The 44,693-nt window shown below is 71.9% G+C and carries 46 protein-coding genes (1 of these 46 cut by a window edge); 20 read left to right on the forward strand and 26 right to left on the reverse strand.

Annotation, left to right across the window (positions count from 1 at the left end; genetic code table 11):
* Positions 1-281, reverse strand: partial view of an RtcB family protein gene (locus ACGFQ9_RS36760; protein WP_393580099.1) — the 5' end (the start) only. Its footprint begins 913 nt before the window's first position; only the first 281 of its 1,194 coding nucleotides appear in the window; it begins with the start codon at positions 279-281; its stop codon lies beyond the left edge, outside the window.
* Positions 282-462: 181 nt separating this feature from the next.
* Here ACGFQ9_RS36760 and ACGFQ9_RS36765 point away from each other — a divergent pair, with 181 nt between their 5' ends.
* From ACGFQ9_RS36765 to ACGFQ9_RS36780, 4 genes are all read left to right on the forward strand, one after another.
* Positions 463-1,380 carry a DUF3558 domain-containing protein gene (locus tag ACGFQ9_RS36765; RefSeq protein ID WP_393580101.1) on the forward strand — a complete coding sequence of 306 codons (918 nt, stop codon included), beginning with the start codon at positions 463-465 and terminating at the stop codon, positions 1,378-1,380.
* A gap of 100 nt (positions 1,381-1,480) precedes the next feature.
* Positions 1,481-2,242, forward strand: a complete 762-nt coding sequence (locus ACGFQ9_RS36770) for a DUF3558 domain-containing protein (RefSeq protein ID WP_393580103.1) — start codon at positions 1,481-1,483, stop codon at positions 2,240-2,242.
* Between the two features lie 69 nt (positions 2,243-2,311).
* Positions 2,312-3,958 carry a DUF2637 domain-containing protein gene (locus tag ACGFQ9_RS36775; RefSeq protein ID WP_393580105.1) on the forward strand — a complete coding sequence of 549 codons (1,647 nt, stop codon included), beginning with the start codon at positions 2,312-2,314 and terminating at the stop codon, positions 3,956-3,958.
* A gap of 175 nt (positions 3,959-4,133) precedes the next feature.
* Positions 4,134-4,328, forward strand: a complete 195-nt coding sequence (locus tag ACGFQ9_RS36780) for a DUF1918 domain-containing protein (RefSeq protein WP_393580107.1) — start codon at positions 4,134-4,136, stop codon at positions 4,326-4,328.
* A gap of 124 nt (positions 4,329-4,452) precedes the next feature.
* On the opposite strand, the gene lysS is transcribed toward ACGFQ9_RS36780, so the two are convergent.
* On the reverse strand, positions 4,453-6,186 hold the full coding sequence (gene lysS, locus ACGFQ9_RS36785) for a lysine--tRNA ligase (RefSeq protein ID WP_393580109.1): 1,734 nt from the start codon (positions 6,184-6,186) through the stop codon (positions 4,453-4,455).
* A 248-nt stretch (positions 6,187-6,434) separates the two neighbouring features.
* Here lysS and argS point away from each other — a divergent pair, with 248 nt between their 5' ends.
* The gene (gene argS, locus ACGFQ9_RS36790; RefSeq protein WP_393580111.1) at positions 6,435-8,210 is read left to right on the forward strand and encodes an arginine--tRNA ligase; all 1,776 of its coding nucleotides are present in this window, start codon (positions 6,435-6,437) and stop codon (positions 8,208-8,210) included.
* Positions 8,211-9,733: 1,523 nt separating this feature from the next.
* Here the strand turns inward: argS and ACGFQ9_RS36795 are convergent.
* Complete coding sequence (locus ACGFQ9_RS36795; RefSeq protein WP_393580113.1) at positions 9,734-10,138, reverse strand: PIN domain nuclease; 405 nt, start codon at positions 10,136-10,138, stop codon at positions 9,734-9,736.
* Positions 10,135-10,377 carry a type II toxin-antitoxin system VapB family antitoxin gene (locus ACGFQ9_RS36800; protein WP_393580115.1) on the reverse strand — a complete coding sequence of 81 codons (243 nt, stop codon included), beginning with the start codon at positions 10,375-10,377 and terminating at the stop codon, positions 10,135-10,137. The genes ACGFQ9_RS36795 and ACGFQ9_RS36800 overlap by 4 nt, the downstream gene beginning before the upstream one ends.
* 214 nt (positions 10,378-10,591) lie before the next feature.
* Here ACGFQ9_RS36800 and ACGFQ9_RS36805 point away from each other — a divergent pair, with 214 nt between their 5' ends.
* The 3 genes from ACGFQ9_RS36805 (at position 10,592) to ACGFQ9_RS36815 (ending at position 12,832) form a co-directional block, all read left to right on the forward strand.
* Positions 10,592-12,094: a hypothetical protein gene (locus ACGFQ9_RS36805; RefSeq protein ID WP_393580116.1), complete on the forward strand. Its 1,503-nt coding sequence runs from the start codon at positions 10,592-10,594 to the stop codon at positions 12,092-12,094.
* A gap of 106 nt (positions 12,095-12,200) precedes the next feature.
* Entirely contained in the window at positions 12,201-12,545 is a 345-nt protein-coding gene (locus tag ACGFQ9_RS36810; RefSeq protein ID WP_393580118.1) for a DUF6247 family protein, read from the forward strand.
* Entirely contained in the window at positions 12,542-12,832 is a 291-nt protein-coding gene (locus ACGFQ9_RS36815; protein ID WP_393580119.1) for a hypothetical protein, read from the forward strand. Before ACGFQ9_RS36810 ends, ACGFQ9_RS36815 begins: the two co-directional genes overlap by 4 nt.
* Positions 12,833-12,845: 13 nt before the next feature.
* Here the strand turns inward: ACGFQ9_RS36815 and ACGFQ9_RS36820 are convergent, their stop codons facing one another.
* Complete coding sequence (locus ACGFQ9_RS36820; RefSeq protein ID WP_393580121.1) at positions 12,846-13,025, reverse strand: hypothetical protein; 180 nt, start codon at positions 13,023-13,025, stop codon at positions 12,846-12,848.
* Between the two features lie 110 nt (positions 13,026-13,135).
* Entirely contained in the window at positions 13,136-13,516 is a 381-nt protein-coding gene (locus ACGFQ9_RS36825) for an ATP-binding protein (RefSeq protein ID WP_393580170.1), read from the reverse strand.
* Positions 13,517-13,634: 118 nt separating this feature from the next.
* Between ACGFQ9_RS36825 and ACGFQ9_RS36830 the strand changes: the two genes are divergently transcribed.
* The 6 genes from ACGFQ9_RS36830 (at position 13,635) to ACGFQ9_RS36855 (ending at position 18,041) form a co-directional block, all read left to right on the forward strand.
* The gene (locus ACGFQ9_RS36830) at positions 13,635-14,459 is read left to right on the forward strand and encodes a Scr1 family TA system antitoxin-like transcriptional regulator (protein ID WP_393580123.1); all 825 of its coding nucleotides are present in this window, start codon (positions 13,635-13,637) and stop codon (positions 14,457-14,459) included.
* Entirely contained in the window at positions 14,456-14,701 is a 246-nt protein-coding gene (locus ACGFQ9_RS36835) for a DUF397 domain-containing protein (protein ID WP_393580125.1), read from the forward strand. The genes ACGFQ9_RS36830 and ACGFQ9_RS36835 overlap by 4 nt, the downstream gene beginning before the upstream one ends.
* Positions 14,702-14,806: 105 nt before the next feature.
* The gene (locus ACGFQ9_RS36840; protein WP_393580172.1) at positions 14,807-15,613 is read left to right on the forward strand and encodes a VOC family protein; all 807 of its coding nucleotides are present in this window, start codon (positions 14,807-14,809) and stop codon (positions 15,611-15,613) included.
* Between the two features lie 87 nt (positions 15,614-15,700).
* Complete coding sequence (locus tag ACGFQ9_RS36845; protein WP_393580127.1) at positions 15,701-17,077, forward strand: alpha/beta fold hydrolase; 1,377 nt, start codon at positions 15,701-15,703, stop codon at positions 17,075-17,077.
* Complete coding sequence (locus ACGFQ9_RS36850; RefSeq protein WP_393580129.1) at positions 17,074-17,583, forward strand: RNA polymerase sigma factor; 510 nt, start codon at positions 17,074-17,076, stop codon at positions 17,581-17,583. Before ACGFQ9_RS36845 ends, ACGFQ9_RS36850 begins: the two co-directional genes overlap by 4 nt.
* A 20-nt stretch (positions 17,584-17,603) precedes the next feature.
* A complete protein-coding gene (locus tag ACGFQ9_RS36855; RefSeq protein WP_393580131.1) occupies positions 17,604-18,041 on the forward strand; it encodes a hypothetical protein in 438 nt (145 codons plus the stop codon).
* Positions 18,042-18,114: 73 nt separating this feature from the next.
* On the opposite strand, the gene ACGFQ9_RS36860 is transcribed toward ACGFQ9_RS36855, so the two are convergent.
* Positions 18,115-18,930 carry a TetR/AcrR family transcriptional regulator gene (locus ACGFQ9_RS36860; RefSeq protein WP_393580132.1) on the reverse strand — a complete coding sequence of 272 codons (816 nt, stop codon included), beginning with the start codon at positions 18,928-18,930 and terminating at the stop codon, positions 18,115-18,117.
* Positions 18,931-19,030: 100 nt separating this feature from the next.
* On the opposite strand from ACGFQ9_RS36860, the gene ACGFQ9_RS36865 reads away from it, so the two are divergent.
* A complete protein-coding gene (locus ACGFQ9_RS36865; RefSeq protein ID WP_393580134.1) occupies positions 19,031-19,942 on the forward strand; it encodes an ABC transporter ATP-binding protein in 912 nt (303 codons plus the stop codon).
* Positions 19,939-20,679 (forward strand): ABC transporter permease, encoded by a 741-nt coding sequence (locus tag ACGFQ9_RS36870; RefSeq protein ID WP_393580135.1) that lies wholly within the window; start codon positions 19,939-19,941, stop codon positions 20,677-20,679. The genes ACGFQ9_RS36865 and ACGFQ9_RS36870 overlap by 4 nt, the downstream gene beginning before the upstream one ends.
* A 165-nt stretch (positions 20,680-20,844) precedes the next feature.
* Here the strand turns inward: ACGFQ9_RS36870 and ACGFQ9_RS36875 are convergent, their stop codons facing one another.
* Together ACGFQ9_RS36875 and ACGFQ9_RS36880 are read right to left on the reverse strand one after the other, a co-directional pair.
* Positions 20,845-21,117 (reverse strand): DUF1876 domain-containing protein, encoded by a 273-nt coding sequence (locus ACGFQ9_RS36875; RefSeq protein WP_393580137.1) that lies wholly within the window; start codon positions 21,115-21,117, stop codon positions 20,845-20,847.
* Between the two features lie 97 nt (positions 21,118-21,214).
* Positions 21,215-21,760 carry a DinB family protein gene (locus tag ACGFQ9_RS36880; RefSeq protein ID WP_393580138.1) on the reverse strand — a complete coding sequence of 182 codons (546 nt, stop codon included), beginning with the start codon at positions 21,758-21,760 and terminating at the stop codon, positions 21,215-21,217.
* Positions 21,761-21,871: 111 nt separating this feature from the next.
* Here ACGFQ9_RS36880 and ACGFQ9_RS36885 point away from each other — a divergent pair, with 111 nt between their 5' ends.
* Positions 21,872-22,882: a hypothetical protein gene (locus ACGFQ9_RS36885; RefSeq protein WP_393580140.1), complete on the forward strand. Its 1,011-nt coding sequence runs from the start codon at positions 21,872-21,874 to the stop codon at positions 22,880-22,882.
* Here ACGFQ9_RS36885 and ACGFQ9_RS36890 read toward each other — a convergent pair.
* From ACGFQ9_RS36890 to ACGFQ9_RS36930, 9 genes are all read right to left on the reverse strand, one after another.
* A complete protein-coding gene (locus tag ACGFQ9_RS36890) occupies positions 22,879-23,541 on the reverse strand; it encodes a TetR/AcrR family transcriptional regulator (RefSeq protein ID WP_393580141.1) in 663 nt (220 codons plus the stop codon). The genes ACGFQ9_RS36885 and ACGFQ9_RS36890 overlap by 4 nt on opposite strands.
* Positions 23,542-23,732: 191 nt before the next feature.
* On the reverse strand, positions 23,733-24,734 hold the full coding sequence (hemB, locus tag ACGFQ9_RS36895; protein WP_393580143.1) for a porphobilinogen synthase: 1,002 nt from the start codon (positions 24,732-24,734) through the stop codon (positions 23,733-23,735).
* A 109-nt stretch (positions 24,735-24,843) separates the two neighbouring features.
* On the reverse strand, positions 24,844-26,271 hold the full coding sequence (locus tag ACGFQ9_RS36900; RefSeq protein ID WP_393580144.1) for an ankyrin repeat domain-containing protein: 1,428 nt from the start codon (positions 26,269-26,271) through the stop codon (positions 24,844-24,846).
* A gap of 85 nt (positions 26,272-26,356) precedes the next feature.
* Positions 26,357-28,027 (reverse strand): FG-GAP repeat domain-containing protein, encoded by a 1,671-nt coding sequence (locus ACGFQ9_RS36905; RefSeq protein WP_393580146.1) that lies wholly within the window; start codon positions 28,025-28,027, stop codon positions 26,357-26,359.
* Between the two features lie 217 nt (positions 28,028-28,244).
* Complete coding sequence (locus ACGFQ9_RS36910; RefSeq protein WP_393580147.1) at positions 28,245-29,912, reverse strand: uroporphyrinogen-III synthase; 1,668 nt, start codon at positions 29,910-29,912, stop codon at positions 28,245-28,247.
* The gene (hemC, locus tag ACGFQ9_RS36915; protein ID WP_393580149.1) at positions 29,909-30,877 is read right to left on the reverse strand and encodes a hydroxymethylbilane synthase; all 969 of its coding nucleotides are present in this window, start codon (positions 30,875-30,877) and stop codon (positions 29,909-29,911) included. The genes ACGFQ9_RS36910 and hemC overlap by 4 nt, the downstream gene beginning before the upstream one ends.
* Positions 30,874-32,652 (reverse strand): glutamyl-tRNA reductase, encoded by a 1,779-nt coding sequence (locus ACGFQ9_RS36920; protein WP_393580150.1) that lies wholly within the window; start codon positions 32,650-32,652, stop codon positions 30,874-30,876. The genes hemC and ACGFQ9_RS36920 overlap by 4 nt, the downstream gene beginning before the upstream one ends.
* A complete protein-coding gene (locus ACGFQ9_RS36925) occupies positions 32,649-33,509 on the reverse strand; it encodes a redox-sensing transcriptional repressor Rex (protein ID WP_393580151.1) in 861 nt (286 codons plus the stop codon). The genes ACGFQ9_RS36920 and ACGFQ9_RS36925 overlap by 4 nt, the downstream gene beginning before the upstream one ends.
* Positions 33,510-33,794: 285 nt before the next feature.
* On the reverse strand, positions 33,795-34,073 hold the full coding sequence (locus ACGFQ9_RS36930; RefSeq protein ID WP_393580152.1) for a glutaredoxin family protein: 279 nt from the start codon (positions 34,071-34,073) through the stop codon (positions 33,795-33,797).
* Positions 34,074-34,245: 172 nt separating this feature from the next.
* On the opposite strand from ACGFQ9_RS36930, the gene ACGFQ9_RS36935 reads away from it, so the two are divergent.
* The 3 genes from ACGFQ9_RS36935 to ACGFQ9_RS36945 all read left to right on the forward strand — a co-directional run bounded on the left by ACGFQ9_RS36935 (position 34,246) and on the right by ACGFQ9_RS36945 (position 37,713).
* On the forward strand, positions 34,246-35,187 hold the full coding sequence (locus ACGFQ9_RS36935; RefSeq protein WP_393580153.1) for an HAD family hydrolase: 942 nt from the start codon (positions 34,246-34,248) through the stop codon (positions 35,185-35,187).
* Between the two features lie 308 nt (positions 35,188-35,495).
* Positions 35,496-36,308 (forward strand): ECF subfamily RNA polymerase sigma factor, BldN family, encoded by an 813-nt coding sequence (locus ACGFQ9_RS36940; RefSeq protein WP_393580154.1) that lies wholly within the window; start codon positions 35,496-35,498, stop codon positions 36,306-36,308.
* Between the two features lie 196 nt (positions 36,309-36,504).
* A complete protein-coding gene (locus ACGFQ9_RS36945) occupies positions 36,505-37,713 on the forward strand; it encodes a DUF5667 domain-containing protein (RefSeq protein WP_393580156.1) in 1,209 nt (402 codons plus the stop codon).
* Positions 37,714-37,780: 67 nt separating this feature from the next.
* Here the strand turns inward: ACGFQ9_RS36945 and ACGFQ9_RS36950 are convergent, their stop codons facing one another.
* The 8 genes from ACGFQ9_RS36950 to ACGFQ9_RS36985 all read right to left on the reverse strand — a co-directional run bounded on the left by ACGFQ9_RS36950 (position 37,781) and on the right by ACGFQ9_RS36985 (position 44,591).
* Complete coding sequence (locus ACGFQ9_RS36950) at positions 37,781-38,791, reverse strand: lysophospholipid acyltransferase family protein (protein WP_393580158.1); 1,011 nt, start codon at positions 38,789-38,791, stop codon at positions 37,781-37,783.
* Positions 38,791-39,906 (reverse strand): NAD-dependent epimerase/dehydratase family protein, encoded by a 1,116-nt coding sequence (locus ACGFQ9_RS36955; RefSeq protein ID WP_393580159.1) that lies wholly within the window; start codon positions 39,904-39,906, stop codon positions 38,791-38,793. Before ACGFQ9_RS36955 ends, ACGFQ9_RS36950 begins: the two co-directional genes overlap by 1 nt.
* A 92-nt stretch (positions 39,907-39,998) precedes the next feature.
* Positions 39,999-40,097 (reverse strand): 30S ribosomal protein bS22, encoded by a 99-nt coding sequence (locus ACGFQ9_RS36960; RefSeq protein ID WP_003948845.1) that lies wholly within the window; start codon positions 40,095-40,097, stop codon positions 39,999-40,001.
* Between the two features lie 122 nt (positions 40,098-40,219).
* Positions 40,220-40,432, reverse strand: coding sequence for a helix-turn-helix domain-containing protein (locus tag ACGFQ9_RS36965; protein WP_365117787.1), 213 nt, complete (start codon positions 40,430-40,432; stop codon positions 40,220-40,222).
* 141 nt (positions 40,433-40,573) lie between these two features.
* The gene (locus tag ACGFQ9_RS36970) at positions 40,574-41,386 is read right to left on the reverse strand and encodes a phosphatase (protein ID WP_393580161.1); all 813 of its coding nucleotides are present in this window, start codon (positions 41,384-41,386) and stop codon (positions 40,574-40,576) included.
* A gap of 150 nt (positions 41,387-41,536) precedes the next feature.
* Positions 41,537-42,706, reverse strand: a complete 1,170-nt coding sequence (locus ACGFQ9_RS36975) for an acetoin utilization protein AcuC (RefSeq protein ID WP_393580163.1) — start codon at positions 42,704-42,706, stop codon at positions 41,537-41,539.
* The gene (locus ACGFQ9_RS36980; protein WP_393580173.1) at positions 42,657-43,901 is read right to left on the reverse strand and encodes an MFS transporter; all 1,245 of its coding nucleotides are present in this window, start codon (positions 43,899-43,901) and stop codon (positions 42,657-42,659) included. The genes ACGFQ9_RS36975 and ACGFQ9_RS36980 overlap by 50 nt, the downstream gene beginning before the upstream one ends.
* 36 nt (positions 43,902-43,937) lie before the next feature.
* Complete coding sequence (locus ACGFQ9_RS36985; protein WP_393580165.1) at positions 43,938-44,591, reverse strand: HAD family hydrolase; 654 nt, start codon at positions 44,589-44,591, stop codon at positions 43,938-43,940.
* Positions 44,592-44,693 lie beyond the last annotated feature (102 nt).

The raw sequence follows: 44,693 nt of genomic DNA on the forward strand, positions 1-44,693 counted from the left end.
TCGCCCGGCAGGTCGTTCGCGGTCAGCGAGGTCTTCACCGCCGACATGCCGCAGCCGATGTCCACACCCACCGCCGCCGGGCAGATCGCGTCCTTCATGGCGATCACCGAACCGACCGTCGCGCCCTTGCCGTAATGGACGTCCGGCATGACCGCCAGACCCTTGATCCACGGGAGGGTGGCCGTGTTGCGGAGCTGCTGCATGGCCTGGTCCTCGACCGTGGCCGGGTCCGCCCACATCCGGATCGGAACCTGCGCCCCAGGCACCTCTACATACGACATATCGTCCCCACAGCCCTTAAATCCCCATGAATCAAAGATAGATCTGATTACGCAAAAAGCCTCGCTCTTGGCCCCAAAAGAGACAGGGGACCGGCGTCAGCACCAGCGCGTGCGGTAGACATTGTGTCCAGCCGCCGCCACACCGCGGCAACGGATTTTCCGACCGAGGGAGCCACAGGACGTGCAGCGCAAGGCAGTACGGCTGGCCCTGCCGGGCATCGCGATGCTCACCCTGCTCACCGCCGGGTGCACCGGGGACGGCGGGGACCGGTCCCGTGACGGGGACGCCAAGGGCGGCGCCAAGGCCCCGGCGGCCGCGCCGCCCGGCAAGTACCGGATGCTGCCGATGCCCTGCAAGGCCGTCGACACCAAGCGCCTGAAGGCCATGCTGCCCACCGCCCCCACCCTCACCCAGCAGGAGAAGGACCAGCTCTACGCCGGAGTGGCCGACACCTCCTACGACAGCGACCGGCGCGTCGGCTGCCGCTGGAAGGCGGAGGACGCCGACAGCACCCGGCTGCTGTTCGTCGGCTTCGAGCGCGTCGTCTCCTATGACCGCGCCGCCCACAGCGACGACGACAAGGCGCACCAGGTGTACGAGCGCCAGCTCGTCGGAGCCGGCCTGCCCGCCGCCTCCACGCCGACGCCGGGAACCTCGACGCCCGGGACCACCACGCCGGGGACCACCACGCCGGGGACCTCGGCACCGTCAGCCTCTGCGTCGGCCGCCAGGACTCCCGGTGCTCCGTCCCCGACCCCCCCGTCGGGCACCGCCCCGGCCGCGCCCCCCGGCACGGGCACCGGAACCACCCCCGGCACCGCCGGCACGCCCTCCCCCGGCGCGCCCTCCGCTCCCGGCTCGCGCCGCCTCGACGACCTCGCCAGCGAGGCCTTCCTGGACGACCGGCTCGCCCCGGCCGCGGGCGCCACCGCACCGCAGTCCCGCACCGTCCGGATCGTTTTCCGTACCGCGAACGTCATCGCCACGGTCGACTACAGCGTCCAGCCGACGACCCCCGGCGCGGTCCCGTCGAGCGAGGAACTCCAGGAACTGGCACGTGAGTTGGCGGATGCACTGGCGGACCGGTTCAGCGACTGACGCCCCCTTCGGCACCCCCCGGCGTGACGGCGCGCACAGCAGTCCATCACCCGGTCGGGCTACCGTTGCGGAGTCCCGCCGACGAGTCATTGAAGGAAACATGCACCGATCAGCCTCGCGCCTCACCCGCGTTCTCGCCTGCGCAGCCGTCCCGGTGATCCTCACCGTGGCCGGGTGTTCCTCCGACTCCGGCAAGGGTTCGGGCTCCGGCGACGAGAAGAAGAAGTCCGGTTCGTCCGCTTCCTCCTCCGCCGGTCCCGACGGCGGTGCCAAGCCCTCCGCCGCGCCGACGCTGGAGAAGGCGGCGTTCGACAAGCTGCCCGAGCCCTGCAAGGTGGTCCAGGCGAAGACCATCGAGACCCTGGTCGTCTCGGTCAAGGACAAGAACGGCACGGCGACCAAGTCGAACGACCTGGCCAGCCGCGGCGGCTGCTCCTGGAACGGCCTCGACGAGGACGGCCTGAAGGGCTCGGACTACCGCTGGCTCGCGGTCTCGCTGGTCCGCTACGACTCGCAGGCCACCCTCGGCAGCGGCAACAAGCGCGCCGAGGAGCAGTACGCCAAGCAGGTCGAGGCGGCGAAGGCGGCGCAGGGCGCGGAGAACGTCAAGGCGGAGGACGCCGGCGGTGTCGGCGACCAGGCCACGAGCATCATCTACACCACGAAGAAGGACGGAGTGGACTTCTTCAACACCACCGTGGTGGCGCGCACCCAGAACGTCGTGATCAGTCTCGACTACAACGGCGCCTCCTACGAGGGCGCGAAGGCTCCCGAGCACGCGAAGCTGCTGGAGGGCGCGATCACCGCGGCGAAGGAGGCCGTGGGCACGATCGGCAGCACGAACCAGCAGCCCCAGCAGTAACTCCGGGAGGTCACCCGTACTCTGGCCCCTGCCAGAGCTCGTTACAGCGGATAGGGAAGGGGATCGCGGGTGGCCGCGATGCAACTGACTCGGACCCACCGAATACTCATCGGTGTGGTGATCGCAGGTGCGGTCGTCATCGCGGGAATCGGCTTCGCGGGTTCGTACGCGGCGGTCCGCGAGCTGGCGATGAAGAAGGGCTTCGGCAACTTCTCGCTGGTCTTCCCGATCGGCATCGACGCGGGCATCTGTGTGCTGCTCGCGCTGGACCTGTTGCTGACGTGGATCCGGATCCCGTTCCCGCTGCTGCGCCAGACCGCCTGGCTGCTGACGATCGCCACCATCGCGTTCAACGGCGCGGCGGCGTGGCCGGACCCGCTGGGCGTCGGCATGCACGCCGTCATCCCGGTGCTGTTCGTGGTCACCGTGGAGGCGGCGCGGCACGCGGTGGGCCGGATCGCGGACATCACCGCGGACCGGCACATGGAGGGCGTCCGGATCACCCGGTGGATCCTGTCCCCCGTCCCCACCTTCAAGCTCTGGCGCCGGATGAAGCTGTGGGAGCTGCGCTCGTACGAGCAGGCGGTCGGCATGGAGCAGGACCGGCTGATCTACCAGGCCCGTCTCCAGGCCCGTTACGGGCGGGCCTGGCGCCGGAAGGCCCCGGTGGAGGCGCTGATGCCGCTGCGGCTCGCCCGGATCGGCGTCCCGCTGTCGCAGACCGCGCCGGAGGGTCTGGCGGCGGCCGGCATCGACCCGGTCCTGCTGCCCCCGGCCCCGACCCGTCCGGGCCTCCCGTCGGGCGGCGGAGCCGAGGCCGGCACGGCCGCGGCGGTGTCCGTGGCCGTGGCCGAAGGCCAGGAGCCGGAGCGCCAGGGCGGGCAGGCCGGCCAGGCGGGCCGGGCCGGCGGCAACGGTCAGGACGTCCCGGCCGGTGCCGCGCAGGCCGGCGCGGACCAGGGCCCGCAGGGTCCGGGCACAGCTGCGGCGGGCGCCCAGGCCGGCGCCCAGGCGGGGCCGGCAGCGGGCTCGCACCCGGGTGCGCAGGGCGTGCAGGGCGTGCAGGCGCAGGGCGTGCCGACCGGCCCGCAGGGTCCGTACCCGGCCGGTCAGGACCCGCAGGCGGTCGACCCGCAGGCCCTGGCCGCGTATGCGGCCCAGGCCGCCCAGCTGGCGCAGGCGGCGCAGGCCGCGCACCTGGCCCAGCAGGCCCAGTACAACCAGTCCGCGCCGTTCGCCGTGGACCCGACCGCCATGCCCGCCGCCCACGACAGCGCATGGTTCGCCGGGCCGAAGGCTCCGCAGGCTGGCTACCAGGGCGGCTACAACCCGCAGTACGTCGAGGGCCTGGAGCCCACCCCGGTGATGCCGCCGGCCGGTCCGGCCGAGGAGCCGGAGGGGACGACGGCGGCCCCGCAGCCGGTCCCGGCCGCCGGGTCCGAGCGGGGCGAGCAGCAGCAGCTGCCCATCCCCGCCCCGCGTGCCGAGGACGAGCCGGCCTCGATCAGCGAGCAGGAGTTCGGCGAGGCGGCGTACAAGGTGCTCCGTACCTTCCTCGCCGAGCACGGCAACTTCCCGACTCCCGAGGCGCTCGAAATACACCTCGCGGACGGCTACGGGGTCACCCATCCGCGCAGCTCCTCGCTGCTCCGCCGGATCATGCCCGAGCTGCGCCACCGCTACGAGCGCGAGGCCGAGGCCGAGCACATCGCCTGAGCCGGAACCGGTTCGCATCTCCTGAGCCGGAACCGGTTCGCATCGCCTGACCCGGTTCCGGCCTACGGCCATTCCGGCGATCCCGCGCATACCGCCGCACCGGACCGGGGAGTCCGTTCCGGACGGCGCAGGACGAACAGGCGAGCGCGGCAGGCGCGGGAACGAGGGTGGACAGGTGCAGGCAAGCGTGGGTGACCGGCTGCTGGTGCACGGCCGGATCGTCGGACAGCACGACCGGACGGCCGAGGTCATCGAGGTGCTCGGGGCGAACGGCGGCCCGCCCTACCGGGTGCGGTTCGAGGACGGGCACGAGACGGTGATGTCTCCCGGCCCGGACACCGTCGTCCGCCCGTTCGCGGCCAACGACTGACGGGGCCGGTTCCGGAAGCTGCCGGGCAGCTCGGGACCGCCACCGGAAGCGGTGAGGGCCCGCACCCCCGTCCGGGTGCGGGCCCTCATGCGCGGCAGGTCTCGGTGAGCGGCGGCGTCAGCCGCTACGCGGCCAGCAGCTTGCGTACCCGGTCCGCGCCCACCGCCAGCAGCAGCGTGGGCAGCCGCGGCCCGGTCTCCCGGGTCACCAGCAGGCGGTAGAGCAGGGCGAAGAACTCGCGCTGCGCGACCTTCAGCTCCGGGGTCGGCTTGGCGTCGGGCTCCAGGCCCGCCATGACCTTCGGCACGCCGTAGACCAGCGTGGTCAGGCCGTCCAGGGACCAGTGCGAGTCCAGGCCTTCGAGGAGCAGCTCCAGGGAGCGGCGGCCCTCCGTGTCGAGCGAGGCGAGCAGCTCGGTGTCGGGCTCCTCGCGGACCAGGGTGCGCTGGTCGGCCGGGACCTGGCTGGTGATCCAGTTCTCGGCGCGGTCCAGGCGCGGGCGGACCTCGTCGAGGGAGGCCAGCGGACGCTCCGGCTCCAGGTCGGAGAGGATGCGCAGGGTCTGCTCGTCGTGGCCGGCGGTGATGTCGACGACCGAGGCGAGCGTGCGGTACGGCAGGGGGCGCGAGGTGCGCGGCAGCTCGTGCGAGGCGACGCGGACGGCGCGGGTGTGCGCGGCGGCGTCGGCGGGCAGCACGGAGCCGTCGGCGACCTTGGCCTCCAGCTTGTCCCACTCGTCGTACAGGCGCTGGATCTCCTGGTCGAAGGCGATCTTGAAGCTCTGGTTGGGCTTGCGGCGGGCGTACAGCCAGCGCAGCAGCTGCGGCTCCATGATCTTCAGCGCGTCGGCCGGGGTCGGGACCCCGCCCTTGCTGGAGGACATCTTGGCCATGCCGCTGATGCCGACGAAGGCGTACATCGGGCCGATCGGCTGCTCGGCACCGAAGAGGTGCACGATCTGCCCGCCGACCTGGAAGGAGGAGCCCGGCGAGGAGTGGTCGACGCCGGAGGGCTCGAAGATCACGCCTTCGTACGCCCAGCGCATCGGCCAGTCGACCTTCCAGACCAGCTTGCCGCGGTTGAACTCGGACAGCTTGACGGTCTCGGTGAACTCGTCCTCGGTGCAGACGTAGGTCATCTCGGTCGTCTCGGCGTCGTACGAGGTGACCTTGGTGAAGTCCTTGTTGCACGCCCCGCAGTACGGCTTGTACGGGAAGTACTCCGAGCCCTCGGCGCTGCCGTCGTCCTCGCTCGCGGCGCCGGATCCCTCGGCGGCCTCCAGCTCAGCCTCGTCGACCGGCTTCTGCGACTTCTTCGCCGCCTTGGGCTTGGTGCGGTACTGGGCCAGGACGGCGTCGATGTCGCCGCGGTGCTTCATCGCGTGCAGGATCTGCTCGCGGTACGCACCCGCCAGGTACTGCTCGGTCTGGCTGATCGGGTCGTACTCGACGCCCAGTTCGGCCAGCGCCTCGACCATGGCGGCCTTGAAGTGCTCGGCCCAGTTCGGGTACTCGGAACCCTCGGGGGCGGGCACGGCGGTCAGCGGGCGGCCGATGTGCCGGGCGTGGGACTCCTCGGTGACGCCGGGGATGCCCTTGGGCACCTTCCGGTACCGGTCGTAGTCGTCCCAGGAGATCACGTGCCGGACCTCGTGACCGCGGCGGCGGATCTCGTCCGCGACCAGGTGCGGGGTCATGACCTCGCGGAGGTTGCCCAGGTGGATGGGTCCGGAGGGGGAGAGACCGGACGCGACGACGACAGGTTTGCCCGGCGCACGCCGCTCCGCCTCGGCGATGACCTCGTCCGCGAAACGGGAGACCCAGTCGGTCTCGGTGCTGCTCTGGGCGCTCTGAGCCACGACACGTCCTTCTATCTCGAATGCTGCTTCAAGCATTCTCCCAGACGGATGGTGCCGGTCGGGGGTTGCTCCCCGCTCCCTCTTTACGGGCGTTGTGCCGTGCGCGCCGTGCGCGGGCTCCGGCATTTATGCCGTGAGGGCGGGGGCCGCCGCGTGGGATACTCGACTTTCGTCAGAACCAACAAGTCCGGGTCCGCGTGCACACCCGCGCACGGGCCCGCGTACCGACCTCACAGGAACGGCAGCCCATGGCCTCGGTCCCTTCCCTCGCTTCGTCCGTCAATCAGCGTGTCGCCGCAGCCCTCGTCTCCGCGCTGCCGGAGGCCGGTGCTGCCGACCCGCTGCTGCGACGAAGCGACCGGGCCGACTTCCAGGCCAACGGCATCCTGGCGCTCGCGAAGAAGGCCAAGGCCAACCCGCGCGAGCTGGCGACCACGGTGGTCGAGGGTCTGGACAAGGGCGGGGTCATCGAGGAGATCGAGGTCTCCGGCCCCGGCTTCCTCAACATCACGGTCGCCGACCGGGCGATCGTCGAGACCCTCGCGGCGCGCGCCGCGGACGACCGCCTCGGCGTCCCGGTGAACGAGAACGCCGGCACCACGGTGATCGACTACGCGCAGCCGAACGTGGCCAAGGAGATGCACGTCGGCCACCTGCGGTCCGCGGTGATCGGTGCCGCAATGGTCGAGATCCTGGAGTTCACGGGCGAGCAGGTGGTCCGCCGCCACCACATCGGCGACTGGGGCACCCAGTTCGGCATGCTCATCCAGTACCTGCTGGAGCACCCGCACGAGCTGGACCACAAGGCTGCCGACACCGACGCGGAGGCGTCCGGCGAGGAGGCCATGTCCAACCTCAACCGCCTGTACAAGGCGTCGCGGGCGCTGTTCGACTCCGACGAGGAGTTCAAGACCCGTGCCCGCGCCCGGGTGGTCGACCTCCAGGCGGGCGACGAGGAGACGCTGGCCCTGTGGCAGCGGTTCGTGGACGAGTCGAAGATCTACTTCTACTCGGTCTTCAACAAGCTGGACATGGACATCCAGGACCCGGACATCGTCGGTGAGTCCGGCTACAACGACATGCTGGTGGAGACCTGCCGGCTGCTGGAGGAGTCGGGCGTGGCCGTCCGCTCCAACGGCGCGCTGTGCGTGTTCTTCGACGACGTCAAGGGGCCGGACGGCAACCCGACCCCGCTGATCGTGCAGAAGTCGGACGGTGGTTTCGGCTACGCGGCGACCGACCTGTCGGCGATCCGCGACCGGGTGGGGAACCTGAAGGCGAGCAGCCTGGTGTACGTCGTGGACGCGCGCCAGTCCCTGCACTTCAAGATGGTCTTCGAGACGGCCCGCCGGGCGGGCTGGCTGAACGAGGACGTCCACGCCCACCAGCTGGCGTTCGGCACGGTGCTGGGCGCCGACGGCAAGCCGTTCAAGACCCGTGAGGGCGAGACGGTGCGGCTGGTGGACCTGCTGGACGAGGCGGTCGACCGGGCCACGGCCGTGGTCCGCGACAAGGCCGAGAAGGTGGGCCTGTCCGAGCAGGAGATCGTGGAGAACGGCCAGTACGTGGGCATCGGCGCGGTGAAGTACGCCGACCTGTCCACGTCGGCGGCCCGCGACTACAAGTTCGACCTGGACCAGATGGTGTCGCTGAACGGCGACACGTCGGTGTACCTCCAGTACGCGTACGCCCGTATCCGGTCGATCCAGCGCCGGCTGGCCGAGGTGGCGCCGAAGGCCCACCCGGAGCTGCCGCTGGCCCCGGCCGAGCGGGCGATGGGCCTGCACCTCGACGGCTTCGGCGAGCTGATCGCGGACGCGGCGGCCGAGTACGCCCCGCACAAGCTGGCCGCGTACCTGTACCAGCTGGCCTCGCACCTCACCGCGTTCTACGACCAGTGCCCGGTGCTCCAGGCGGACACCCCGGAGCAGCAGGAGAACCGCCTGTTCCTGATCGACCTGACGGCCCGCACGCTGAGCAAGGGCATGTCCCTGCTGGGCATCCGGACCCCCGAGCGCCTCTGACGAGGCGCGCGGCGTAGCGGCTACGGCGTAGCGGCTACGAGCTACGGCGAAGCCGCTATGAGCTACGGCAGGATGCCCCGGCAGCAGTGCTGCGGGGGCCTTCCGGCGTTTCGGCGGGGGTGGCCATCCCTGTGGGGCGGGATGGGGGTGGGGGTGTGCCGGGGCTCCGCTGGGTCGGCGTCACGGGGGTGCCCGGGGGCTGCCCGTCAGTCCCAGTGTCATTCCGTGCCGGCCGCCGGCGTCAAGGGCGCGACGTTGTCGCGTCGCCTCCGGCGATGGCCCTTCGGGCCACCCTTGACCCCGACGTCCGTCCCGGAACGACAAGGACTGTCGGGCGGCCCCCGGGGGAACGGCATGGAGGGACCCAGGCCAGCCCGGCGGTGGCGTTGGCCGGCACGAGCGGCGGCTGCCGCTCGGCCAGCCGCCCGTCCGGGCGGACGCGGGACCGAAGTCGATCAGATCTACGTAATCCAGCTCGGCCCACGCGCACCAGATCGCTACGCGCTTCTCTTTTCTCGGCGGATGTGGCCCGCCGGGGGCCGAACACAAGCCGCCATCGATCGCTACGCGCTCCTGCCGGACGGCGGGTGCGGGCCGTCAGCGGCCCTGATGGAACAGGCGGCGGGCGGGCCGCCGTTTCAGTCGCCTCCACCTCCGCAGGAGGAGCCGCACGACGAACCGCCGTCGCTGATGTCCCATGAGATGGAACGCCGCCGCTTCGTCGCAGGCTTGCCGCGTCCGCGCAACGCCTGAACCAGGATCACGACGAAGGCGACTCCCAAGAACGCCAGAACTTCCATGCCTTCAGCCCCCCGTTCGGTTCGGTTGTGTGAGGGGGATGCCCCACCCGGCCGTCACCCCAAGCGCATTTTGAGGAACACCAGAGGTTCCGCTGCACGCCACCCCCTCCGCTCCACGTGAATGGCGTCATCTGCCGCCTGCGCGCATCGAGCCCACCGGCCTGTCAGCCGCCATGGCGCCGGAAGCGCGTAGCGATCGTGGGCGTCATCCGCTCATCCCCCGGCGGCCCGTATCCGCCGTCCGACGGGAGTCCGTGGCATTGCTGCCGTCCGACCTTCGGCGGCCCGCACCCGCCATCGGTCAGGAGCGCGTAGCGATCTGGTGCGCGTGGGCCGAGCCGGATTGCGCAGATCTGATCGACTTCGATTCCGCGTCCGCCCGGATGGGCGGCTGGCCGAGCGGCAGCCGCTGACCGACCCGCCAACGCCACCGCCGGGCTGGCCTGGGTCCCTCCATGCCGTTCCCCCGGGGGCCGCCCGACAGTCCTTGTCGTTCCGGGACGGACGTCGGGGTCAAGGGTGGCCCGAAGGGCCATCGCCGGAGGCGACGCGACAACGTCGCGCCCTTGACGCCGACGGCCGGCACGGAAAGACAATCAGGACTGACGGGCAGCCCCCGGGCACCCTCTCGCTCCCGACCCAGCGGAGCCCCGGCACACCCCACCCCCACCCCCGCCCCACCGACCGTCCCGCCCAGGCGGAAGCCCCACAACCCCCACCCCGTCAGTCGAGGATGCGGCGCACTCGCTGTCCGGTGACTCTGGCGATCGTCTCGAAGTCTCCGTCCTGGTGGAGAACGGTCAACCGGTGGTGCTGTGCCGTCACGGCGACGAGCAGGTCGACGGGACTGGCGCACTGGTGCGCCCCCGCATCCGCGAGCTGTCGCTGAAGCGCCGCGGTGTCCTGCCACGCCGAGTCACGCGCTGTCCAGTACGGGAACGTCTCCCTGAGCAGGCTGTCCGCCTCGTAGTAGGCAGGTCGCCCGCCCACGGCCCGGAGGAACTCCTGCCTCACCGGCTCGCACAGCCCCACGAGTCCGGCAGCCACCGACTGATCCCACTCGGATCCGGCCTGCCCGCGATAGAAGCGCACGAGTGCGCTCGTGTCGATCAGGAAGTTCTCACTCACGCAGCGGTTGGACCCTTCTGCGTGCCGGGCGAGTCGTCCGAGTCGTATCCGATCAGACCGAAGTCGATCTCCCCGTTGGCGACCATCTCGCGCATGCGCTCCACAGCCGCAGCCCGACGACGGCGGTCGGCGATCTCTCGAAGGGCAGCGTTGACGGTGTCCTTCTTCGTGGTGGTCCCGAGATGGCGGGCTGCCTCAGCGAGTGCTTCGTCGTCCAGATCGATCACGGTTCTGGTCACGGCCGCCTCCAACCTCCACGTATATACGATTCCCGAAAAGGATATCTCGACTCCCGCTTCCCCGTCTGCGGCACTCACCCAACGTCCGTTCGTAATTCGTGATCAGGGGACCCCTATCCGGTACCGCCCCCTCCGCATAATCTGATCGCGTTCAAAACATTGGGGTGGGGCGGGCCTGTGTGCCCGCAGTGATGCACGTAATGGGAGGGAACAAGTGAAGCTCAAGCGCGTGGCCCTGGTGGCCGCGGCTGCCGTGGCCGGTCCGACGGTCCTCATGTCCGCACCCGCGATGGCGGCCGACCAGCCGGCCGTCGTCGTTCCGGACGCGGCCCCGCAGGACGACACCGCGGGTGAGGGCACCGAGCCGGAGGCTCCGGCGAAGGAGACCCCCGCCAAGCCCGAGACCCCGGCGAAGCCGGAGGTCCCGGCGGCGGAGAAGCCCGCCGCCCAGAAGCCCGGCGCGAAGACCGCGCCCAAGGCGGAGAAGCCCGAGAAGGAACACCTCGACGCCGAGGACCACCCGGACGTCTCCGACGAGGGCATGATCATGGGCCCGGAGGTCTCTGTCCGGGGCATCCCCAAGGGAGGGTTCAAGCCCGGCGGGGACTGGACCCGGCTGACCGTCGAGGTCGACAACGGCGGCCACATCGCCGTGCCCAAGTTCACGCCGAGCCTGAACATCATGCAGTGGGAGGGCACGTTCAAGCCCTCCCAGGTCAAGGTCGAGCGGCTCACCAAGGACGGCAGCTGGACGCCGGTCAAGGCAGTCACCAGCGAGGAGATGGGGCCGGGCTTCCAGTACCCGCTGGGCACCACCGCCTCCGTCGCGGCGAACCAGGTCTACACGGTCGACGTGCGGATCAGGTTCACCGCCGACATCCCCGTGGAGCAGTTCCAGCTCTACACCGACGGCACCAGCCGCAACGGCGGCAAGACCAACCACTCCCCGGCCTCCTGGTACGACACCCGGATCGCGGGTGCCGAGGGAGAACCCGAGGGTCCGACGGTCGTCGAAGGTCCCGAGCTCACCGTCAACGGCGTCCCGGACGGGATCGTCGCGGGCGGCGGCTGGACGAACCTCTCGGTCCGCATCGACAACTCCGGCAAGGACGCGCTCAAGCGCTTCGACGCCGGCCTCGTCATCGCCCGCCCGGACTGGGTCCGGATGAAGCCCTCGCAGCTCTCCGTCGAGGTCTTCAGCACCGACAAGCAGGGCAAGAAGGGCTGGCACAAGGCCGAGGTCCGTTCCGAGTTCGAGGGCTACTTCTTCGGCATCGACCTGGCCGGCGGCGCGATACCGGCGGGCAAGTCGTTCGACGTCCAGGTCCGGATCAAGTTCGCCGCGAGCAGCAAGCCCGGTGACCTGACCTTCCGCGCGTTCGGCTTCGCGGAGGGCAAGGACTCCGACACCTGGGTGCAGTCCCGCTCGAAGGGCGTGCTGTCGAAGCTCCTCGCCGCGGGCACGGACATCACCCCGGACCCGCAGCCCAACCCGGACCCGGACACCGACACCGACACCGACACCGACACCGACGGCAACGACCCCGTTCCCAACGGCGGCGGCCCCGACACGAACGACGACAACGGCGGCGAGCTCGCCGCCACCGGCGCCGACCCGGCCACCAGCTGGGCCCTCGGGGGCGCGGGCATCGCCGTCGCGCTCGGCGTAGCCCTGGTCGCCGGCACCGGCCGCCACCGCCGCCGCACCACGGCCTGACCCGCCGGCCCCGCCACCCACCCGGATGGCGGGGCCTCCCGTTCCCCCCTCACGCGGCAGGCGGGCAACTATCGTGGGAGACGTCCGATCCCAGGAGGCCCTGGAAATGACGTCCGCAACGCCCGCTCCCGGTCCGGTGCCACCGATGCCGGAGTACACGCCGAAGGCACTGCGCGCCGCCATGGCGGCCCACACGCCGACGCTTCTGCCCGACTTCGATGCCGCATGGCGGCGACAGATCGCCGACGCCTACGACATCGGGCCGGTCCCCGCGTTCATGGCCCGCTGGTGGGGCGAGTACGCCTTGGCCCGCGATCCCGAACTCGATCGCCGGGTCACCGACCTCGAAGCCCGCGCCGCCGAGGCCACCGACGCCGAAGCCGCTCGCAAGCTCCTCGACGAAGCGTCCCGCATCCGCCACGAACTGCGCGACCTGGAGCCCGGCGAGTGAGCGAGGAGTTCACCGGGCCGCCGTGGGCCGTGGACTACACCCAGGACGCAGAAAAGTACCGGCTCAGCCTCGCCGACGGTCCGCGTGAAGCGCTGCGGGAAGCCGTCTTCGAATTGCTGACCGCCCGCCATCCCTATCGGGGCGACCACGTGGAGCCCGCCCGTTCCACCGCCCCGAGAGGCCCTCACATCTCGTACTTCGACAGCAACCGGGGCTGGTTGCGGTTCGTGTTCCTGCCACGGGTGGCGGAGCCGCAGATCGTGGTCGAGGAGATCTTCTGGCAGTGATGCCTGCGATGGATCACCCCGACCGGTCGGCGTCGCTGCGGGCGATGGTGCTCAGGTCGATCTCGCCGGGATCCGCCTCCTGCTCCAGCAGGGTACGGACATACGTCTGCAGGGACTGGCGGTTCCGCGCGGCTCGCGCCTTCAGCGCGGCGAGCACATCGACGGACAGACCGTGCACGTGGAGAGTGGCCATCCTCCTAGCGTGATCCTGCTGAAAGCGTTCTGCCAGACCCCCGCCGAAGCATCCGCAGGGCCGTGCGCCAGGTGCGCGCCGCTGCACGCCCCCCTGCCTGCCGCATCGCGTCAGCGGTCGGTCTCGCACCACACCGCCTTCCCCGGCGACCTCGGCACCGCTCCCCAGCGGTCCGCCACCGCCGCCACGATCGCCAGCCCGCGACCGCCCCCGAGGCGGATCCTGGACAGTCCCGGACCGCTGTCGTGGACCTCCACCCGTACGCCGCCGTCCTCGTACGCGAGCAGCCGTACGCGGTAGCCACGGCCCGGAGGGACGCCGTGCCGGAGGGCGTTCGTGGCCAGTTCGCTCACGCAGAGCAACACGTCGTCCAGGCGGGCGGTCCTGTCCCACGCGTCGAGCGTCTCGGCGGTGAACTCCCTTGCGGAACGGACGGTCTGACGGCAGCGCGGGAACAGCCGCTCCCTCATCAATGCGGGTTCGGTTCGCAGGTTCACGACCGGATCGTCGCGTTCCGTCACTAGCGTCGTGCAGTGGGCCGACCCGTACCAATCGATTGGTACGGGTCGGTACGGGTACAGCTGCGGCGCAGGTGGGGAGTGCTGGAACATGCCGCCGAGGAAACGCGTCCCGAGGAACGGAACCGCCCTGAAGATGATCGGGGTGCAGGTGGCCGTCCTCCGGACCCGCAAGAACCTGACTCAACGCCAACTGGGCGAGCGTGTGCGCCTGGACGAGGAGACCATCGCCTCGATCGAGCAGGGCAGACGAGCCTTGATGCCGGACGTCGCCGAGCGGATGGACCGGGTGCTGGAGTCGGGTGGGGTGCTGGCGGCGGCGATCGCGCACCTGCCCCGAGTGGACAGGGTCCCCGCCTGGGCCGAGGAGTACATGCGCTGCGAGGCGGAGGCCATTGCCCTGTCCTGGTACGACAACCAGGTTGTTCCGGGTCTGCTCCAGACCGAGGGCTATGCACGGGCGGTGTTTCGGTGCCGGGTTCCCGCCCACACCCCAGACGAAGTCGAGCAGTTCACTGCCGACCGGATGGCCCGCCAGGAAATACTCCGCCGCTCCAACCCACCCACCTTGAGTTTCGTCATTTGGGAGCCAGCTGTACGCGATCGCCTTGGCGGTAGGGACGTCCACGCCGAGCTGCTTCGTCACCTGCTCGCCTGCTCGGAACTCCCAGACGTCTCGCTTCAGGTGATGCCGCTCGGCCAGACCAGGCACTCCGCCCTCGACGGCCCCTTCACCCTCCTGGAGACCCCGGACCACCAGCACCTCGGCTATACGGAGAGCCAGCGCGGCAGCCAGCTTGTCTCCGACCCGGACGAGGTCAGCATCCTGGCTCGCAAGTATGCGATGCTGCGAACTCAGGCCCTCAACCCAGAGGAGACGCAGGGCCTGTTGAGCCGCCTGCTAGGAGAGCTATGAGCACCGCACTGAAGTGGTTCAAGTCCAGCTACAGCGGGAGCGACGGCGGCCAGTGCCTGGAAGTGGCCATCGCCTGGCGGAAGTCCAGCTACAGCGGCAGCGAGGGCGGTCAGTGCGTCGAAGTGGCCACCTGCCCCACCACCGTCCACGTCCGCGACTCCAAGCTGTCCCCCGCCGACGGCCCCGTGCTCGGCCTCGCCCCCGGCGCCTGGGCGGCGCTGACCGCCTGGGTCGCGGAGTAACAGCCGCCGCGCTTCACCCGTACGGCCCGATTCCGGTCGTCGCCCCCGGGTAGGGAAGGGCCCGTCCAACCCTCTCCCGCACCACCTGGAGGCACCGTGGCCGTCATGTCCGGCCCGTACCGGCCCGGCACACCCTGCTGGACCGACCTGATGGTTCCCGACCAGCAGGCAGCGATCGACTTCTACTGCGACCTGTTCGGCTGGCAGGGCGAGGTCGGCCCGGCCGAGTTCGGCGGCTACGCCGTCTGCTCGCTCAAGGGGAAGCCCGTCGCCGGGATCATGAAGGCGATGAACCCGGACGGGAGCACGCCCGACCCGATGCCGCCGTCCGCCTGGACGACGTACCTGTCCTCCACCGACGCCGACGCCACCGTCAAGGCGGGCACGGCGGCCGGCGGGAAGACGGTCATGGGGGCGCAGGACGTCGGGGACCTCGGGCGGATGGCGATCCTCTCCGACCCGACCGGCGCGGTGTTCGGGATCTGGCAGCCCAAGGAGTTCCCGGGTGCCGGGATCGTCAACGAGAACGGCGCCGTGACCTGGAACGAGCTGGCGACCAGTGACACGGACAAGGCCGGGGCCTACTACCGGGCGATCCTGCCCCTCGACACCGCGCCGACCGAGGTCCCGGGCGCCGAGGGCTACACCGAGTTCAAGGTCAACAACCGTTCGGTGGGCGGGATGATGGACCTCAGCCAGCACCCGGAGGGCACTCCGCCGCACTGGCTGACGTACTTCCTGGTGGACGACGCCGACAGCACCCAGGCGGCCGCGGTCCGGGCGGGCGGGAACGTGCTGGCCCCGGCCTTCGACATGCCGGTGGGGCGGATGGCGGTCCTCCAGGACCCGCAGGGCGCCGTCTTCGCGGTGATCAAGACGAGCGACGCGCCGCAGGACCCCGACCCGATGTAGTGGTGTGACTGGGGTCACAGGGAACGTTCCCCCTGTGCGCCTCCTCCTCGGGGTGTCGGTCATTCACCAACACCCCGGGGAGCAGTGGTGGTTGAGGCAAGCGAAGACAGGAGAAGGCGGGAACGGGCCGGGCGGGCGCTCGCCGGGCTGTTCGCCGTGGACGGGCTCGTCCACCTGTACTGGGCGACCGGGCTGACCTGGCCCGCGCCCGACGAGCGGGCGCTGTCCCTCGCCGTGCTCGGCGGGGTGGTGTCCTTCGCCCCGCGGGTGGTCCTGCCGCTCGCGCTGCTCGGGCTGGTCACCGCCGTCACCTTGTACGCACGCGGGCGGGGGCGCGGCGGGTGGTTCGGTGCCGTCGCCGCCTGGGCGGTGACGGCCGGGCTGTTCGCGCGGGGGCTGCTGGGGCTGGTGTGGGCGTTCGGGGCCGGGGATCCGTTCGCCGGGGCGGCCTTCCACTGGCTGAACCTGTTCCTCTACACACCGCTCTGCCTGGGCTTCGGCTGGGTGGCCGCGACCGGGCTGCTCGGGCCCTGGCCGCGCAGGCTGCTCGCCCTCCCGCTGGTCCTCGTCACGCTGCTCGCGGGGACGGCGTACGGCTATCAGCCCGCCGAGGAACGCGGCTATGCCGCCCCGGCGGACTCCCAGTGGCTGGAGACGCCCGTCGCGCGCTTCCACTACGTACGGAAGGGCCCCGGCCCCGGCAGCGGTACCGGCACCGGCACGCCGGTGGTGCTGCTCTCGCCCGGGGCCTCGTGGACCTTCGCGTGGCGCGAGCAGGTCGAGGCCCTGTCCCGTACGCACCCGGTGTACGTCGTCGACCTGCCGGGGCAGGGGTTCACCGAGCTCCGCGACCGGTCCCTGACCTGGGACCTGGACGGCATGACGAAGGCCGTGGGGAGCTTCCTGGACGGCGCGGGGATCGAGCGGGCCGCGCTCGCCGGGAACTCCTGGAGCGGCGGCTGGGCGCTGGCCTACGCCCAGCGGCACCCGGAGCGGGTGTCCCGGCTGGCGCTGCTGGCGTCCTCGGGGCTGGACGAGCGGGACCCTCGGCTCTGGGAGGCGATGAAACTCCCCCTGGCCGGTGAGCTGCTGACCGGGCTGGGGGCAGGGCGTGCGGCCGCCGAGTCCTCCGTGCGGAGGCTGTTCGTGAACCGGGAGCGGGTCACCGGGGAGATCGTGGACGCGGCCTGGGCCCCGGGCACGCGGGAGGTCAACCGCAAGGCGGTGTACCGGCTGGAGCGCGGGCTGGACTGGCGGGAGACGGAGGCGGCGCTGCCGTCGACCCGGCAGCCGGTGCTGGTGCTGTGGGGGCGTCAGGACTCGGTCCTGCCCTCGTGGCAGGCGGGCCGGTTCGGCGAACTGCTGCCGGACGCACGGGTGGAGGTCCTGGACGGCTGCGGGCACGCGCTGACCCTGGACTGCCCGGACCGGGTCAACGCGGAGCTGGAAGAGTTCCTGGGGTGAGCACCGAACGCAGGGAGCGCGGGGTGGCGCTGGCCCGGGCGGCCCGGGGCGGCGACACACTCGCGCTGCACGAGCTCCTCGACCACCTCACCCCGTACGTGGCGAGGATCTGTGATCCCATCGCCCTCGCCGACGGCCCGGACGCCACCCAGGAGGCTCTGCTGGCCGTGTTCCGGTCGCTGCGGTCGCTGAAGGACCCGCAGGCGCTGTACGGGTGGGTGCGGGCGATCGCGGTGCGGGAGGCGGTACGGGCCGCCCGGCGGGCGGCGCGGGACCGGCCGGCCGAGCTGGCCGACGTACCGGGGCGCGGGGATCCGCAGCTGGCCGCGGACATCGCGGACGTGCTGGCCCGCCTCTCCCCCGAGCACCGGGCCGTCCTCGTCCTGCGGGACGTGGAGGGCCTGGACGAGGAGGCCGCTGCGGCGGTCCTCCGCATCCCGGCCGGCACCGCCAAGTCCCGGCTGCACCGGGCCCGGACGAGCTTCCGAAAGGCATGGTCCGCATGACGCACGACATGACTCACGACATGACTCACGATCTCGACACGGTCCGGCGGCTGCACGTGATGGCGGCCGGGGTGCGCGGCGCGCGCGTCGCCGAACACGTCCTGCCTGCGCCCTTCGAGGAGGTCTGGGAGGCGATGTCGGGCCTGGACTTCCTCCCCGACCTGGAGAGGATCCGGATCCTGCGCACCGACGGGGACCGGATCGAGGCGCTGGCGCGCAGCAAGTACGGTTTCCGCGCGCACCTGCGGGGCTACCGGCGGACCGGCTGGTGCTGGCTGCAGAGCCGGTTCCTGATCGCGGGAATGGCGGCCGCCCCGACGGCCGACGGTGGCGCCACCCGGATCGCCCTGACCGGCGGCGTCCGCATCCCCGCCCGGGCCGCGGTGGTGCCCTTCGGCACCCTCCGCGAGCTGGACGAAGCGGCGCGGCGGCTGTCCTCCCGGGTGGGCGGTTCCTGACGGCGGACCGCCGGTCACCGCGAGCGGCGGGTGGGCGCGGGCCGGCTCAGCCGGCTCCGACGGCTCCGCCGGTTCAGCCCTCGCGGTCGGCCCCGGTCTCCGCCCGGCCTTGGCCCATCAGCGCCTCCAGGCCGTCGAGGATGCGGTCCAGGCCGAAGCGGAACTCGTAGTCCGGGTCCTCGGCTTCGGTGCCACCGCCGCCGTCGAGGAGGCCCGAGTCCAGCAGCCGGGTCACGGCGGGGTGGCGGGTCGGGTCGGTCAGCAGGCGGAGGGTGCTCCGGTAGTGGCCGATGACCTGGTCCGGGGAGAGGCCGTTGCGGACGATGGCCTCGATCATGTCGGCGGTGAGGGTGGCCTGGTTGCGGACGAAGCCGCCGATCAGGATCAGCGTGGAGAGCTTCGCCTTCTCCGGCATTCCGGTGCCGGCCATCGCCGCGAGGCCGCGCTCCATCCACGCCACCTGGTTCGGGGTGGCGGGCGGGCCCGTGATGGGGATGCGCAGCACCCAGGGCGCCGCCATGAGCACGCGGCGCTGGGCGTGCGCCCATTCCGCGAGCAGCTCGCGCCAGCTCCATGCCCCGGCCGTATCCGGGAGTGGCGGTGGGGTGCCGACGCCGGCGTCGGCCATCAGCACGTAGAGCTCGTCCTTGGCGGCGACGTAGCGGTACAGCGACATGGTGGAGGCGCCGAGTTCCTTGGCGACCCGTCCCATGGAGACGGCGTCCACGCCCTCCGCCGCGGCCAGGCCGACGGCCGCGGCGACGATCCGGTCGAGGGTGAGCGCCGGCCGTGGGCCTTTGGAGGGGCGGACGCGCAGGCCCCAGGCCATCTCCAGGCTGGCCGGCAGCCCGGTTCCGGTCTCCGGTTCCGACTCCGCGGACTCCGTCATGTCCCCTGCTCCCTGATTTTTCGGTTGACCACATCCTAGTTCTGGGTATTGCATACGCAGTAGCGCGTATGACGTACGCAGAAAGGCGGTACGACACGTCATGACCATTGAGGCCACCGCCCTCTCCAAGTCCTACGACGGCCACCGCGTCCTCGACGGCATCGACCTCGCCGTCCCGCGCGGCAGCGTCCTCGCCCTGCTCGGCCCCAACGGCGCCGGCAAGACCACCGCCGTCCGCATCCTCGCCACCCTCACCCCCGCCGACTCCGGGACCGCCCGCGTCGCCGGGCACGACATCGCCGCCGACCGGGCCGCCGTACGCCGGCACATCAGCCTCACCGGGCAGTTCGCGGCCGTCGACGAGCTGCAGACCGGCGCCGAGACCCTGCGCATGATGGGCCGCCTGTCGGGACTCCCGCGGCGTGCCGCCCACGCCCGCGCGGAGGAGCTGCTGCACCGGTTCGGCCTCACCGAGGCCGCCCACCGGACCGCGAAGACCTACTCCGGCGGCATGCGGCGCCGCCTCGACCTCGCGGCGAGCCTCGTCACCCGCCCCGAAGTGATCTTCCTGGACGAGCCCACCACCGGACTCGACCCGCGCAGCCGCCGCGAACTGTGGGAGGTCGTACGGGAGCTCCGCGCCGACGGGGTGACGGTCCTGCTCACCACCCAGTACCTGGAGGAGGCCGACCGGCTCGCCGACCGCATCGCCGTCCTGGACTCCGGCCGCGTCGTCGCCGAGGGCACCGCCGCCGAGCTGAAGTCACGGGTGGCGGGCTTCCGCCTGGAGCTGGCGCTCACCTCCCGGGCCGCCTACGAACGGCTGGCCCCGTGGGCGGCCCACCGGGCACCGGAGGAACTCACCCTCGGCGTCCCGACGGACGGCAGCGCGGCCCACGTCCGCTCTCTGCTCGACGAACTCGACCCCGACCGCACCGCCGTCGGCTCCTTCGCCGTCCGCACCGCCACCCTCGACGACGTGTTCCTCGCCCTGACGGGAGCTCCCCGATGACCGCCCTCACCCTGGCCGGCCGCTGCGTACGGATCAGCCGCCGCAACCCGGACGCCCTGGTCACCGCCCTGGCCCTGCCGATCATGCTGATGCTGATCTTCGTGTACTTCTTCGGCGGCGCGATCGACACCGGCACCGCCTACGTCACCTACGTCGTTCCCGGCGCCATGCTGCTCTGCGCCGGCTTCGGCGCGGCCTCCACCGCCGTCAGCGTCACCGAGAACATGAAGAACGGCGTCATCGACCGGTTCCGCGCGCTCGACATCGGCGGCGTCCCGATCCTGGCCGGCCACGTCACCGCCTCCGTGCTGCGCAACCTGCTCTCCACCACCCTGGTGCTCGCCGTCGCCCTCACCATCGGCTTCCGCCCGCAGGCCGGGCCGCTCGGCCACCTCGCCGCCGCCGGAATCCTCGTCTCGTACATCACCGCCATCTCCTGGCTGGCCGCGGCCCTCGGCCTGCTCGCCAAGTCCCCCGAAGCGGCGGGCGGGTTCACCTTCCTGATGATGTTCCTGCCCTATCCGTCGAGCGCGTTCGTGCCGATCCACACCATGCCGACGTGGCTGCACGGCTTCGCCGAGAACCAGCCCCTGACCCCCGTCATCGAGTCCCTGCGCGCCCTGCTGCTCGGGCTGCCCGCCGGTCACACGCCCTGGCTCGCACTCGCCTGGTGCGCCGGCATCACCGCGGCCTCGCTCGTCCTGACGGCCGCACTGTTCCGCCGGCGAACCCGGTGAGACCGGTGAGACCCGTGAGAGCGACGGAGAGGGCGCCTGCGTACCCGGGCACGGACATGGTGCGCGTGCGGGACGCCGGGTCCCGCACGCGCACCGCCCTCACCCACTCCCCTTCCTCTCCCCGTTCTTCTCCCCGTTCCTCTCCCCGTCCGGGGGCGCGCCGGCTCAGCGGGTCAGCGGGTAGGAGTGCCTGCCCGTCGCCTCGTCGATCTCGCCGTGCGCCTTCGAGAGCAGCTGGGACGCGAGGTCCATGAGGGCCCGCGCACCGGAGATCTCCTCACCGACCCGCAGCTGCTCGGGGTCGGAGGGATGGCGCATGGCGTAGCCACGCGCTCTGAGCTCGCCACCGTCGGGGAGCCGGACCATGGCCGCCGCACTGGTGCGGTGGCCTTCCTCGGAGAACTCCATTTCCACGTGCCATCCGGCGAGTGTGGCCATGGTGCATCACCTCCAGGGGCACCCTGCTTCCTTCCAGGGTGCCCCCGCCCTTCCGGGAACGCGACCTCAGAGGGAACCGGCCCTGATCCGGTCGCCGCTACCGCGGGCCGGACGCGAGCTGGCCGAGGTGGGCGAAGGAGTCCGCGAGCTGGCCGGACAGCCGCCGGGCGACGGTGTCCGCGGTGCCCAGGGTCGGGGACGGAGCGACCCGGGCCAGGTCCGTGTCCGGTGCGGCCGCCAGGTACGCCTCGATCATCGCGTGTACGGCGTCCAGGTAGCCGGTCAGGAGCGCGGCCCCGCCGGGGACGGCGAAGGCCGCCGCTTCCGCCTCGGTGTGCCCGTATCCGGTGTCGGCGGGATCGGCGGGCCGGCCGAACCGCCCGGCCCAGCCGCCGGCCAGCCACACCTGCTCGGTGCCCGCCACCTCCGAGAGGTTGCGGTCCTGGCCGCGGGCGACGTGCCAGACCAGCCAGCCCACCCGGTTGCCGCCCGCCGCGACCCGGGCCAGGCCGGTCTCCCCGGTCTCCCCGTTCTCCCCGTTCTCCCCGGCCTCCGCCGCCACTCGCGCGAGCTCCGTACGTACCTGCCGGAACATGGTCAGGGCCAGGCCCTGCCAGCCGTTCTCCACCGCGTCGGTCGTCATGGCGCCCAGTCAACTGCCCCGCATTACCCCGCAGGTAATCGATTTCCCCGGCTCCCCGGAAGAACCTGGATCCATCGAAGCGATCACGTACGCACGAACGGGGACCAAGACATGAACCTGCGCCGGCACACCCGCACCGGACTGCTCGCCGTGGCCACCCTCCTGGCCGGCCTCACCGTCGGCATGCCGGCCACCGCCACCGCCACCGCCGAGGGCGGCGAGTGCGCCGGGGTCCGCGAGAAGGTGGACCGGCTCGAAGGACGGATCACCCCGAACGCCTGCGCCTTCATGGAGCGTCAGATCGCCTTCGGCGAGACCCCGAGCCTCCAGGCCTACCTGGACATCTTCGACCCGGAGGCCAGCCTCTGGGAGGCGGGCGGCCCGGCCCTGCGCGGCCACACCGACATCGGCACCTCGATCACCCGCTCGCTCCGCCTCGCCCCGGACCTCCGCTACCGCGGCACCGACGTGGTCGCCGACGGCGCGGTGATGATGTTCGGCCAGCAGAACACCGTCACCCTCAAGGGCCGGAAGGTCAGCTACCCGCAGATCGCCCGCAACGTCCTCGGCGACGACGGCAAGACCATCCAGGCCCGCCGCTACTACGACCGCTACGAGCTGTTCGAGGTCCTGCCCGAGTCGCAGCGGCCCCGCCCGCTCTTCGCCGGCATCGCCGACCCGGCGGGAACTGCCGGCCGCGGGTCGGCGGCCGGTCACGCTCCCGACCGGTTCCGCGCCCAGGAGATCACCGCCCGCCTCGCCGCCTGGAACAGCGGGGACGCGGCCGCACTGGCCGCCCGTACCGGCAACGCCGGGCTGAACGGGCCCGGTCTGGACCGGCCGCTCACCACACGGGAGGGCAAGACCGCCTACCTCCGGCGGCTGTTCGAGCGCGCCGACGTCGAGTTCAAGGCAGGGCAGGTCGCCTTCGGCCGGACCACGGCCTACGTCGAATGGCACGGCACGATGAAGACCGACCCCAAGGGCCCGGAGATCCCGTTCGGGATCGTCGAGCGCATCGGCCCGAAGGGCGAGTGGGAGCTGTACTTCGACACCCTGCCGGTGATCGCGACCCAGCAGGAGATCGGCGCGCTGTTCCAGGCGCTGATGACCCCGGCCTAGACGGCGGGCCGGCATTCCCGCCCGGTGACGGGCGGATCCGCCGCCACGGCCACGGCGGTCCCGCCCGGCTCGGGGCTCAGCGACCGCCAGATGCTGTCGGGCAGGTGGCGGGCCGCCTCGTCGAGGTCGATGCAGTACGTGTTGGACAGCCAGCGGCGCGCGGCCTCGGTGACCGGCCCCATCACCATGATCTCCACCAGCGGGACCGGCAGCGGGGCGATCTCGCCCTTCGCCATCCGGGCCACCAGCCATTCCAGCATCGGCGCCACCTGCACCAGCTTCGCCGCCTGGATCTCCTCGGCGTGCCCGGCCAGATAGCCGGAGTAGGCGGAGGCGTGCAGGAACAGGGCGGCGTCCCGCTGCTCCCTGGTGAACCGGAAGTACGCGTGGACCAGGGCGCGGACGCCCGTCCGGGCGGTACGGGTGCGCTGCACGGAGACGGTCAGTTCCTCGAAGAGCCGCCCCATGCACCGGATGTAGAGCGCGGCGGCCAGACCGTCGAAGTTGCCGAAGTGGTGGTAGAGGCTGCCGAGGCTGACGCCGCTCTCCTTGGTGACCGCGCTGACGGTGAAGCCCTGCTGGCCCTTCTCGGCGTAGACGCGCAGGGCGGCGGTCAGGAGTTGGTCGATGGTGGCCTCGCCACGCTGCTGCTTCACCATGCCCTGAGCGTAGAGCAGAACGGAATGGGCAGGCTCTAGAAGTATCTTCTAGAAAATCGCTTCAACCCGGCGCCGGAATCCGTCACACTCGTGGCACCGGAACGCGCCGCCCCGGGGGCACAGGGGACCCCCGGGGCGGCGCGAACCGCGCATGCGCCGCTGCTCGGCCCGGCCCGGCGCGCTCGGCATGCTCAGCGCTCGTTGCGCAGCCAGCCCGCGACCTCGGTCGCCCAGTAGGTCAGGATCGTGTCGGCGCCCGCCCGCTTGATGCCGAGCAGGGTCTCCAGGATGGCGCGGTCGCGCTCCACCCAGCCCTTCTCCGCCGCCGCCTCGATCATCGCGTACTCGCCGCTGATCTGGTACGCGGACACCGGCACGTCCACGGCCTGCGAGACCCGGTACAGGATGTCCAGGTAGGGGCCGGCCGGCTTGACCATCACCATGTCGGCGCCCTCCTCCAGGTCGAGCGCCAGCTCCCGCATCGACTCGCGGGCGTTCGCCGGGTCCTGCTGGTACGACTTGCGGTCGCCCTCCAGGGAGGAGGCGACGGCCTCCCGGAACGGCCCGTAGAAGGCTGAGGAGTACTTCGCCGTGTAGGCGAGGATCGACACGTCCTCGTGGCCGGTCTCGTCCAGCGCGTCACGGATGACACCGACCTGACCGTCCATCATGCCGCTGGGCCCGACCACGTGGACGCCCGCGTCGGCCTGCACCTGCGCCATCTCCGCGTACCGCTCCAGCGTGGCGTCGTTGTCGACCCGCCCGTCGGCGTCCAGCACTCCGCAGTGGCCGTGGTCGGTGTACTCGTCGAGGCAGAGATCCGACATGATGACGAGGTCGTCGCCGACCTCGGCCTTCACGTCACGGATGGCGAGCTGGAGGATGCCGTCGGGCTCGGTGCCGGCGGTGCCCAGCGCGTCCTTGTTCTCGTCGGCCGGCACCCCGAAGAGCATGATGCCCGCGACGCCCGCCTCGACCGCCTCCACGGCGGCCTTCCGCAGCGTGTCCCGGGTGTGCTGGACCACGCCCGGCATCGCGGAGATCGCGACCGGCTCGCTGATGCCCTCCCGTACGAACGCCGGAAGGATCAGGTCCGACGGGTGCAGCCGGGTCTCGGCCACCATCCGCCGCATCGCCGGGGTGGTCCGCAGCCGGCGGGGCCGCGAACCGGGGAAGGATCCGTACGCGCTCATCTTCAGTCGCCTCTTCGAGCATCGACAGCAGTCGCCTCAAGCGTAGAGCCCGGCGGGCGCCCGCCCACGCCGGGCCGCACCCCCGCCGGGTCACCGGCCGGCCCGGCCCTCACCCGGCGGATCCGCCGGACGGCTGCCCGCCGGATCCGCCGGAAGGCTGCCGGCTGCGCCGGCCGTCCTCGTTCCGCATCCTCCACCGCCACAACCCGTCGCTGCGGAAGTCGTCCTCGTACTCCGGGCCCAGCGGCCCCACCCGTCCGTACGCTTCCGGCGTCCGCGGGTCGTCGCGCAGGGCGAGGCCGTACGCGCAGTTGAGGCGCACCTGCTGCTCGTCGGCGTCGAGGAGGGCGAACAAGGCCTCGGTGACGGCCGGTGAACGGTCGCGGCCCCTGGCCACCGCGTAGGAGGCCGCGTCCCGCACCTGCAGGTCCGGGTCCCGGAGCAGGGCGGTCACCAGTCCGCGGTCCTCGTCCGTGAGGGCCTCCCCGGAGCCCAGCGCCTCGGCTGCCGCCGCACGCACCTCGGGCACCGGATCGCCCGCGAGGGCGCGCACGGCCGCGGCGGCCCCACCGGTCAACGGCTCGTCGAACAGACGGGGCACCATCCGGCGCACCCGGGGATCGGGATGCCCGGCGTGCAGCAGCCCCAAGGCGTGGGACTCGGGGATGTCATCGAAGGACACGGCGTCGAGCACCGCGGCCAGGACCGCGCCGTCGGTCTCCTCCTCCGCCCAGGCGGCGAGCACCCGGCACCGCTCCCGCTCGTACCAGCGCGGGTGCTGCGAGTACATGCCGTGGAGCAGCGCCCCGAAGCGCAGGAAGTCGGCCACGAACGCGCGGTGCACGGGCGAGGGGTGCCGGTGGAACGCCACCACCTGCAACCACGTCTCGGCGCTCAGCCGGCCGGCCAGGTTCCAGCAGGACGCGGACCAGTCGACGTGGTCGGCGTCGGCGACCCGGGCCGCCCGGCCCATCAGTTCCTCCACCGGCGCCGGCATCCCGAAGGCCCACTCCAGGGTGGTGAGGACCGCGCCGTGCCCCGCCCGTACGGTCCGCCCGCCGAGCGTGACCTCCTCGACCCGGAACTCCTCTTCCGGGACCGACACGGTCCGTGCCGGCCCCTGCTCCCCGGTCCGGCGGCGGAGTTCCGCCTCCGCGCCCGTCCGGTACCAGCGCCGGGCCGCGGCGAGCAGCCGTTCGCGCTGCACCTGCGACAGCCTCAGGGCAACATCGCCCCGGATAGCCCCGACGACGGCCGGGGAGCCGCCCTCCACGGCCCGCAGCAGCGGGGTCGTGCCGTCCGGGAGCTCCCGGTCCGGGTCCGCGCCGCCCTGCACCAGGACCTCGGCGACCTCGTGGGCGAAGGCGGCCACCGCCGTGCACAGCACCGGCAGCCCGTCGGTGTCCGTCGTGTCCGGGTCCGCCCCCGCTTCCAGCAGGGCCCGAACGGCATCGGCGTCCCCCGCCCGCACCGCCGCCACCAGCCGGCCGTCGTACTGCTCCGGCCCGTGCCGCTCCGTCTCCGGCCGCTCCGTCATCCGCCGTCCCCCTCCCGGTCCGGGCGTGATCCTCACCGGAAGGGAGGGCGGGCGCAATCGGATTCCCGCCGGGAGCGGGGGGCGCTCAGCCGACCTGGGTGTAGGACGGCCAGGCGTCGCCGTAGGTGTTCCAGCCCTTGCCGAGGCTCTGGCGGGCGGCGAAGGCGGCGCTGCCGGAGCCGCCGGTGCCCCGGTAGACCCACATGGTGCCGCTGCTGTCACGGGCGACGAGGTCGGCCCGGCCGTCGCCGTTCTGGTCGCCCGTCACCGCGATGGCGTTGTAGCCGTTCCAGCCACCCCCGACGAGCTGCCGTGCGCCGAACGGCTGGGCGGCGCTGCCCGTGCCCGGGTACAGGTGGAGGTTGCCGCTGCCGTCCCTGGAGACCAGGTCGGGACGGCCGTCGCCGGTGATGTCACCGCCGCCGGCCACGGCCGTGTACGTGCCCCAGCCGGTACCGACGGCGGTCGGGGCGTTGAAGCCCAGGCCGTCGCCGCGGCCCGCGCGCAGCCACAGCTTGCCGGAGGTGTCGCGGGTCAGCAGATCGCCCTTGCCGTCGCCGGTGAGGTCACCGGGGCCGACGACCAGGTTGGTGGCGGAGAAGTCCCCAGGGACGTTCGTCTTCCTGGTGACGTGCGTCAAGGTGCCGTTCCGGAAGGCGTAAGCGGTGGCTTGGCCCGTGGCGTCCACTCCGGTCGCCACGACCAGGCGGGCATCCCGCGGGAAGGGAATCGGTTCCGTCCCGCCCCCGTACCCGTAGGTGCCCCAGAAGCCGTCGGAGCGGTTGTAGTGGCTCCAGAGCCGGCCCTCGGCGTCGACGCCGGTGATACCGGCCTTGCCGTAGACGGGGGTGGTGCCCTGGCCGACCACCAGGTCCGCGTCCCACCAGTTCTCGTGCCACTCCTCGCGCGGGAAGAAAACGCCATAACCCTTGGAGCCGTACTCGTACGGGCGGGCGGTGCGGGCGTCGATGCCCACGATGTCGTCCTGGGCGCCCCTCCAGTCCCGGTTCCCCTCAGCGAAGATCTTGCTGTAGATGTTCCAGCCGCCGCCGACGAGCTTTCGGGTCTTGAAGGGGGCGGCGGCCGAACCGGTGCCCTGGTAGTAGTACAACTTGCCGTCCCTGCTGCGGGCCAGCAGGTCGCCCTTGCCGTCCCGGTCCAGGTCACCGGCACCGAGCAGCTGGTCGTAGATCTGCCAGCCGGGGCCGATCCGTACCCGGCCGGCGAAAGGCTCGCCGGTCGCCGAGCCGGTGGCCCGGTAGAGGTAGAGGTCGCCGGAGAAGGTGCGGGCGACCACGTCGGGACGGCCGTCCCCGGTCAGGTCCGTTGTAGCGGTGACCCGGTTGTAGATCTGCCAGCCGCTGCCCGTCCAGGACGGGGCCTGGGTGCCGGTGGTGGTCGCGGTGTGCAGGGACAGCCGGCCGTCGTGGGAGAGCTGGAGCCACTCGGGCCGCCAGTCACCGCGCACGTGGCCCAGCGGAATGACGTCCTTGGGGCGGGTCTGGGGCTCCCCGTGGAAGCGGTAGTCCTGCCAGGCGAGCGTCTTGTTCGACCACCAGGTGGAGGAGCCGTTGTGGCTCCGCCGGAAGTAGTCGGGCGAGTCGTCCCCGTCGACGTCGGCGCGCGGCTTGGCGGGGGCGGGCGCGGCGGTGGCCGGGACGGCGGTGACCGTGGCGAGGCCGGTGACGGACAGGGCGAAGGCGGCGGCGCAGACCGCGAGCCGGCTCAGGGGCCGACGACGCGCAGACGAGAACAAGGACGTCCCTCGGATCGTGTGCTGATGGGATGACGAGCATTCGGGACAGTACTGAGGTGCCCGCCGAGACAGAAGTGGTGCGCCGTACAACCTTTTCCCGACCGGGCGAAGCGCTCCGCTCAGCCGCTCCGAGTCACTCCCCGGCACGCGGAAGGGGCCCGGGTGCATGCGCACCCGGGCCCCTTCCCCGTCCTGTCGGCCGACCGGCCTAACCCGCTCACGTCGTACGACGCCTGCGCGCGCCCGGGCGGCGCTCGCTCGGGCGGGCCGGCGTCTCGCCGGCCGCCTTCGCCGCATCACGGCGGGCCGCGCCGTACTCGGCGAGGGCCTCCGCCAGCTTCGAGACCGAGGGCTCCGGCGAGAGGACGTCCACCCGCAGGCCGTGCTCCTCCGCCGTCTTCGCGGTCGCCGGGCCGATACACGCGATCACCGTCACGTTGTGCGGCTTGCCCGCGATGCCGACCAGGTTCCGCACCGTCGAGGAGGACGTGAAGAGAACGGCGTCGAAGCCGCCGCCCTTGATCGCCTCACGGGTGTCCGCCGGCGGCGGCGAGGCCCGCACGGTCCGGTAGGCCGTGACGTCGTCGACCTCCCAGCCCAGCTCTATCAGGCCCGCGACCAGGGTCTCCGTCGCGATGTCGGCACGCGGCAGGAAGACGCGGTCGATCGGGTCGAAGACGGGGTCGTACGGCGGCCAGTCCTCCAGCAGCCCGGCCGCGGACTGCTCACCGCTCGGCACCAGGTCCGGCTTCACACCGAACTCCACCAGCGCCGCCGCGGTCTGCTCGCCGACCGCCGCGACCTTGATGCCCGCGAAGGCACGCGCGTCGAGCCCGTACTCCTCGAACTTCTCCCGCACCGCCTTGACCGCGTTGACCGAGGTGAAGGCGATCCACTCGTACCGGCCCGTCACCAGGCCCTTCACCGCGCGCTCCATCTGCTGCGGGGTGCGCGGCGGCTCCACGGCGATGGTCGGCACCTCGTGCGGCACCGCGCCGTAGGAACGCAGCTGGTCGGAGAGCGAGGCGGCCTGCTCCTTGGTCCGCGGCACCAGTACCCGCCAGCCGAACAGCGGCTTCGACTCGAACCACGACAGGTCCTCGCGGCGCTCGGCCGCACCGTGCTCACCGACCACGGCTATCACCGGCCGGGCGCCCTCGGGCGACGGGAGCACCTTGCCCTGCTTGAACACCTGCGCGATGGTCCCGAGCGTGGCGCTCCAGGTCCGCTGCCGGGTCGTCGTGCCGGCCACGGTCACCGTGAGCGGGGTGTCGGGCTTCCGCCCGGACGAAACCAGCTCCGCGGCGGCCGCCGCCACCGTCTCCAGGGTCGCCGACACCACCAGGGTGCCGTCGCTGCTGCCCGCCTCGATCCAGCACCGGGCGGTGGCCGTGCGCGCGTCCACGAACCGGACGTCCGCACCGGCCTTGTCGCGCAGCGGCACACCGGCGTACGCCGGGACACCGACCGCCGTCGCGACACCGGGCACCACCTCGAAGGGGATGCCCTCGCCCGCGCAGGCGAGCATCTCGTCGGTGGCGCTGCCGTCCAGGCCGGGGTCGCCCGTCACGGCACGGACGACCCGCCTGCCGGAGCGCGCGGCCTCCATGACAAGATTGGCCGCGTCCCGGATCACCGGGACCCCGGCGGCTGCTGACGCCTCGTCAGCCACCGTCAGCTGCGGCGTGTCCACGCCCGCTCGCGCATGCGTCCGTACGACCTCGAGCACCTCGGGCTCCGCGATCAGTACGTCCGCGGCGGCCAGGGCCTCGACGGCTCGCAGCGTGAGCAGACCCGGGTCGCCGGGGCCGGCACCGAGGAAGGTGACGTGTCCGTGGGCGGCAACAGCCGGAAACGGGGAAGGGCTGGGACTTGAGGGGTTCAAAGCGATCGCTCCCCCATCAGACCGGCCGCGCCCCTGGCCAGCATCTCGTCCGCGAGTTCGCGGCCGAGCGCCATCGCCTCGTCGTACGACTGGGGCACGGGACCGGTGGTGGACAGCTGCACCAGCGTCGAGCCGTCGAGGGTTCCGACGACGCCGCGCAGGCGCATTTCGTTGACAACCTCCCCGTCGGCCAGAAGGTCGGCGAACGCGCCCACGGGTGCGCTGCAGCCGGCCTCGAGGGCGGCGAGAAGGGACCGCTCGGCGGTCACGGCGGCCCGGGTGTGCGGGTCGTCGAGCTTGCCGAGGGAAGCGATGAGCTCCGCGTCGGACGCGAGGCATTCGACCGCCAGCGCACCCTGACCGGGAGCGGGCAGCACATGGTCGACGGAGAGGAAGTCGGTCGCCTCGTCCGCGCGCCCGATCCGGTTCAGACCGGCGGCGGCCAGGACGACGGCATCCAGCTCACCGTCGTGCACGAAACCGATACGGGTGTCTACGTTGCCCCGGATCGGCACGGTTTCGATGGTCTTGCCGAGGCTGCGGGCGTAGGCGTTCAGCTGCGCCATGCGGCGCGGCGAACCGGTACCGACCCGGGCCCCGTCGGGCAGCTGCTCGAAGGTCAGACCGTCCCGGGCCACCAGGGCGTCCCGGGCGTCCTCGCGCGGCGGCATGGCCGCGATCACGAGCTCCTCGGGCTGGGCGGTCGGCAGGTCCTTGAGCGAGTGCACGGCGAAGTCGACCTCACCGCGCAGCAGCGCGTCGCGCAGCGCCGTCACGAAGACACCCGTGCCGCCGATCTGCGCGAGGTGCTCGCGCGAGACGTCGCCGTACGTGGTGATCTCCACGAGCTCCACCGGGCGGCCGGTGATCTCGCGTACGGCCTCGGCGACGTGCCCGGACTGGGACATGGCCAGCTTGCTTCGCCGCGTGCCGAGCCGGAGCGGCTGGTCGAGACGTGTGTTCATGATGCCCGTCCTGAGTCATCGGTCTGGTCGGCCCGGCTGACGGAGGCAACCGTCTGCGGGTCGAGGTCGAAGAGTTCGCGCAGCGCGTCCGCGTAGCCGGCACCGCCGGGTTCGCTGGCGAGCTGTTTCACGCGCACGGTGGGCGCGTGCAGCAGCTTGTCGACGACCCGTCGTACGGTCTGGGTCATCTCGGCACGCTGCCGGTCGTCCAGTTCGGGGAGCCGGCCGTTGAGCCGTGCCACCTCGGCGGTGACGACCTCGGCGGCCATCGCCCGCAGTGCGACCACTGTGGGCGTGATGTGCGCGGCCCGCTGTGCGGCGCCGAAAGCCGCCACCTCATCCGCCACGATCCCACGCACGGCGTCCACATCGGCAGCCATCGGCGCGTCCGCGCTGGCTTCCGCCAGGCTCTCGATGTCCACCAGGCGCACCCCGGGGATCCGGTGCACCGCGGCGTCGATGTCCCTGGGCATGGCGAGGTCGAGCAGCGCCAGCCGCACCGGAACGACCGCCGTGGCGGTGGCCCGCCCGGCCCGCTTGGGCTGCCGCAGGGCAACGGCCTCGCCCTGGTCGGCCCAGGCTCCGTGCAGCTCCAGCGAGCTCGCGTCCACCCCGGTGAGCGCGGCCCGCCCGGCGGCGGGCGCGTCCAGTCCGACGGGACACCCGTCCGGCTCCTCCACGGGCACGAGCGTCCGAGCGGCCCCGCCGTCGGCGATCCGCCCGAGCGTCTCCGCGGCCCGCACGAGCCGCGCGATGACCTCCCGGTCCGCGACCGACCCGTCGGCGGCCAGGGCCGCAGCCACACCGTCCAGCCCCGCCGGCGTTTGAGGCGCGGGGTCGGGGGCGGAGCCCCAGGGGGTCTGGGGCGCAGCCCCGGTTTCGGGATGGGGGTGCCCCCCGCGGAGCGAGGGGGAGGGCGGGGAGGGGAAATCGCCGCCCGCAGGGCCCACCGCAGCCTGCACGTCGTCAGCGCCCAGCACCAGTCCGGTCGCACCCGTGCAGGACACCGCCACATCGGCCCGCGTCAGCTCATCGGCGACCTCGCCCATCGCCACGACCCGCGCCGAAGCCCCCGACTCCGCGAGGATCTCGACCAGCCGCTCGGCCCGCGCCGGCGTCCGGTTCGCCACCACGATCTCCGCCACGCCGACCCGCGCCAGCGTCGCCGCCGCCAGCGAGGACATCGACCCGGCGCCGATGACCAGCGCCCGCTTGCCCGCGGCCCACTTCTCCACCGGCTCCCCGCCGGGCAGCGCCAGCTGCTCCAGGCCGAAGGTCACCAGCGACTGCCCGGCCCGGTCGATACCGGTCTCGCTGTGCGCCCGCTTGCCGACCCGCAGCGCCTGCTGGAACAGGTCGTTCGTCAGGCGCCCGGCGGTGTGCAGCTCCTGCGACAGCGCCAGCGCGTCCTTGATCTGGCCGAGGATCTGGCCCTCGCCCACCACCATCGAGTCCAGCCCGCACGCCACCGAGAACAGGTGGTGCACGGCACGGTCCTCGTAGTGCACGTACAGGTACGGGGTGAGCTCCTCCAGCGCCACCCCGCTGTGCTGCGCGAGCAGCGTCGACAGCTCGGCCACACCGGCGTGGAACTTGTCCACGTCCGCGTACAGCTCGATCCGGTTGCAGGTGGCGAGCACCGCCGCCTCGGTCACCGGTTCCGCCGCCAGCGTGTCGTGCAGCAGCTTCACCTTGGCGTCCGCGGTCAGCGCGGCACGCTCCAGCACGCTCACGGGCGCGCTGCGGTGGCTCAGTCCCACTACGAGCAGGCTCATGCCGGCATCACCGCCGGGACGTCGCCCTCGGGGCCGCCCTTGCGCGGCACGGCGGCACCGCGTGCCGCCGGCGGGACGGGCGCGCCGGCGCCGGGCGCACCCGCGGAACCTGTGGTGCCGGTGGCACCCGTCGTGCCCGCGGCGTCGTCACCGGAGGCCGGTCCGCCGGCCGCAGGGCCGCCGCCCGCCGCTTCCTCCCCGGCCTTCCGCTGCTCGTGGAACGCCAGGATCTGCAGCTCGATCGACAGGTCGACCTTCCGCACGTCCACGCCCTCCGGCACGGACAGCACGGTCGGCGCGAAGTTCAGGATGGAGGTGACGCCGGCGGCGACCAGGCGGTCGCACACCTGCTGTGCGGCACCCGCCGGCGTCGCGATGACACCGATCGAGACGCCGTTGTCCTCGATGATCTTCTCCAGCTCATCGGTGTGCTGGACGGGCATGCCGGCCACCGGCTTCCCGGCCATCGCCGGGTCGGCGTCGATCAGTGCCGCGACGCGGAAGCCGCGGGAGGCGAAGCCGCCGTAGTTGGCAAGGGCCGCGCCGAGGTTACCGATGCCGACGATGACGACCGGCCAGTCCTGGGTCAGGCCCAGTTCGCGGGAGATCTGGTAGACGAGGTACTCGACGTCGTAGCCGACGCCTCGGGTGCCGTAGGAACCGAGGTACGAGAAGTCCTTGCGCAGCTTCGCGGAGTTGACCCCGGCGGCGGCGGCGAGCTCCTCCGAGGACACCGTGGGCACCGATCGCTCGGAGAGCGCGGTGAGAGCCCGCAGGTACAGCGGGAGCCTGGCGACGGTGGCCTCGGGGATGCCTCGGCTGCGGGTCGCCGGTCGGTGATTTCGGCCAGTTGCCACGATGCTCCTGCGGGATGAGCGGGGCTGCAGGCGGCACCTTGTCCCAGGACCGCCCCGTCGGAAGCAGGCTATGTCTTTGTGAACGCGTGCACAAAGATTGTGTCCGCTTTGTCCGAGCAAAGTGATCGGGGTCACGCGGTCCGGGCACGGAAGGGCGGAACCGGGCACACGCCGAACCCGTTCAAAACCCGAAGGGGGCAAAACCGCACACTCCACTCAACGCTATGCCCCCGAGTCCCCATAAATCGCCCATGAATGGTAACCGGCACCGGGGGCCCGCCGGGCTCAGCCGCCCAGCGCCCGCCGCAGCCGGTCCGGGTTCACCCGCCAGAAGGTGTGCTGTTCGCCGTCCACCAGCACCACCGGGATCTGCTCCCAGTACAGCCGGTAGAGCTCTTCATCCTGCGAAATATCCTTTTTCTCCCACTGTGCACCCGTTTCGGCGCACACTTTCTCGATCACCTCCTGGGCGTCGTCACAGAGGTGACAGCCCGGCTTCCCGATGAGCGTGACCATCCGCTCACCGGGACTCTTCTTTTCCTTGCGACGCAGCAAAGGGCTCATGACCCCATTCTCCCGCGCCGTTCCGCGGCGACGGCGGCACCAGGACGCCCGGACCCGCCCGCGAACCATCCGCGAACCACCCGCGAACCCGACCGCGAACCCGACCGAACTGTTCACACACCTGTTTCCCCGCGGTTCGGGCGGGACCGAACACAGTGGCTATGCTCGCGTCATGGCCGCTCTCGGATGGCTCACCCCTCGCAGGCGTCCCGCGACCGCGCGCAGCGTGCTCGCGGGCGAAGCCTCGGCCGAGGCCGCCCGGAAGACCGCGCAGGCCGCGGAACCGGAGGCCGCCGCGGAACCGGCCGCCGAGGCCCTACCGGAGGACTTCCCGGTCCCCGGCGACGACCGCGCCGCCGCCTTCTTCGACCTCGACAACACCGTCATGCAGGGCGCCGCGATCTTCCACTTCGGCCGCGGCCTCTACAAGAGGGAGTTCTTCCAGCGCCGCGAGCTCGCCCGGTTCGCCTGGCAGCAGGCCTGGTTCCGGCTGGCCGGGGTCGAGGACCCCGAGCACATGCAGGACGCCCGCGACAGCGCCCTCTCCATCGTCAAGGGTCACCAGGTCTCGGACCTGATGGAGATCGGCGAGGAGATCTACGACGAGTACATGGCCGAGCGCATCTGGCCGGGCACCCGCGCACTGGCCCAGGCCCACCTGGACGCCGGCCAGAAGGTCTGGCTGGTCACCGCCGCCCCGGTGGAGACCGCCACGATCATCGCCCGCAGGCTCGGCCTGACCGGGGCCCTGGGCACCGTCGCCGAGTCCGTCGACGGGGTCTACACCGGCCGCCTGGTCGGCGAGCCGCTGCACGGCCCGGCCAAGGCGGAGGCGGTGCGCGCGCTGGCCGCCGCCGAGGGCCTGGACCTCGCCCGCTGCGCGGCGTACAGCGATTCGCACAACGACATTCCGATGCTGTCGCTGGTCGGGCATCCGTACGCGATCAATCCCGACACAAAACTGCGCAAGCATGCCCGGGCGAACGACTGGCGCCTGCGCGACTATCGGACCGGTCGCAAGGCCGTGAAGGTCGGCGTCCCGGCCGCCGCCGGAGTCGGCGCCCTCGCGGGCGGCGCGGCCGCCGCGATCGCGCTGCACCGCCGCCGCCGGTAGCGACGGGGCATTCCCGCAGCCCTACCCGCCCCCGCCGGGCGGCACTCCGGCATGCCCGACTCGGCCACAACAGGCCTTGGAAGCATCCATTCCGGGTGCGATTTCGATCACCAATCGATCACCGTCTGCGACCGAATATGCCCTCGACACGCAACAGAAGTGTCGGAAGCGATTGTTTTCGCAACTGGGTGTAGTGCTGCCTGTACGAAGCGTTATTCTCCTCAGACGCATGCCACCGCCCATCTGTCGCCACGACGGGTGAACGGTCCCGCACTGCACGTGATGGAAGCTCTGCCTCTGGGAGTCCCGTGTACCCACCTGTCGGGGTTGACGCCTCGGGCCTGGCTACGCTGCGCGCAACGGTCCTCGACCACCTGCGCCGGTTCGTCCCCACCGCGTACCCGGTCCCCGCCTTCGCCACCGCGGTCCCCGCCGGCCTCGGCCCGGCCGGACCCTGCTATGCCCTGACGGACGGCGGGGCGACGGTCGGCAGACGCGGTCGTACGAGCACCACCGCGAGCACCGCCGGGGGCACGGGCACCCAGGCGGCCCGCCGTCCCACCGCGGACAGCGACAGCGCGCGCATGATGGACCTGGTCGAACGCGCCCAGGCCGGCGAGGCCGAGGCCTTCGGCCGGCTCTACGACCAGTACAGCGACACGGTGTACCGCTACATCTACTACCGGGTCGGCGGCAAGGCGACGGCGGAGGACCTCACCAGCGAGACCTTCCTGCGCGCCCTGCGCCGCATCTCCACCTTCACCTGGCAGGGCCGCGACTTCGGCGCCTGGCTGGTCACGATCGCGCGGAACCTGGTCGCGGACCACTTCAAGTCCAGCCGCTTCCGCCTCGAAGTGACCACCGGCGAAATGCTGGACGCGAACGAGGTGGAACGGTCCCCCGAGGACTCCGTCCTCGAATCCCTCTCCAACGCGGCCCTGCTGGAGGCCGTACGGAAACTCAACCCCCAGCAGCAGGAATGCGTGACCCTGCGCTTCCTGCAGGGCCTCTCGGTCGCCGAGACGGCCCGGGTGATGGGGAAGAACGAGGGAGCCATCAAGACCCTCCAGTACCGGGCGGTCCGGACCCTGGCCCGGCTCCTTCCGGACGACGCCCGCTGAGTCCCGTCATGCGGCTGTGGTCCGATCATCCTTCGTCCGTAACCCAAGTGCCGCGCCGCTCGTTGTGCGGAATGCAGGCTCCCTGTGGACACGCCATGCCCGAAGCCGCTCACTCGAAAGGGTGGATGCGCTCAAGGCAGGCAACCTTCCGGACAACCTGGGGAGTCGATCGTCATGACGAGAGGAGGTGCCGCCAGTGATCGCGAACGTTTCTCCCCACCGGCGGGCGAACGCCTTCGCCCAGGCCCTGGAGGATCGGACCGAGTCCGACCTTTCGGATCCCGAGCCGGCGGCAGAGCAGTCCGAGGCACCTGCCGAACCTGCCGAGCACGACCGGCTGTTGGCCCTGGCGAGTGTGCTCGGCGATATGCCGCGCCCGCAGATGGACGCCGACGTCAAAGTGGTGCAGCGAGCCCAGCTCGTGGCCGCCATGGAGGCCATGGTGATGGAAGAGAGGGCCGGGGGCGGAGCCGCCTCGGACCCTCAGGTGCCCGAGCAGCGGACCGTGCGGGGCGCCCACCGGGCGACCCCGCTCCGGAAATTGCGACCCCGCTCCCGCTGGTCCAAGGGCATCGCAGCGGGCGGCCTCACCGTCGGTGTGGCCGCGGGCGCTTTCGGCGGAGTGGCCGCTGCCAGTTCCAACGCCCTGCCGGGTGACTCCCTCTACCCCGTGAAACTGGGTATGGAGGACCTCAAGCTCGGCATGGCCGACGACGACGCCGACAAGGGCCGGCTCTACCTCGACCAGGCCTCCACCCGGCTCTCCGAAGCCCGGCGGCTGATGGAGCGCGGCAGGTCCGGCACCCTGGACCACGAGTCGCTCGGCGAGATCCGGCGCGCCCTGGCCGGCGTCAAGCACGACGCGGCGGAGGCCCACCGGCTGCTCCAGTCCGCCTACGAACGGAACGGCGAGATCGGGCCCATCCAGGACCTGAGCTCCTTCTCCCGCTCGCACCGGGAAGGCTGGACCAGACTCCGGTCGAACCTCCCGCCCCAGCTCACCGACGTGGGCGACGAGGTCTCCACGGTCTTCCAGGCCATAGAGGACGACGTGGAACCGCTGCAGAGCCTGCTCCCGAAGCCTCCCGAGCAGCCCCGCGGCGGCTCCGCACCGTCCGGCAGCCAGACCACGCCCGGCCACAGCCCCGGCCGTACGCCCTCCGGCGCGCCCGCGGCAAAGCCAGGCGGCGGCACCCCGGCACCGGCGGCCCCCTCGGCCGGCCAGTCCCAGGGATCGAAGCCCGGTCTGCTGCCCGGCACCGGCGACCTGCTCAAGCCGCCCGCGGAGCAGACCAGCCCGAGCCCGGCCGCGCCCTCCCCGGAGGCGACGCCGGACATCACCCTCCCACCGCTGATCCCCGGCCTGCTCCCTGGCCTGGGCATCAGCCAGGAGGACGCGGGCTGACCGGGTCGGTGGGGCGGACCGCCTTGGGCGGTCCGCCCCACCGCCATGCCCACCTGCGTGCCGTTGTTCAGAAGAACACGGACCGCCGCTGCACCAGCAGCTTGTAGAGCGTGTGCTGGATCTGCTCCCGGACCTGGTCCGTGAGGTTGAACATCAGCATGGGGTCCTCGGCCGCCTCCGGCGCGTACCCGTCCGTCGGGATCGGCTCCCCGAACTGGATCGTCCACTTCGTCGGCAGCGGCACCGCGCCCAGCGGCCCCAGCAACGGGAACGTCGGTGTGATCGGGAAGTACGGGATCCCCAGCAGCCGCGCCAGCGTCTTCGCGTTGCCGATCATCGGGTAGATCTCCTCGGCCCCGACGATCGAGCACGGAATGATCGGCGTCCGCGCCCGCAGCGCCGTCGACACGAAGCCGCCCCGCCCGAAGCGCTGCAGCTTGTACCGCTCCCCGAACGGCTTCCCTATCCCCTTGAAGCCCTCCGGCATCACCCCGACCAACTCCCCGGCCTCCAGCAGCCTCTGCGCGTCCTCCGCGCACGCCAGGGTGTGCCCCGCCTTCCGGGCCAGCTCGTTGACCACCGGCAGCATGAAGACGAGATCCGCGGCCAGCAGCCTCAGGTGCCGCTGCGCCGGGTGCCGGTCGTGGACCGCCACCTGCATCATCAGGCCGTCCAGCGGCAGCGTCCCGGAGTGGTTCGCCACGATCAGCGCGCCGCCCTCCGCCGGGATGTTCTCGATCCCCTTGACCTCGACCCGGAAGTACTTGTCGTACACCGGCCGCAGCAGCGACATCAGGACCTGGTCGGTGAGCTCCTGGTCATAACCGAACTCGTCGACCTCGTAGTCGCCGGTGATCCGCCGCCGCAGGAAGGCCAGCCCGCCCGCGATGCGCCGTTCCCAGTCACCACGGGCGGCCGGACCTGCCGGCGCGTTCTCCTCCGCGGCCCCGGCCGCCCGCTCCTCCGGTGCCTGCTCCGGCGAGAGGGCCGGCTCCGGGACGGCGCGCACCCGCCGCCCTCCGGCCGGGCGCCGGCGCGGCCGGTCCTCGTCGAACGGAATGACCTTGGCGTCCGCCACTATCGGTTCGCTCCCTCGTCGTCCGCGCCGTAGCCGGCGTACACGTCCTCCGCCCCGCCCCCGGCGCCGGCGGCGCCCGTCTCCACGTCCAGGAGCCGCGCCACCCCGTCCACCGCCCGCCCCATCAGCTCCGGCGGCAGCAGCCCGGTCCCACGGCTCCGCGCGAAGTCCGCGAACGCCTCGGCGGTCGTGTAAAGCGGATCGAAGCCCAGTACGTCCCGCATCTGCGTGGTCTCCACGACCCGCCCGTGCGTCATCAGCCGGATCTGCTCCGGCGAGAAGTCGGTCACCCCCACCGCGCGCAGCGCCGACCCCACCCAGGTGACGGCCGGCAGCAGCAGCGGCACCGTCGGCCGGCCCAGCCGCCGCGAGCACTGCGACAGCAGCAGCACCCCGTCACCCGCGATGTTGAAGGTCCCGCTGTTCAGCGTGCCCCGCCTCGGCTCCTGAGCCGCCAGGGCCAGCACGTCCAGCACATCGTCCTCGTGCACGAACTGCAGCCGCGGGTCGAAGCCCAGCACCGTCGGCAGCACCGGCATCGAGAAGTACTCCGCCAGCGGCGAGTCCGCGAACGGCCCCAGGATGTTCGCGAAGCGCAGCACGCACACCGCCACGTCCGGCCGGCGCCGCGCGAAACCCCGCACATAGCCCTCGACCTCGGCGGCGTCCTTCGCGAACCCGCCCGACGGCAGCGCCTTCGGCTGCGCGGTCTCCGGGAACACCGCCGGATCCCGGGACGCACCCCCGTACACGGCGGTGCTCGACTTCACCACCAGCCGCCGCACCGTGGGCGACTTCTGGCACGCCCCCAGCAGCTGCATGGTGCCGATGACGTTGGTCTCCTTGACGGCGCTGCGCGTCCCGCCGCCCGGCCCCGCACCGCTCCCGGTGACCGCCAGATGGACCACCGTGTCGACCGCGTGCTCCGCCAGGACCCGGGCGATGGCCGACTGCCTGATGTCCGTACGCACGAACTCGGCGGCCCCCAGCCGGTAGGGCGGCTTCACCGAGTCCACCGCGATCACCCGCTCCACCCCCGGGTCCCGCTGAACCCGGCGTACGAAACGGGATCCCAGCTGCCGGGCAGCCCCGGTCACCAGCACGACCTTCCCCACAGCCCCGCGCCTCCCTCAATCCGCACCTGATTGCACCGCAGCCCCCCCACCATGATGGTGGAGGGGCTGCGGAGAACACGTACAGCTGCCGCTTACTTCTTGTTGCGGCGCTGAACGCGGGTGCGCTTGAGCAGCTTGCGGTGCTTCTTCTTGGCCATCCGCTTACGCCGCTTCTTGATAACAGAGCCCACGACTACCCTCGCTCACTTCGATTCACTCGGTGCGGGGCGTCTGGGCCCACACGACCTACGTCGGCCTAGCCTACCCGCCAGAGCGCTCTGCTTGTAATCCGAGGGCCACCGGGAGTCTGCTCTCAGGCCGACTCCACCCCCACATAGGACTCGCGTAGGTATTCGTGAACCGCGTTCTCGGGGACCCGGAAGGACCGGCCCACCCGGATCGCGGGCAGATGGCCGTTGTGCACCAGGCGGTACACGGTCATCTTCGACACTCGCATCACCGAGGCGACCTCCGCCACGGTCAGGAACTGAACCTCGCTGAGAGGCTTCCTCTCGCCTGCAGCCATGACACACCTTGACCTTCCGCGCATGACGGGGCACCGGCTTCCCCTCCGGTTACTCCACGTCGTCGCACGCTCACTCCCCAGACTAGGGGCGGGTGATGCGAGTGGGGAAGAGGTGTTGCAGCCACCGACCGACCCCCACCGCTACCCGGACAGACTCGCCCGATCGAGCACATACCGGGTCAACGGCAGGTAGTAGTCCGACCGCACCGCATCATCCAGCGGAACGGCCACCGCCACGCTCCCCTCGGCCTCACCGACGAACAGCGCCGGATCGTCCGTATCGGCCAGCCCAATGGCATCGATACCCAGCTGACCTGCCCCGCAGACCCATCCGTGGTCCCCCACCACGAGCTCCGGCAGCGGCCCGCCGGCCTCCGCCAGCGCCCTCAGCGCGACCCTCACGGGCAGCGGCGAATGGGAGTGTGCGCCGGTCGCACCCCCTCGCGCCCGCGCGCCGGGTTCCCGCACCATGGCGACCCCCCGTACGTAATCGAGGGTGTGGGTGCGTACGCCGAACCGCGTCGCCACGTCGACCCCGCGACCCTGCGCCGGGGTGAGCACGGCACAGCCCGCCGCCGACAGCGCCTCGGCCAAACTGACGTAGAACTCCAGGAGACGGTGCGGGTGACCCGTCCCGAACAACACGGGCGCCCGCACCGCGACCGCCTCCCGCAGTCGCGCCGCGAACGCCTCCAGCGCCGCCAGGGTCCGCTCCGGATCGATCACGTCCGGCCCGCTGACATGGGACGGGTCCGGCGAGACCCCGCACCTGTCCGCCATCAGACGCAACAGGTCGGGCACCGCCCAGTCCTCCGGGTCCAGCCCCAGCAGGACCCTCGGGTCCCGGGCCGCGAACAGCCGGTAGCTGCGCAGGCTCTCCTCCCTGGACGTGGCCACGGGCCCGGCCAGCCGGGCCGCCAGCAGATGCGCACGCAGGGCGCCGGTGCTCAACACCCTCCGATGCTGTCGCACCCCGCCCCGGGGAACACCAATTCCCGCTAACAGCCCCACACTTGGCCTAACAACGCCTTTACCGGACGGGCCGTCAGACGCATGCGGACCACACCGCCCGGGCCTCGGCGCCCGACCGGGGGGTAGCAGCTCTCAGACCAGCATGCCGCGCAGCGGGAACACCGCCCGCCGGGTCGCCAGCACCGCCTGGTCGAGGCGGTCCGCCGGGTCGTAACCGGCCTCCCAGTCCCGCCACTCGGGGGTCCGTCCGTCCGTCATCCGGGCCGGGGCGAGCTGCCGGGTCCGCGCGTACGCCTCGTCCCGCCAGGACGCCGGCACCATCGACCCGGGATCCACCGGCCGGTGCGCGGCGATCGCCACCAGATGCGTCCAGGACCGCGGTACGACGTCCACGACGGCGTACCCGCCTCCGCCGAGCGCCAGCCAGCGCCCGTCCGCGTACTCGTGCGCCAGGGCGTGACAGGCCTCCTGCACGGCCCGCTGGGCGTCCAGCGACACCGCCAGGTGCGCGAGCGGGTCCTCGAAGTGCGTGTCGGCTCCGTGCTGGGTCACCAGCACCTGCGGCCGGAAGTCTGCGAGGAGCTCCGGCACCGTGGCGTGGAAGGCCCGCAGCCACCCCTCGTCGCCGGTCCCGGCCGGCAGCGCCACGTTGACCGCGCTGCCCTCGGCGGCCGGCCCGCCGGTCTCCTCCGGCCAGCCGGTCTGCGGGAACAGCGTGCGCGGGTGCTCGTGCAGGGAGACGGTCAGCACCCGCGGGTCGTCCCAGAACGCCGCCTGCACGCCGTCCCCGTGGTGCACGTCCACGTCCACGTACGCGACCCGCTCGGCACCCAGCTCCAGCAGCCGCGCGATGGCGATGGACGCGTCGTTGTAGATGCAGAACCCGGCGGCCCCGCCCGGCATGGCGTGGTGCAGGCCGCCCGCGAAGTTCACGGCGTGCTCGGCCTCGCCCCGCCAGACGGCCTCGGCCCCGGCGACGGACTGTCCGGCGATCAGCGCGGACGCCTCGTGCATCCCGGCGAACGCCGGGTCGTCGGGAGTCCCCAGCCCGTAGGAGCCGTCCGCGGCGTCTGGATCGGCCGAGACCGCGCGTACGGCGGCCACGTAGTCCTCGCGGTGGACCAGCCGCAGGGTGGAGTCCCCGGCCGCCCTGGCGGCCCGTACGTCGATCTCCCGGTCCAGCCCGAAGGCCCGGACCAGCCCCATGGTCAGTGCCAGCCGCACCGGATCCATCGGATGGCCGGCCCCGAAGTCATACTCCGTGACCGCCTCGTCCCACATCAGCAATCGGCGCCCGCTCATGCCCGACACGGTAGCGGGCGCCTTCCGGCGCGCCGAACGAGCGGGCGTGGAACAGGGTCACCAGGATGAGGACCATCGGCACGAGCATGGCCCCCCGGTAGCTCCAGGCGTCCCCGAGCGCCCCGACCAGCGGGGAACCCACCAGGAACCCCACGTAGTTGAAGATGTTCAGCCGCGCGATGGCGGTGTCGGAGGCTCCCGGGCCGAAATTCTCGAAAGCGTGCCGTCCGGCCGCGGCGAAGGTCTGCGGCACGATCACGCACAGCCCGAACCCCAGGAGCGTGAACCCGAGCATCCCCACCCAGGCGCCCGGCGCGACCGCCACCACCGCGAAGCCGCCGGCCGCGACCACCGTCCCGCCCCGCACGACGCCGGCGGCCCCGAACCGCCGCACCCCGAGGTCGCCCACGGCCCGCCCGAGCAAGGTGGTCACCATGTAGACGTTGTAGGGGACGGTGGCCAGCTGCTCGGAGCTCCCCAGCACGTCCTGGAGGTACTTGGCGCTCCAGTTCGCCACGGTCGAGTCGCCGATGTACGCACAGGCCATCACCAGACACAGCGGCCACAGCAGGGCGAACCTCACCGCGCTGCCCGAGCCGGCGGGGGCTTCGGCCCCGGGCCTGGACCCGGCCGCCTCCCGGTCGACGTAGAACCGGCTGCCGGCCAGCGCCGCGGGCAGCAGCACCGCCACCGCCGGCAGGTAGGAGACGAACAGCCCGAGGTGCCAGTGCGCCCCGGCCCACGCGGCCGAGGCGCCCACGATCCCGCCCAGGCTGTACGCGGCGTGGAACCCGAGCATGATGCTCCGCCCGTACGCCCGCTGGAGACTCACGCCGAGCATGTTCATGGACGCGTCCAGCGCCCCGACCGCCAGCCCGAAGACCCCCAGCGCGACCGCCACGTGCCACAGCCGGGTGCCGGCTCCGACCCCCAGCAGTGCGAGCAGCACCACCGGCTGCGACCACCGGAGCACGGCGCTGGGCGGCACCCGTTTCACCAGCCGCTCGGTGACCACGCTGGCCACCCCGGCGAGCACCGGCACGGCCGCGAGGAACAGGGGCAGCAGCCCGTCGGATATCCCGTACCGGCCCTGGATGGCGGGGATCCGGGTCACCAGGAGGGCGAAGGTGACGCCCTGTACGAGGAAGCTGAACCCGAGCGCCCCGCGTCCGCGCCGCATCGCCGTGCTGGTCATGGCCATGGTCATGGCGGCACAGCGTAGGCCCGGCCGCTACCGGTGGGTAGAGATCAGACCGAGAAGTTCCTTCATCTCTCCGAACAGCCCTGTCGCCCCGGCGAGTTTCGCGGATCCGGTCATCGCCGTGTATCCGTAGACGTCCATCCCGGCCGCGACCGCGGCCCGCACGCCGAGCGGGCTGTCCTCGACCACGACGCACCGGGCCGGATCGGCCCCCATCTCCCGTGCGGCGTGCAGGAAGAGGTCCGGCGCGGGCTTCCCCTTGCCCACGTCCTCGGAGCTGAAGAGGATCCGGTCGTCGAACCACCCGCTCAGCCCTGCGGCCCGGTGCCCGGCCCGGATGCGCGCATGCCCGGACGACGAGGCCACGCAGTACGGCACTCCGGATTCCCGCAGCCCGGCCAGCACGTCCTGGATGCCGGCCACCGGCAGCAGGTCCCGCTCGAACGCGGCGAGCGTCCGCTCCAGCAGCGTCGCGTTGAACTCCGCGGGCAGTCGCTGCCCGTACCGCTCGTACACGAGGTCGTGCACGCGGTGCACCGCGGACCCCATGTAGTCGCGCAGGGAGTCCTCGTACGAAGTCGGATGCCCCAACTCGGTCAGGTACGCGGCCAGGATGGTGTTGGCGAGCGGCTCACTGTCCACGAGCACACCGTCGTTGTCGAAGATGACCAGCTCATATTCCATGCCCTGACCCTAAACGCAAGAAAGCCCCGCACCATATCCCGGAGGATTGGTGCGGGGCTTCCCGCAATGATTGTTCGGCGGCGTCCTACTCTCCCACAGGGT

The sequence above is a fragment of the Streptomyces sp. NPDC048603 genome, from assembly GCF_043199475.1.
GTDB lineage: Bacteria > Actinomycetota > Actinomycetes > Streptomycetales > Streptomycetaceae > Streptomyces.

Bases quoted from the DNA above. Each gene is read 5' to 3' on its own strand.
- ACGFQ9_RS36975 (WP_393580163.1), bottom strand. From the start codon at position 42,706: ATGAGCGGGCGCCGATTGCTGATGTGGGACGAGGCGGTCACGGAGTAT.
- ACGFQ9_RS36900 (WP_393580144.1), bottom strand. From the start codon at position 26,271: ATGACGGAGCGGCCGGAGACGGAGCGGCACGGGCCGGAGCAGTACGAC.
- ACGFQ9_RS36835 (WP_393580125.1), top strand. From the start codon at position 14,456: ATGAGCACCGCACTGAAGTGGTTCAAGTCCAGCTACAGCGGGAGCGAC.
- ACGFQ9_RS36885 (WP_393580140.1), top strand. From the start codon at position 21,872: ATGAACCTGCGCCGGCACACCCGCACCGGACTGCTCGCCGTGGCCACC.
- ACGFQ9_RS36985 (WP_393580165.1), bottom strand. From the start codon at position 44,591: ATGGAATATGAGCTGGTCATCTTCGACAACGACGGTGTGCTCGTGGAC.
- ACGFQ9_RS36770 (WP_393580103.1), top strand. From the start codon at position 1,481: ATGCACCGATCAGCCTCGCGCCTCACCCGCGTTCTCGCCTGCGCAGCC.
- ACGFQ9_RS36965 (WP_365117787.1), bottom strand. From the start codon at position 40,432: ATGGCTGCAGGCGAGAGGAAGCCTCTCAGCGAGGTTCAGTTCCTGACC.
- ACGFQ9_RS36870 (WP_393580135.1), top strand. From the start codon at position 19,939: ATGACCGCCCTCACCCTGGCCGGCCGCTGCGTACGGATCAGCCGCCGC.
- ACGFQ9_RS36890 (WP_393580141.1), bottom strand. From the start codon at position 23,541: ATGGTGAAGCAGCAGCGTGGCGAGGCCACCATCGACCAACTCCTGACC.
- ACGFQ9_RS36865 (WP_393580134.1), top strand. From the start codon at position 19,031: ATGACCATTGAGGCCACCGCCCTCTCCAAGTCCTACGACGGCCACCGC.
- ACGFQ9_RS36980 (WP_393580173.1), bottom strand. From the start codon at position 43,901: ATGACCAGCACGGCGATGCGGCGCGGACGCGGGGCGCTCGGGTTCAGC.
- ACGFQ9_RS36840 (WP_393580172.1), top strand. From the start codon at position 14,807: ATGTCCGGCCCGTACCGGCCCGGCACACCCTGCTGGACCGACCTGATG.
- hemB (WP_393580143.1), bottom strand. From the start codon at position 24,734: ATGAGCGCGTACGGATCCTTCCCCGGTTCGCGGCCCCGCCGGCTGCGG.
- ACGFQ9_RS36855 (WP_393580131.1), top strand. From the start codon at position 17,604: ATGACTCACGATCTCGACACGGTCCGGCGGCTGCACGTGATGGCGGCC.
- ACGFQ9_RS36810 (WP_393580118.1), top strand. From the start codon at position 12,201: ATGACGTCCGCAACGCCCGCTCCCGGTCCGGTGCCACCGATGCCGGAG.
- ACGFQ9_RS36860 (WP_393580132.1), bottom strand. From the start codon at position 18,930: ATGACGGAGTCCGCGGAGTCGGAACCGGAGACCGGAACCGGGCTGCCG.
- ACGFQ9_RS36920 (WP_393580150.1), bottom strand. From the start codon at position 32,652: ATGAGCCTGCTCGTAGTGGGACTGAGCCACCGCAGCGCGCCCGTGAGC.
- ACGFQ9_RS36935 (WP_393580153.1), top strand. From the start codon at position 34,246: ATGGCCGCTCTCGGATGGCTCACCCCTCGCAGGCGTCCCGCGACCGCG.
- argS (WP_393580111.1), top strand. From the start codon at position 6,435: ATGGCCTCGGTCCCTTCCCTCGCTTCGTCCGTCAATCAGCGTGTCGCC.
- ACGFQ9_RS36830 (WP_393580123.1), top strand. From the start codon at position 13,635: ATGCCGCCGAGGAAACGCGTCCCGAGGAACGGAACCGCCCTGAAGATG.
- ACGFQ9_RS36820 (WP_393580121.1), bottom strand. From the start codon at position 13,025: ATGGCCACTCTCCACGTGCACGGTCTGTCCGTCGATGTGCTCGCCGCG.
- hemC (WP_393580149.1), bottom strand. From the start codon at position 30,877: ATGAACACACGTCTCGACCAGCCGCTCCGGCTCGGCACGCGGCGAAGC.
- ACGFQ9_RS36880 (WP_393580138.1), bottom strand. From the start codon at position 21,760: ATGACGACCGACGCGGTGGAGAACGGCTGGCAGGGCCTGGCCCTGACC.
- ACGFQ9_RS36875 (WP_393580137.1), bottom strand. From the start codon at position 21,117: ATGGCCACACTCGCCGGATGGCACGTGGAAATGGAGTTCTCCGAGGAA.
- ACGFQ9_RS36930 (WP_393580152.1), bottom strand. From the start codon at position 34,073: ATGAGCCCTTTGCTGCGTCGCAAGGAAAAGAAGAGTCCCGGTGAGCGG.